This is a genomic window from Streptomyces sp. RB17 (assembly GCF_009604455.1).
Classification (GTDB): Bacteria; Actinomycetota; Actinomycetes; order Streptomycetales; family Streptomycetaceae; genus Streptomyces.
The window spans coordinates 343041-400711 of record NZ_WEGL01000004.1 but is presented as its reverse complement, the minus strand read 5'-3'; the positions used below and the strand labels follow the sequence as shown (position 1 = coordinate 400711).

The following is a 57671-nucleotide window of genomic DNA, read 5'->3' as shown; positions in this document are numbered from 1 at the left end:
TGTCGTCCAGGTACAGGAGCGTGTTGTTGCCGGCCGCGAGCGCGAAGTTGATCTTCTCGATCTCGCGGCGGGCGGTGGCGTCCGGGGCGTCGGCCGGGTCCAGCGAGGTGACGGTGTGGCCGAGCGCCGGGCCGCTGACCTTGACCAGCATCAGGCCGAGCCGGTCGGCGACGTACTCCATGAGCGTCGTCTTGCCGTAGCCGGGCGGGGAGACCAGCAGGAGCAGTCCGCCGGTGTCGGTGCGCTTCGATGCGCCGGTGGTGCCCAGCTGCCGGGCCAGGCTGTCGCCGATCAGGGGCAGGTACACCTCGTCGACGAGGCGGTTGCGGACGAACGCCGACATCACCCGGGGGCGGTGGTCGTCCAGGCGGAGCCGGTCGCGTTCGGCCGCCACCAGGGCCGTACGGCGGCGCTGGTAGGCGCGGAAGGCGGGCACGTCCGAGGCGGCGAAGCGGGACGTGCGGGACAGGAACTCGTCCAGGCGGAGGGGCAGTCGGCCCCCGGCCACGCGGGGGTGCGTGCCCAGCAGTCCCTCCGCCGTCGCCGTCAGCGGCGCGTCGCCGTCGTAGCGCGGCAGGCCGGGGCAGAGCTCGGCGGCGACCGCCTCGGCCAGTTCGCCGGGTCCGGCCTCCGTGCCGGTGGCGGCGGCGTACGCGGCGAGCCAGGCGTGCACCACCTGGCGGCGCGCGGCCAGGTCGGTCAGTCCCTCCAGATCACCCCGGTAACTCCTGTCCGCGTGCCGGAACTTCTCCAGCAGGGTGCGTGCCGCGACCCCGAGCACAAAACCCTCCGGGCCGCCGGTCAGCTCCTCGAAGAGGTACGCGGCGGCCGCCCCGCCCGCCGTCCGCACGTCCCAGGCCTCGATCGCCGCCGCCAGCTCCCCCTCCAGCTCCCCGATGGCCGGTACGGCACCGAAGGCGTCCCGGGCCCGGGCCAGCGACGCCGCTCGCCGGGACCAGGCCGTCCGGGTCTCCTCCGTCGTGCCGTGCGCCCAGAACAGCTGGGCGGCGGCGCGGGCGGCGGGCTCGTGGCGCAGGGTGCCGGCGCCGTCGTACAGCGGCAGCAGGGCCTGGAGCACGAGCGTCGCGTCGTGGTCGTGGACTCCGCGCTCGTAGCCCTCGTCGTACGACTCCTGCGCCGCCCGGCGGACCAGGTCCGGCAGGTCGTCGGCGGCGGCGAGGGCGGCCGGGCCGTGCTCGGCGAGCAGGCGGGCGGCGAGGTGCTCGGCGCGGTAGACCTCGGGGGACTCGGACGGCACATGGCGGTCCCAGAACGGGCGGGTCCCGGCGACATCCGGGTCCGTCACCGGGCGGCGGTAGTCGGTGCCCGTCACCGCGAAAGCGAGGGTGTCGCCGTGCGGGACGAGGGTGAGGTCGAGCGGCTGGGTGTTGACGGCGAAGCGGTGGCCGCCGAGCAGCAGGGTGCGGCCGTCCTCGGTGTACAGGTCGGCGCGGTCGCGCAGGGCGCGGGCGGCCTCCTGGCGAGCGGACTTCAGCCGGCCGTCGAGCTCCTCGGCGCGCACGCTGTCGCCGAGGGCGCGCAGTTCGTCGGCGGTGCGGCGGACCTTGGCGACCAGCGGGTCGGAGGCGAAGTACGTGGTGACCGCGTCGGCGTCGGCCAGCGTGGCGGCCCGGCGGGCGACCGTCTCCAGCATCCGCCCCGCCGAGAGCGCGAGCTGCTCGGCGCGGCGGGCGCGGGCGTCGGCGAGGGACTGCTTGCGGGCGGCGAACGCCTCGTAGATCTCGGCGCGCCGCTCGGCGAGTTCGGCGAGGAAGTCGTAGATCTCGGCGAACCGGCCGTCCAGGTCCTCCAACCGGGCCAGCACGGAGGCGAGTTGGTCGTCGCACTCCTCCGGCGTGCCGGACCCGGCGAGCGCGGCGGTGACGGCCTGGGCGAGCAGCGCGGTCTCGGCGGCGAACTCGGCCCGCCCCTCGCGGTCCTGGAGGCTGCGGCGGCGGGCGTCCAGGGTCGCCCGGGCCCGGTTGGCGCCGCCCAGCACCTCGGCGATCCGCTCCAGGACGGCCGTACGGACGGTGGCGTCGGCGATGTCGAGGCCGGTCACGACCTCGGTGACCGTGCGCAGCCCGTCGGTGAGCTCGTCGAGCCGGGCGGCGACCGGCGCGCCCTGGGCCACGGTCTGGACGGCCGCCGCCTGGCCGACCAGCCGCTCGACCTCCTCCCGCTGCCCGGCGAAGGCGTCCTCGCGGGCCAGGAACTGCACCGCGCGCCGCCCGAACCCGGCGAGGTCGGCCTCGGCGGCGCCCGCCAGCTCATCCAGCCGGGCGGCGTCGACGTACCGCAGCTCCCGCAGGGTCAGCAGGTGCCCGTGCGCGTGCCGGAGTTCGGTCAGTCCGCGCACCCAGGCGGCGGCCTCGCGCGGGGCCTCGCCGCGCAGCCGGCGCACCACGGCCGCGATCCGCGCCTCGGCCTCGTCGAGGGCGTCCGCCGCGTGCCGGGTGAGCTCCCGTACGGTCTCGAACTCGCCCAGCACCTGCTCGGCGGTGACCCTGACCTCGCCCAACGGTCCGGCGAGATCCCCCAGTTCGGGCTCGGTCAGCCAGTGATGGACGTCGGCGGCCCGCACACAGGCCGCCACCAGCGCCCGGTACCCCTCGCTCGTCTCGATGCCGTCGGTCACCAGCCGGGCCACGGACAGACAGTCGGCGAGCCCGCGCACGAGGTCCGCGTTGCCGACCCGGGCGAAGGCGCCGGTGCCGGTGCGCAGCGCGGCGGCGTGCGTGTCGGAGACGTACGGCGAGGTCCACCACTGCACCGGATGGGTGTGCGCGGGCTCCGCGCCCCCGTCGCGCAGCACGGCGAGCGCGCCGTCCTCGAACAGCGCCCAGCCCCGGCACGGCAGCGGGTTCGCGACCTCCTTGCGCAGGGTGTTGTACGACAGCAGCAGCGTGCGTCCCCCGGCCCGGGACCGGAAGGCGTACAGCACGTCCTCACCGTTCGGGGCGCGGACCTCCCGCTCGAACTCCAGCCCGTGCACGTCGACGTCATACGTCTTGTGCCCGCCCCCGGCCAGGCAGTACCCGCCGGGGAAGACGATGCCCTGCTCCTCGGGCAGCCGCCGGCACGCCTGCCCGATCCCGTCGAGCCGGACGACGGTCCGGGACAGCGTGTCGAACACGAGGTACCGGTCGTCCTCCTCCTTGTACGGCCGCACCCGCAGCAGCACCAGCGCACCGACCCGGGCATGCCCGACCGCCGCGTCCGCGAGCGCCTGCAGCGGTTCCCGCACGGGCTCGGCGTACAGTTCCTCGCCGTCCGGGGTGCGGACGGTGAGTGTCCCGCCGACGGTCGAGATCCCGAGCCCACCGGGGACGCCGACATACGGCCTGTCGCGGTCGAGGACGTGATCCTCGCGGGTGGTCTCCGTCCAGGTCACGTCCTGGGCCGGCGGGAAGACGTCGTCGCGGTCGCCGCGCGCGTCCAGGAACGCGACGCGGCCGTCCTCGGCGAGGGACCAGCGCAGGACGCGGACGTCCTCGGCGTTCTCGCCGGTGCGGAACACCGCGAGCAGGCGGCCGTCGACCCGGCGGAGCCGCAGCAGGCTCGCTTCGCGGTAGTAGCGGTGCAGCGCGGTGAACTCCTTGACGAACGCCGGGTCGTCGAGGAGTCCGGGTACGGCGTCCTCGGGCAGCCGCGCGCCGTCACGGTCGTACAGCGCGAGTACGTCCGTTGCTCCGCCGGTTGCGCCGAGGAGCAGGGTCTCTCCTACGGCCGCGATGTCGCTCGGAACGCACGCGTGCGCGGTGCGGAGGCGAGCGGTGCGCGCGAGGTCGAGGCGCGCCGAGCCGAACTCCTCGGCGCGGCGGGCGTTGAGATCCTCGGCCCGCCGAGCGAGCTCCGCGGCGTGCCCGGCCAGCCGGTCGCGGAGCACCTCGTAGGTACCGGCATCCAGAGCACCATCGGTTGCCATGGCGGATGGGTTTCCCTTCGTGGACTGTGCGGCTACGAGCTCGGGGCTGCGGGTCGTCCGCCGACTGCGGGTGCGTGGCGCTGGTCGCGCCCACGCGGCGGAGCCGCACATCGGCAGAGTCCCGCGCCCCTGGGGAACTGCAGTCCCGTCGGCTTCGGGGGTGCTGCCGCACCCCCGGCCGGCCTCAGCTCCCCGCGCCGCTGCCGTTCAGTGCCGTCACCGGTGTGTCCGACAGGCCCAGTTCGCTCGCCCTCTCGAGGAGTTTCTGGAGCTGGCCCGCCTGTGGGCCGCCGCCCCTGATCTGCTTCATCAGCAGCGCCGACACCGTCAGGTTCCGCACGTCCGCCGAGCCCAGCGAGCCCAGCACCCTGCTCAGGTCCTCCGTGAAGCTCCCCGAGCCGTCCAGCCACGGCTTGGCCAGGGCCTGGGCGGTACGGGAGTTGTCGACGAAGCCGTCCACGCCCTTGCCGAGGGCGATGGAGGACACCAGCCGGTCGAAGAACACGGACTCCCCGCCGACGATGTCGATGTCGGCGTGCTCCAGGCCGGTCGCCAGCACCGTCGCCTGCGCCTCGGCCACCTGCCGCTGGGTCTCCAGCCCGGCCAGCCGGATCTCCTTCTCCGCCTGCAGCCGCAGCCGGTACTCCTCGTGCCCGCGCGAGGCCTCGTCCAGCGCGGCCATCGCGGCGGCCTTCTCGGTCAGCCCCTCGGCCTCGGCCTTCAGCTTCTCGCCGATGGCGGTGGCCTCCGCGAGCGCCTTCGCCTTGGCACCCTCGGCCTCGGCCAGCCCCTTGGCCCGCGCACCCTCCGCCTCGGCCTTCAACCGCGCCTCGGTGGCCTCGGCCGCCGCCCGCGCGCCCTCGGCCTCCGCCAGGCCCTTCGCCCGTGCGCCCTGCGCCTCGGCGAGCGCCTTGGCCTGGGTGCCCTCGGCCTCGGCCCGCAGCCGCGCCTCGGTGGCCTCCGCCTCCGCGCGCCCGGCCTTGACGGTGACCTCGGCCTCCTTGTCCCGGACCTGGACCGCGGCCAGTCCCTCGGCCGCCGCTTCCGCCTGGACGCCCTCGGCGAGCCGCAGCTTGGCCCGCGCGTCGAGGTCGGCGGTCTTCAACCGGGCCTCGGCCAGGGTGAGTTCCTCGGCAGCGCGGTGCGTGGCGGCCTGCTCGGCGGCCTCGGCGGCCTTGATGTCCTTGACCAGCTTCTCCTGCGCCTCCGCCTCGGCGGCGATGACGAGCGCCTGCCGCTCGCGCTCCGCCTCCTCGACCACGCGCAGCTTCTTGATGGACTCCTCCTGCTCGGCGACCGTACGGTCCACCGCGACCCGTTCCCGGACGACCTCGGCGATCTCCCGCTTCTCCGCCTCGACCTCCTTCTCGGCGGCGATCTTCGTCAGCTGGGTCTCCCGTTCCCGGGCGATGACCTCCAGGAGGCGGTCCTTCTCGATGCGCTCGTTCTCGACGGCGATGACCCGCTCGCGGTTCTTCGCGGCGACGGCGATCTCCCGGGCCTGGTTCTCCCGCTGGACCCCCAGCTGCTCCTCGGTGCGCAGGAAGGCGCCCTGGGCGCGCAGCCGTTCCTCCTCCACCACGCGGGCGGTCTCGGCCTCCTCGCGGGCCCGGGAGGTCTCGATCTCCCGCTTCTGCTTGATCTCGGCGTCCGCCTGCCGGCGCTCCAGCTCCAGGATGGCCTCGCGGGCGTCGACGTCCTGCCGGGTGATCTCCTTCTGCTCCGTGCGCTGGGCCTCATTGGTGCGCACGTGCTCGATCGCCGTCAGCTCGGTGATCTTGCGGATGCCCTGGGCGTCGAGGACGTTGGCCGGGTCGAGCTGGGTGAGCGGGGTCTGCTCCAGGTAGTCGATCGCGGCGTCCTCGAGGTGGTAGCCGTTGAGGTCGATGCCGATCAACTCGATGATGTGGTAGCGGAGTTCCTCGCGCTTGGTGTAGAGGTCCGTGAAGTCCATCTGCTTGCCGACGGTCTTCAGCGCCTCGGAGAACTTCGCGTGGAACAGCTCCTGCAGCGTGTCCTGGTGGCTGGCGCGCTCGGTGCCCACGGTCTGGGCGACCTTGATGACGTCCGCGACGGTCTTGTTGACCTTCACGAAGAACAGGATCCGGATGTCGGCGCGGATGTTGTCCCGGCAGATCAGTCCGTCCCGTCCGGAGCGGCTGATCTCGATGGTCTTCACCGAGATGTCCATGACCTCGGCCTTGTGCAGGATCGGCAGCACGACCTGGCCGGTGAAGGAGACGTCGACCCGCCGTGTCTTCGACACGATCAGGGCCTGGCTCTGGTCCACCTTGCGGTACAGCCGCGAGAACGCGAGCAGCGCGAGCAGCACGACGACGAGGCAGGCGGCGACGAGCGCGCCGAGGACTTCCATGGCATACGTCCTTGCGTCAGACGATGAGGTACGGAGCCCCCCGGGATCGCGGTGCCGGACCGTGTACCGGACCCCCGTGCCGGTCCTCCGTACCGGCGCTCTGCCGGTGCCCGGCACCGCGACCCTCCGTAGTGCTCCCCGCGGACGATGGTGCGGCCAGGGCACACGCCCGCGCATTGCCGGTGTCCGGCAGTGTTCACTAGGGTCTGCATGCCGGACAGGCGCTAAGAAGACGTCACCGGCGCGTCAAGATCGCGGGAGCACGGGGCACGGGGGACGGGGGACGGGGGCCGGCATGGGGGACAGGCGCGACATACGGGACACGGCCGAGCGCTATCTGGACGGTTTCACCCGGACGCTGGCCGAGGTCTCGGCCACCGGCCGGCGGCTGACCCGGGAGGAACTGAAGGCCCGGCGAACCCTGGGCGAGCAGGCGGCCGAGGCGGGGCACGGACTGCGCGCGCTGATCGTGGCCCATCTGGCCGCCACCCGTGCCGCCTGGCCGGCCGTGCCCGGCCCGGCGGAGAGCGGCCTGGCCACGCTGGCCGCAGTCGAGCAGGCGATCGACGCGTTCGCCGAGGGCTACGAACGCGCGCAGCGGCTCACCGTACGCCGCGAGGAGGCCGCACGCCGGGAGTTCATCGACGACCTGCTCTACGGCCGCAGCGACCTGGGCCGCCTCGCCGAGCGCGCCGAACGCTTCGGCCTGCACCTGTCCCGGGCGCACGCGGTGGCCGTCGCCGAGGGGCCGTCCGCGTACGTCGAGGGCGGCACGGTCGCCCGCCGGGTCGAGGCCGCCGTGCTCGCCCGCTTCGACTCCCGCAGCATCCTGCTCACCACCAAGAACGGCCGGCTGCTGTGCGTCGCACCCGGCGACGAGGACGAGATCCTGCTCCACTTCGCCAAGCAGGCGTACGCGGCGACGGACGGCGGCCGGGTCGCGATCGGCCGCCCGCAGCACGGCGCCGGCGGGGTGGTGCAGTCGTACGAAGAGGCCCTCGCCGCGCTGGAGATGGCCACCCGGCTCGGCCTGGCCGGGCCGGTGCTGCGGGCCGCCGACCTGCTCGTCTACCCGGTGCTGGCCCGGGACCGGCAGGCGCTGGTCGACCTGGTGTCGCACACGCTCGGCCCGCTCACCAGGGCCCGCGGCGGAGCCACACCCCTGCTGGACACGCTCGGCACCTACTTCGACTCCGGCTGTGTGGCCGCGGAGGCCGCCCGCCGGCTCTCGCTCAGCGTCCGCGCGCTCACCTACCGCCTGGAACGCATCCACAAACTCACCGGCGCCGACCCCGCCGACCCGACGCACCGGTACATGCTCCAGACGGCCGTGATCGGCGCCCGCCTCCTGGACTGGCCGAACCGCTCGCTCTGAAAGCGCTCGCAAGCACGGGGGAACCGGTGGACGCCCAGTGGCGCTCGCCGCCGCCTGCAAGGCCCGGAGCGCGCCGCGCAAGGCCGGCGAACGCGACCGGCCCCGCGGTTGCGCCATGGGCCAGGGCGCCTGACCACCTTCCTGGTGCTGTTGTGGCAGGGCGCCCACCACGGCGGGGTGACACGCTGCTTCAGCCGGGACCGCGGGCCCGGCCGACCGGCCCGGCCTCCGGCGTGGAGTACGTCCTGCGCGCGACACGGCAGCAGGCCCGCACCGCATGACCGGTCCCGCACGCGGCGTGGTCTGCGGCTCCACGCTGAGCAAGACCGTCTCCGCGCTGGAGAAGACGGGGTACGTCAGCATCCCCAAGGGCCACCTCGGCAAGCGCCCGCGCACCTGGGCCGCGCTCGGGCTCACCGGCCGCAGGGCGCTCGCCCGCCGTCCGGCGGCGCCGGCGGAGATCGCGGTGACGGCCCGCCGGGCGGCCACCGAAGCCGACAGCGGCTGCGGCTGAACCCGGTCACTCCTCGTCGACCTCGATCACCGGCCGGACGCGGCCCGGCTCGGGCAGCTCGGCCGTCTCCGCCCGCACCAGCAGGACGTCCCCGATGAACAGGTCGTACACGACGATCCCGATCACGCCGCCGATCAGCGGCCCGACGATCGGGATCCACCAGTAGCCGCTGTAGACGCCGGACACACTGCCCGGGAAGGCGAGGCTGCCCCAGCCCTCCGCATAGGTGAGCAGGCGCGGACCGAAGTCGCGGGCCGGGTTGATGGCATAGCCCGCGTTGGCGCCGTAGGACATCCCGATGGCGGCGACGACGAAGCCCACGACCAGCGGGCCGAGGTTGGCCTTCACGGCCTGGTTGCGCACGTCGAGGACGGCCGCGATCAGCATCAGCAGGAACGCCGTACCGACGATCTGGTCGATCAGCGGCCCCCAGATCCCGCCGTGGAAGTAGGCCGCCGGGAAGGTGGCGAAGATCGAGAACGTGGCGTTCGTGCGCCCGTTCACCTTCGGCGCGGGCGAGGCGGCGTCGTACGCGCTGATCGCCTGGTGGTACACGAGGTAGACCAGCGCGGCGCCGGTGAGCGCGCCGACGACCTGCGAGAACCAGTACGGCAGCACCTTCGCCCAGGGGAATCCGCGGCGCACGGCCATGGCCAGCGTCACCGCCGGGTTGATGTGGGCACCGCTGACGCCGCCGGCCACGTACACGCCGAACACGACGGCGAACGCCCAGCCCCAGCTGATCAGCAGCCAGTCACCGGCCGCCAGGAAGATCGTGGTGGGCGTCGCGGCGCGGCCCGAACCGGGCAGTGCCGCGACCGCCATCGCGACCACGCCGCAGCCGAAGCAGATGAGCACGAAGGTCCCGAGGAACTCGGCGAGGCACTCGCCCAGCAGTCCGCCCCGGCTTCTGAGCCGGGACGGCTTGACGAGCGCGGGGATGTCGACAGCCACGGAGGCCCCCTTGAAGAGAGCAATACGGCCAACATCACCATGTTCGCCCACAAACCCACACCCCGCAGGGTGACAGTGCCCTGTCAGCCCCGGGGCCCCGGGTCAGCTGTCGAGATCGTCGGCGAAGTGCCGGAATCCGTGCCGGTCCCGGTGCATGCCCCACAGCGTCTCCGCCAGCACGGCCGGATCCTTGCGCGCGTGCCCCGGAGTGATCGCCCCCGGGATCACCAGCTGCGCGACATGGATGCCCTCGCCGGCCAGCCGCTCGTGCAGCAGATGGCCGTACGCGCTCTCCGCGGCGAACGCGATGGACGTCCCGGCCCGTTCGGTGTGCGGTACGACGGCGGTCCCGCCGTTGACCAGGAGGATCGTCCCGCGCCCCAGCCGGCGCATCCCCGGCAGCACCTGCTGCACGGCGGCGACGGGGCCGTACACGGAGAACTCGATGGGCCCGACCAGATCCCGGTGCCTGGTCTCCAGCACGGGCCGCATGAAGTCCCGGTGCGGCACCGGGCTGTACTGCAGTACCTCGACGGTCCCCAGCTCGGCCGCCGCCCGCCCCAGAGCCGCGGCCAGCTCCTCCGGCCTGCGCACGTCGGCGACGAACCCCCGGGCCGACACTCCGCTGCCGTCGAGGTCCCGCACCAGCGCGTCGAGCCGCTCCTGTTCCCTGGCGAAGAGGGCCACCGCGAATCCCTCCCGCCCGAACCGCCGCGCGACGGCGGCCCCGAGCCCGGACCCCGCGCCCACAATGGCGATACTGCTCATACCGACCATCCGTACCGCACCCGCCACCCCTCCACACACACCGGCCCCCGCCATGACGCCCGCGTGGGGACGGACGTGTCCGAGCCGGTGCGCTACACGGGCTCGGACTCGGCCACCTGAGCACGGATCGCGCGGATCCGCTCCACCTGTACGGCGGTGACGGCCCGCACGGCGAGGGCGCCGGCGACGGCGGCACCCACCACGGCGGCGTCGCAGGCGAGCAGCGGCCACACCTCGCTGTAGGCACGTCCGATGAGCTCATCGGTGGAGTCGCGGTAGACGACCCCCGCCCCGCCGTACGTCCCGAGCACCCACAGCACCCACCACACGTTGACGGAGCGGGGGAGCCGGCGCCCGGGGGCGCTGCTGCGGAACGCGTCGGCGACGATCCCGCGCGGAATCCACAGATTGAACACGGGCAGGACCCACCCGAGATACACCCAGAACCCCAGGTACTTCGGCGTCTCCCCCGACAGCGCCCGCGCGTTGTCCCGCAGCCGCCACAGCCAGGACAGGAACAGCAGCGCACAGACCAGGGCGAGCCCGGCCCCCAGCGAGGTCACCCAGTGGTACGAGTCCTCCAGGGAGTTGAGCGGCCGGTGCACCCCGTTCCCCTGGTCCGGCGGCCCGTCGCCCGGCTCCCCCGCGACGGCGAGCCGTATCTCCCACACCGCTCGCACGAGCCAGGCGAGCCCGGCGAGCAGCAGTCCCCCGGCAGCCAGCCGCCCGGTCACCTGAACCGGCCGGAACGTGAGCCAGTGGGCAGCGGACTGATCTTGTTCTTCGGTCACCGCGCCATCCTGCCGCACGAAAGCGGCGCGCCACCAGGGACTCCGGGGGCGAGGCGCCGTTACGCCGACCGGGTGCATCCGTCACGCGGTCGGCCGCGCGTCGGGCGACGCGTGCACCGTTGCGCGGCGAAGGATGGCAAGTAGCCGACTTCATGTCATGCGCGGACCGCGAGCATCAGGAGACAGACGAGTTGTGAGCATCCTCAACGAACCCCATGGTGCCGCGGCCGAGGACGCCTACGAGAGCGAGGTGCCGGTCAGGGGCAGGCAGCCCGGCGGCGTCATGGTGAAGTGGATGACGACCACCGACCACAAGACGATCGGCACGCTGTACCTGGCGACGTCCTTCGCGTTCTTCCTGATCGGTGGCGTGATGGCGCTCATCATGCGCGCCGAACTGGCCCGGCCGGGCCTGCAGATCGTCTCCAACGAACAGTTCAACCAGCTGTTCACCATGCACGGCACCGTGATGCTGCTGATGTTCGCGACACCTCTGTTCGCCGGCTTCACCAACTGGATCATGCCGCTGCAGATCGGCGCGCCGGACGTGGCGTTCCCGCGGCTGAACATGTTCGCCTACTGGCTGTACCTGTTCGGCTCGCTCATCGCGGTCGGCGGTTTCCTCACCCCGGACGGTGCGGCCGACTTCGGCTGGTTCGCCTACTCCCCGCTGACGGACGTGGTCCACTCGCCGGGCGTCGGCAGCGACCTGTGGATCATGGGCCTGGCCTTCTCCGGCTTCGGGACCATCCTCGGCTCGGTCAACTTCGTCACCACGATCATCTGCATGCGGGCTCCGGGACTGACCATGTTCCGCATGCCGATCTTCGTGTGGAACGTGCTGCTGACCGCCGTACTGGTCCTGCTCGCGTTCCCGGTCCTGGCCGCCGCCCTGTTCGCGCTGGAGGCGGACCGCCGGTTCGGCGCCCATGTCTTCGACGCGGCCAACGGCGGGGCGCTGCTGTGGCAACACCTCTTCTGGTTCTTCGGCCACCCTGAGGTGTACATCATCGCTCTGCCGTTCTTCGGCATCGTCTCCGAGATCATCCCGGTGTTCGCCCGCAAGCCGATGTTCGGCTACATGGGCCTGATCGCCGCGACGATCTCCATCGCCGGCCTGTCCCTCACCGTGTGGGCGCACCACATGTACGTCACGGGCGGCGTCCTCCTCCCCTTCTTCTCCTTCATGACGTTCCTGATCGCCGTACCGACCGGAGTGAAGTTCTTCAACTGGATCGGCACGATGTGGAAGGGCAGCCTCTCCTTCGAGACGCCGTTGCTGTGGTCGGTGGGATTCCTGGTCACGTTCCTCTTCGGCGGCCTGACCGGCGTCATCCTCGCTTCCCCGCCGATGGACTTCCACGTCTCCGACTCGTACTTCGTGGTGGCCCACTTCCACTACGTGGTCTTCGGCACGGTCGTCTTCGCGATGTTCGCGGGCTTCCACTTCTGGTGGCCGAAGATGACCGGCAAGATGCTGGACGAACGCCTCGGCAAGATCACCTTCTGGACCCTCTTCATCGGCTTCCACACCACCTTCCTGGTCCAGCACTGGCTCGGTGCCGAGGGCATGCCGCGCCGCTACGCCGACTACCTGGCGGCCGACGGCTTCACCGCCCTGAACACGGTCTCCACCATCGGCTCGTTCCTGCTCGGCCTGTCGATGCTGCCGTTCCTCTACAACGTCTGGAAGACGGCCAGGTACGGCAAGCCGGTCGCCGTGGACGACCCCTGGGGCTACGGCCGCTCCCTGGAGTGGGCGACCTCCTGCCCGCCCCCGCGGCACAACTTCCTCACGCTCCCCCGTATCCGTTCGGAATCCCCGGCGTTCGACCTGCACCACCCCGACATCGCGATGCGAGAGCACGAGCACCCGCTCCCGGCGCGGCCCGACCGAGGACAGGCGTGAGTGGTCCGCCGCGGCAGGGAGCCGACGACGCACTCGCCAACGAGGTCGAGGGATACCTGCTCTGGCAGGCCCGCATCGCCGAGGCGGAGCAGCGCGCACGGGAGTTCACCGGGCCCCTGGAGTGGCTGACGACCGCGCAGCGCGAGGAGATCGAGCGCCGGTACGTCGCCGACGGCCTGACCCGGGCCCGGGCCGACCTGGAACGCATCGCGGCCCGCTGCATGTCACTGCGCGCCGAGTACGAACACCGCTACCGCGAACTGCGCAGCCGCTGCCTCGCCGTCACCCTCGCGGTGTGCGCGGGCTGCCTGGCGATGGCGACGCTGTCACTGCTCCTGTGACGGGGACCGGCGCCACCGTCCGGAACGTTCGCATCGCCACGCCGTCGTGTGCGCCGGTCGCCGAGCACGCCGAAGACGAACATCACCAGCACCAGGACCGGCAGCACCATCAGAGTGGCCATACAGGCGATGTTCCCGCCCCTCGACTCCGCGGTCCAGCGGTCTCCCGCAGTCCGGCACGGCCGTAGGGCGCGTCACGCCATCCAGAAGAAGACCGCCGTCATGCGCTTGTCCTCCAGCGTGGTGCCGCAGTAACCCGTCGCGCTGTGCACCAGGTTGGCGTTGTAGAGGAGAAGACGGTTGTACTTGTGGGGGACCCGGACGTCTTCCTCGAAGTGGTTCGCCGGGACGAACCTCGTGCCGAGGGCCTCGACGAGGTTGTTGTGCGGGGCCTGGACGATGTTGCCGCCGAGCCGGCCGCCGGGCAGTGACTGGCGGTAGAAGGCGGTGCCGCAGTTCTTGGGGACACCGGGATTCAGATACAGCACGGCCGCGTACCGGCACAGCGCCCGCGAGTCCGTGTGCGGGCGGGGCTCGCTCTCGCCCTCGCCGACCACCTGGACGCAGTTGTGGTTGAGGGTGCCGCCGCCGGGCGCCTGCTGCACCCACAGCTCCTTCGCCCCGGTGGCCTGCTTCACCAGGCTCTCGACGCGGGCGAGTTCACCGGGCTCGAGGCCGGGCATGGCGCGCAGGCCGGGCCAGGTCTCGGAGGTGTACGGGTAGCCCTTGACCCAGTCGTCCTTGGCCAGGCAGCGCTCCCGCACCGCGTCCGCCTCGGGCAGGACGTCGTCGAAGACCCAGTAGTCGCGGCCCTTGGTGGGCTTGCGGTAGGGCAGGACGGGAAGGGAGGCGGGAGCCGGGGCGCGGCCGGCCGGCATGCGGGACGCTGGTGGCTGTGGGGGCATGCGGCGAATCTATGCCAACGTCTCGTCCCGCCGCTGCCGAGGAATGGTCAACTCTTCTTTACCTGCCGCACCGATACGAACGGCCCCCGCATCCGTACTGCTGTGCGTCCGAACCGCCCTGCGCCGACGCCGCGGGCGGGATCCACGACCGGGCAGGAGGCACGGTGCGCTTTTCGCGGAACGCGACGGGAACGCTCTTCGTGGGCGGTGCGATGGCCATGACCCTCGTGGCACTCGCCTACCCGAGCATGCTCGGCCTGGGCAAGGTGTCCACCGCGCAGGACCGCGTCATCTCCAACACCCAGTGGGGGCCGCTCACCGAGCAGGACCGGGACTTCGTGGTGAAGGTGCGGGCCGCCGGTCTGTGGGAGTACCCGGTGGGGCAGATGGGGCTGCAGAAGGGCACCACACCGGGCGTCATCACGGCCAGCAAGCACCTGGTCGACGGGCACGCGGCGCTGGACACCACCTGCCGCAAGATCGCGCCGATGCTGAACATCACGCTGCCCGACCTGCCCAGCCCCCAGCAGCAGGGCTTCGTCAGCCAGTTGAAGGCGGACAGCGGGAAGAAGTTCGACAGCGACTTCGCCAACATCCTGCGGATGACACACGGTTCGATCTTCAACACGATCTCGAAGATCCGGTCCACCACCAAGAACTCGCTGGTGCGCGCTCTCGCCGACCAGGCCAACGACACGGTGCTGGACCATATGACGGTGATGGAGAAGACCGGTCTTGTCGACTTCGACCAGACCATCTTCCAGCAGACCACCCCGCCCAAGCTGCCCAACTCCGACCTGACCCCGCCGCCCCCGGCCGCCGGCCAGCCGGAGGTGGTGCTCACCCCGCCCCCGAACGCCACGTCGACCCCCGTCGACCTCAGCGGGCTGACCGGCGGCAACCCCTCGGCGGGGCCGAGCCCGAGTCCGACGGTGGGTTAGGCCAGCCAGACGGTCGTGTCCGGTGGCAGCGTCCGCGTGCCGGGCAGGGCCGCGCTGGCCAGCAACACGTCCCCCGGCGGCAGCGGTACCGGCCCGTCGGCGAGGTTGGTCACGCAGCGCCAGCCCTCGGAGCGGGTGAAGTCCAGCACGCCGGCGGGGGCGTCCGGCGTCCACGTCAGCGTCTCGCCCTCCAGCAGTTTGCGGCGCAGCCGCAGGGCCGTGCGATACAGCTCCAGGATCGAGCCCTCCACCTCCGTCTGCGCCTCCACGGCGTACGCCGCGAAGGAGGACGGCTGCGGCAGCCAGGCGGCGCCCGGCCCGAAGCCGTACGACGGCCCGGTCGTCGTCCACGGCAGCGGCACCCGGCAGCCGTCGCGGCCCTTGCGGACATGGCCGGTCTGCTCCCAGATCGGGTCCTGGAGCACGTCGGTGGGCAGGTCGGCGACCTCGGGCAGGCCGAGCTCCTCGCCCTGGTAGAGGTACGACGAGCCGGGCAGCGCCAGCATGAGCAGGGTCGCCGCGCGGGCCCGGCGCAGCCCGGCCCCGGTGTCGATCGCGGGTGCGCTGCCGCCGGACAGCAGCCAGGCGGCCGGATCGGTGCCGGGCGGGAGCATGAGGCGGGAGGCGTGGCGTACGACGTCGTGGTTGGACAGCACCCAGGTGGCGGTGGTGCCGGCGGCCCGGGCGGTGGCCAGCTCGTCGGTGATGACCCGGCGGAGGTCACCGGCGTCCCAACGGGCCTCCAGGTACTCGAAGTTGAAGGCCTGGCCGAGTTCGTCGGGGCGGGCGTACAGGGCACGGCGGGGGCCCGGGACCCAGGCCTCGGCGACGGCGGTGCGCGGGGGACGGTAGGCGTCGAAGACCTTGCGCCAGTCCCGGTAGATCTCGTGCACCTCGTCGCGGTCCCAGTACGGGTGGCTGCCCGGTGTGACGAGCGGCAGGGCCGTCTCGCCGGTGGCGCCGATGTTCCCGATGTCCCGCAGCGGCTCGGCGAGGTCCTTGGCGAGGCCGTGGGCGACGTCGACGCGGAAGCCGTCGACGCCCCGGTCGGACCAGAAGCGCAGGGTGGTGCGGAAGTCGGCGCGGACGCCCTCGTCGTCCCAGTTGAGGTCGGGCTGTTCGGGGGCGAAGAGGTGCAGGTACCACTCGCCGTCCGGGGTCCGCTTCCAGGCGCTGCCGCCGAAGACGGACTGCCAGTCGGTGGGAGGGAGTTCGCCGTGTGCGCCCCGGCCGGGGCGGAAGACGTACCGCTCGCGGGCCGGGGAGCCGGGCGCGGCCCGCAGCGCCTCCCGGAACCAGGGGTGCCGGTGCGAGGTGTGGTTCGGGACGATGTCGACGACGACCTTCAGGCCGAGCCGGTGGGCCTCGCCGACCAGCGCGTCGAAGTCGTCCAGGGTGCCGAGGCGGGGGTCGACGTCCCGGTGGTCGGCGACGTCGTAGCCGCCGTCGGCCAGTTCCGAGGGGTAGAAGGGGCTCAGCCACAGGGCGTCGACACCGAGGCCGGCGAGGTGGTCCAGACGCTGGGTGATCCCGCGCAGATCCCCGAGCCCGTCGCCGTCGGCATCGGCGAAGCTGCGGGGATAGACCTGGTAGATGACGGCCTGGCGCCACCAGTCGGGGTTCTTGGAGGAGAGGTCCGGGGAGCGGTCTGCCATACGTGATCCCTTCGGGGGGTGGACGACGATACAGGGAATCTGTCCACATTGCCCGGAAAAGGAACCTTGAGGGGGCGTGCCGCTCCGCTGTGGCGCAGCGCGGCTCAGGGCCGCTCCACCGTCTCCAGGTACAGCTTCACGTAGCGGCCCGCGTCGACCTCCAACGCGACGTCCACCAGGGGCTGTTCGCGTCTGCCCTGGTGGATCTCGGACTCGCCGGGGCGGGGGCGGCGGTCGACGATCGTCTGGCCCCGGCCCGGGCCGGGTGCCAGGGCGACCTCGACCGGCAGCAGACGGGTGGTGATGCCCTGCGGGTCGGCGACCGCACAGACCGCGCCCGCGTCACCGAGGCCGCCCGCCTCCTCCGCCTCGGGGGCCTCGCCCTGTGCGGCCGGCCGGTGGGCGAGCAGTTCGCCGGCCAGGCGGGTCCCGGGGTCGCTGCTCGTGCGCAATCGGTGGACCTCCGGGGCGGGCACGACCACCTGCATGAAGACGTCGAGCCCGTACATCGTGATCGGCACCCCGGCCGTCAGCAGGATCGCCGCCGCCTCCGGATCGTGCCACACGTTGAACTCGGCGACCGGCGTGGCGTTGCCGACGCTCACCGCGCCGCCCATGAAGACGATCCGCTCGATGTTGCGGGTCACCTCCGGATGGGTGCGCAGGAGCAGGGCGATGTTCGTCAGGGGCGCGGTGGGGATCAGGGTGACCGGGCGCGGGGAGGCCAGGATCTCCCGGTGCAGGAGCGTCACGGCGTCCAGCTCGGACGCGGTGCGTCGCGGTGCGGGCAGGCCCAGGTCGCCCATGCCGTCGGAGCCGTGCACGTGCTGCGCCGAGCGGGCCGGTTCGATCAGCGGGCGTTCGGCGCCCCGGCCCACCGGGATGTCCGGGGCGCCCGCCCGCTCCAGCACGGTCAGGGTGTTGCGGACCACGCCGTCGACGTCCGTGTTCCCGGCCACGCAGGTCACCGCCCGCAGATCGAGGCCCGGGTGGCGCACGGCGAGCAGCAGGGCGAGGGCGTCGTCGACACCGGTGTCGCAGTCGATGATCACGGGGATGGGCTGACCGGTCACGGCTGACTCCTTCCGTCGAGCCGACCTTAGATCAGTGCGGATCCGTACGGTCACTCCCACAGGGCGGTGCCGCGTGCGGCCACCCGTGCGGCGATCCGCCGCAGCAGCTCGGGCACCGGCAGCTCACCGGGCCTACGCCCGTCCCGCAGCCGTACGGCGGCCTGGCCCGCCGCGGCCTCCCGCGCGCCGGTCACCGCCTGGTACGGCACCAGCCGCGCGGCGCGGATGCGGGCGCCGAGGCTGCCCTGCTCGGGGCCCGCGAGCTCGGCCCGCAGGCCCAGCTCCACCGCCGCGCGCACGACCGCCGCCGCCTGCTCCACCTGCTCCTCGGCGACCGGCAGCACCACCAGCTGCACCGGCGCCAGCCAGGCCGGGAAGGCGCCGGCGTGCGCCTCGATCAGGTGGGCGACGGCCCGCTCGACGCTGCCGATGATGCTGCGGTGCACCATGACCGGCCGGTGCCTGGCGCCGTCCGCGCCGATGTAGTGCAGGTCGAAGCGGGCCGGCTGGTGGAAGTCGATCTGCACGGTGGACAGGGTGGACTCGCGGCCGGCCGGGTCGGCGATCTGCACGTCGATCTTCGGGCCGTAGAAGGCGGCCTCGCCCTCCGCCTCCTCGTACTCCACGCCGGACGCGTCCAGCACCTCCCGCAGCAGCTCGGTGGCCCGGCGCCACAGCTCCGGGTCGGCGACGTACTTCCCGCCCTCCCCGGGCAGCGACAGCCGGTGCCGTACGGCCTCGATGCCCAGGTCGGCGTAGGCGCGGGCGATCAGCTCCAGCGCGGCGCGGGCCTCGTCCACCGCCTGGTCCAGGGTGCAGAAGATGTGCGCGTCGTTGAGCTGGATGGCGCGCACCCGGGTCAGCCCGCCGAGGACGCCCGACAGCTCGGCGCGGTGCATGCCGCCCAACTCGGCGATGCGGAGGGGCAGTTCCCGGTAGCCGTGGGAGCGGGAGCGGTAGATCAGGGCGTGGTGGGGGCACAGGCTGGGCCGCAGGACGACCTCCTCCGCACCGAGTTTCATCGGCGGGTACATGTCGTCGCTGTAGTGGTCCCAGTGCCCGGAGATCTCGTACAGCTCCCGTTTGCCGAGCGCGGGCGAGTACACGTGCCGGTACCCGGCCCGGCGTTCGGCCTCGCGGATGTACTCCTCCAGGGTGTGCCGCACGACCGCGCCGTCCGGCAGCCAGTACGGCAGGCCCGCGCCGATCAGCGGGTCGGTGTCGAACAGACCGAGCTCGCGGCCGAGGCGGCGGTGGTCGGGGAGTGGGGCGTTCGCGTTCATGGGGGGTCTCCTCACTGAGGGAGCGAACGCCCACGGCACGCAGAAGCCCCGGGGCGTTCGCCCCGGGGCTTCGATGCTGGTCAGGTGTCAGCGCGCCGGGACGGTCTCCGGCGTCGTCGTGCTCTTCGGGCACTGCTGGGCGCGCTGCATACGGCAACCGTAGCAGCGCCGAAGCACCGGCTCGACGCATTTTCCGCGGGCAGCTCACCGGGATCCGCCGGGCCGCCCACCCGGATCCCCCGGGCCGCTCACCCGGACGGGCCCGGAGCGCTGGTGGGCCGGTCGGGGCGGTGGTGCCGTGAGATCAGGCACGCATCAGCAGGCACAGGCACCACATCCGCAGGCACCCCACCGGCAGGAGCCCAGAAGCCACCCGCCGCCGGCCCGCAGCCCAGGAGGCACCTCCATGACCGACGCGATACGCCCCCGCAGCCTCCTGTTCTGGCTGATCGTCGCCGGACTCCTCGCCATGGGCGGCTGCGCGGCCTTCGGTCTGAAGCAGCCGGAGACCGCGCCCCAGCCCCTCCCGACGATCGACAAGCCGTCGCCGTCGGCGAAGGCGTCCACGCGGGCCGACGGTTCCACCCTCACCGACGAGCAGGCGCAGGCCGCACTCCTGACCCAGTCCGACCTCGGCGCCCCCTGGACGGCGACCCGCGGCGCGGCCACCTGGCGGGACCAGTTGCTGAAGGCGAACACCTCGGCCGGCGAGTGCCAGCGGCTGCTGGACGCCCTCTACACCGACGAACTCCTCGGCGGCCCCGGCCGCGTCGCCATCGGCCTGGACGACGCCGACACCGACGCCCAGCTGCGCTACCAGATCGCCGCCCGCCGCCCCGCCGACGTGAACGCGGCGCTCGCCTGGCTGAAGACGATGCCGGCGCGGTGCGCGCGGTTCACGGCCGGCACGCAGACCGGCATCACGGAGGACGTCCAGGTCACCGAGGCCCCGTTGCCGGCGGTCGGGGACGCGCGCCAGGGCCTGCGGGTCAGCATCGCCGCCACCGACTCCGACGACCGGCACGCCGTGCTCACGCTGGACGTGGCCGCCGTCCGGGTCGGCCAGGACGCGTTCACCCTCACCAACGGCGGCCTGGGCGACGTACCGAACGACGCGACCCAGGCCGCCGTCCAGATCGGCGCCCTGCGCCTGGCGGACATCCGCAAGCAGGGACGGGCCCAGGTCTGACCCGCCGGGTCCTACAGCGGCGGCTGCGCCGGTGCCGGACCCAGCGTCGTCGTACCCGGCGCCGTACGGTGACCGAGACCGGTGCGGTAGGCGTCCAGCGCCGCCTCGACACGACCCGTGCGGCGGAACAGGTCGCCGAGGAGGCGGCACAGGTCGGCCAGGTCGCCGGCGGCACCCGCGCGTTCCAGCAGGCTGAGCGCGCGGACGTAGTGCTCCTCGGCGGCCTCCGTGTCCCGGGCGTCCTCGGCGATGATGCCGAGCAGGCGGTGGGCCGCGGCCGCGTGGACCGCGCCGCGCTCGGAGGAGAAGTCGCCGAGGACGCCCTCCAGGAGTACGGCGGACTCCTCCGACTTGCCACGGCGGTGCAGGACATCGGCCAGTTCGACAGCGGCCTGACTGCGGTAGAGGGCGGCCCGGCTCTCCGAGAGCATGGCGTACGCCTGGCGCAACTCGGCTTCCGCTCGCTCCAGTTCGCCGTTCTGGACGCAGACGTAACCGCGCATCCAGTGGCAGTTGGCCAGCTCGGTGCGCAAGCGCAGCCGGCGGTACAGCTCGGCCGCCTTGGCGAGCGAGGCGTCGGCCTCGCCGACCCGGCCCTCGGCGATCAGGGTGCGGGCCACCGAGCGGTGCATCCGGGCGATCAGCGCGGGATCGCCGGCCTGCGGCGCGAGCGCGAGGGCGAACTCGGCGGCCTGGGCGGCACGGGCGTGCGCGCCCATGTCCATGTACGGCCCGATGACGCTGGCGTAGAGCAGGAGCAGCGCGTCGGGATCGTGCAGTCCGCCGCGGTTGAGCTCGTCGAGCGTCGACTCCAGAAGATAGACCGCGTACCGCAGTTCACCGGCGAGATAGTGGGCGACGGCTCGCCCCCGGAGGGCAGGCACACGCACCGGCAACGACTCGTCCGCGAGCTGCGCCTCGGCGCGCTCGAAGAACTCCCGGGCCCTCTCCAGCTCGCCGGTCTCCAGGGCGCACTCGCCGAGACCGAGCAGCGCGGTGGCCTGCTCGCAGCCCAGCCCATGGGTCTCCGCCTCCGCCAGCAGCCCCGCGTACTGGCCGGCGGCCTCCTCGGCCCTGCCGTCCGCGAGCAGCCGCTGGGCCTCGGTGAGCCGCAGCCTGAGGTCGGTGGCGAGGTGGGCGGGCTGCCCGACGGCCAGTTCCTCGAAGGCCACGCCGAGCCGACCGGCGATGTGCCGCAGCGCCTCGTCGGACGCCCGCACCCGGCCGGCCTCCACGGTGGAGATGTAGGCGGGTGTGTAGGCGGGCTCCGCCAACTGTCGTTGCGTCAGCCCTTGTTGGGTGCGCAATTCCTGTACCCGCCGCCCGATGACCGCAGGGTCGTCCCGTTCGCGCATTACCCCGCTCACCCCAACTCCGTTGGCACCCCTTGCCGTTCGGCCCGTTCAGCCCCTAGGTTAAACGGCGGATTAAGTCTGCTTAATACGTCGCTGTCGTGTTGCGAGGTCGCCGTGCCCGGACGTACATCCGCACCCTACGGAAACACCACCGCCCGCAGGGCCGTAACCGCCGCGTTGATCGCCACGACAGCCCTGCTCCTCGCGGCGAACGCGGGCCCGGCCCGCGCGGCGTCCACACCCCCACGCACACACGCCACGTCCCCGGCCCCGACAGCCCACCGCTGACGGACCGGCTCCAGCGATCGGCAGATCTGTTCCACCCCGGGCACACGCGACCTGGCCGTCCCGTCCAGCCGCCGGAACGGATCCACCAATCCCCGTCCGCGTCGCCGCCCGGCCGGCCGGCCACCAGGGGAGAATGATCTGGGGCCCTCCCCGGCCCGCGGGCGGGCCCGAGCCGCCCGCTTTCCCCCGGCCGGATCCACGTTGCTCCCGAGCGGGACGGCCCGACTCCGCGCAGGTGGGGGTGTCGGCGTAACCGCCGGAGGCCTACGCTCGCGCCATGACCTCTGCCGCCGCCCGTACCGCCCTGGACCTGACCTCCGACCTCCCGGTGCCGGACCTGGAGGACCTCTACCGCGACCTGCACCGCCACCCCGAGCTGTCCCTGCGCGAGCACCGCACCGCCGGGACACTGGCCGGGCGGCTGGCGAAGTCCGGGTACGAGACGGCACAGGGCGTCGGCGGCACCGGGATCGTGGGCCGGCTGGCCAACGGCGACGGGCCGACCGTGCTGCTGCGGGCCGACATGGACGCGCTGCCGGTCCAGGAGGCCACCGGGCTGCCGTACGCCTCGCAGGCGGACGGGGTGATGCACGCGTGCGGGCACGATCTGCACGTCACCTGGCTGACCGGCGCCGCCGAGGCCCTGGCCGCCGGGCGGGAGACCTGGCAGGGCACCCTGCTGGTGGTGGGCCAGCCGGCCGAGGAAACCGGGCAGGGCGCCGCGCGGATGATCGCGGACGGGCTGTACGAGCGGTTCGGGCGGCCGGACGTGCTGCTCGGACAGCATGCCGCCCCGGGCCCGGCGGGCCTGTACCCGCACGCGCCGGGCCTGATCATGTCGGCGGCGACGGACGTGGACATCGTGGTGCACGGCCGTGGCGGGCACGGTTCGCGCCCGGAGGCGACGGTGGACCCCGTCGTCACCGCCGCCTACTTGGTCACCCGCCTCCAGACGGTCGTCTCCCGGGAGCTCGCCGCGGGCGAGTCCGCGGTCCTCACCGTGGGCCGGATCGAGGCCGGCACCCGGCACAACATCATCCCGTCCGAGGCCCGCATCTCGCTGAACCTGCGCAGCCAGTCCGAGGAGGTACGGCAGCGGATGCTGGCCGCGATCCGGCGCATCGCGCACGGCGAGTGCCTGGCCGCCGGCTGCCCGCGCGAACCCGACGTCGCCATCGGCAACACCTTCCCGGTGACCATGAACGACGCGCCCACCGACGCCACGGTGGCCGCGGTGCACGGGGAGGTCTTCGGCGCGGGCACGGTGTTCGACCCGGGTCCGGCGATGGGCAGCGAGGACTTCCCCGCGCTGGCGCTCGACGGCGCCATCCCGTACTCGTACTGGTTCGTGACCACGACCCCCGCCGAGGTGTGGGACAAGGCTCCCGGCGGCACCCTCCCGGAGAAGTTCGCGGCAGTACCGAGCAACCACAGCCCGCACTTCGCCCCCGACCTATCCGTCATCGCCCCCGGCGTCCGCACCCTCGTCTCCGGCGCCCTGGCGCTGTTGTCACCGGCGTGATCCCGGGACAGGGACCCTCCGGGGGCCTACTGCTGCTTTCCGGGCCCTACCGGGCGGCCTGAAGCTGCCGCAGCTGCCGCCGGACGTTCTCCAGCGCGCCCTGCCGGCGGCCCGGCACCCGCAGCCGCAACTCCGCGAGCGCGGGCCCGAGTTCACGGGCTCGCGCCGCGTCCGCGATCCGGCCCCACTGATGGTGCGCCCGGTCCACGGCCGCCTCCACGGCGGGCGCGTCCACCGCCTGCCCGGCGGCCAGCCGCACCCCGGCCACGCCGAGCCAAGCCCGGCAACTACGCACCGCGTCCCCCGCGAACATCGCGAGATCCGCCCGGACTTCGGCCCAGTGCAGAGCCTCGTCGGAGGCCGGCCCATGGTCCCGCACAGCAAGCCGCTCCTGCTCGGCGGCCAGCCCATCAGCATCACCATGCCGCCCGTCCTGCACGGCGGCACTGATGACGGCGTGCGGATCCCGACGGCCGGCGCCGGCGGCTCGCTGGGCGGGATAGGGGCGGGGGCGGGGGCGGGGGTCGGCGGCGGGCGAGACCTGTTGGGCGCCGGGCGGGTCCTGCTCACCGGCACGGGGGACCCGCCTGACGGCGTAAGGGTCGGTGGCGGGCGGGTCCTGCTCACCGCCGCGGGGGACCCGCCTGACGGCGTAAGGGGCGGGGTCGGTGGCGGGCGGGACCTGCTCACCGGCACGGGGGACCTGCTGGGCGCCAGCCGGGTCCTGCTCACCGGCGTACGGGAACTGACCGACGGCGCGAGGGACCCGCACGACGGCGTAAGGGTCGGGGTCGGTGGCGAGCCGGACCTGCTCGACGCCAGCCGGGTCCTGCTCACCGGCGCCCGGGACCTGACCGACGGCGCGGGGAAGTCGCCTGACGGCGTAAGGGTCGGGGTTGGTGGTGGCGGGCGAGGTCTGCTCGACGCCGGGCGGAGACTGCTCGACCCCGGGCTGGACCTGCTCGACGCCGGGCGGAGACTGCTCGACCCCAGGCGGGGCCTGCTCGACCCCAGGCTGGACCTGCTCGACCCCAGGCGGGGCCTGCTCGACGCCGGGCGGAGACTGCTCGACCCCGGGCGAGGTCTGCTCGACGCCGGGCGGAGACTGCTCGACCCCGGGCTGGACCTGCTCGAGGGCGGTCGGGGCTCGCTTGACCCCGGCCGGAACTTGCTCGGCGGCGGTCGAGGCCCGCGTGGCCTCGAATGGTGCCGGGACCTGTGTGACGGCATGTGGGGGCTGCTCGGTGCCGGGTGTGGCGGGGGCCTGGGCTTCCGGCCGACCGAGTCGGGTGGGCGGGTGGGAGAACGGGGGTCTGGGGGCGGAGCCCCCAGGAACGGTCAGCACCAGGTCCCGCCCCGCACTGGACTCGGCGATCCGCCCCAACGCCTGTTCGTGCAACCGAGGAAGCGGCGGCCGGTACCCACTGCGCAGCAACGTGGCCACGGCCTTCATGTACCCCGGTTCAGCCACCCCCCGCCGCCCACCCCCCGGCGCGACACGACCGTAAACGGCCGCATGCGCACCGCACTCCAGCCCACGTTCGGCCACGTACCGCCACGCCTCCCCCTCCGCATGCAGATCCACGACCAGCGCCGTGTCCACAGCGGAGCGCAACCGCAGCTCCTCCCGTATCCAGTGCCACGGGAACCCGGTGTAGCGCACCGTCGCCGCGGTGGTCCGCGCCAGCGCCAGATGCGGCAGCCGCTGCCGCCGGTCCAGCTGGAGCTGCCCGGCGATGTACAAGGTCAGCGGTCCCGGCGCGGCCGCGGCGGCGCGCAGCCGGGTCAGCACGGCCTGCGGCTCCAGCGGGTCGGCGAGTTCGACGACGTTCGCGGTGTCGGTGCCGGACAGCACGGCGGGGGCGACGGCGGCCAGCACCGGCAGCACGCCGGCCGCGTCCACCAGGCGCCCCCGGCCCAGCGGCGAGGCAGCGAGCAGCAGCACGGTCCCGGGCATCGGTGGTCCTCCCCCTATATCCACGCTCTCCAGCCAGCACCGTAACCGCTGCGGCTGCAAACGCGCGCCTCAGGAGAACACAGGCAGGCACAGGAAGGCGTCAGGACCCCGACCGTCCCTCGTCGCCGCCCCGGCCCACCACCCCTGGCACCCCCCGCTCCCCCCACTCCCCCCGCACCCTCCGTACGGCGAACACCGTGGTGTCGTCGTTCAGCCGGCCGCCGCTGTGCCGCAACACACCGTCGCGGACCCACCGGACCAGCCGCGCGGGGTCGGTGTGCTCCGGCCCGGCGGCGACCTCGGGCGCGAGCTCCAGAGCCAGCGGATAGAAGGTGCCCCGCCGGTCGCGGGCCTCGGTCACCCCGTCCGTGACCAGCAGCAGCGTCTCGTCGGCGGCGAGCGGCACCCGGTGCACGGGCGGCAGACCGCCCAAGAGGTCGGCGAAGCCGAGCGGCAGCCCTTCGCCGCTGGGCAGCTCACGCACTCCGCGCGGGCCGACTGCGAGCGGGGCCTCATGCCCGAAGTTGACGACCTCGATGCGCTCCGCCGCGTCGTCGGGGAAGCCGATCAGCACGGCGGTGGCGAACCGGTCGCCGTCGCCACGGCCGAGCGCGGTGGTGTGCATGCGGTGCCGCAGCATCCGGATCTCCAGGCGCTCGGCGACGGTCGCGAGGTCCGCCTCGTGGTAGGCGGCCTCGCGGAAGGTGCCGAGCAGCGCGGCGGCGGTCTCCACCGCGCCGAGCCCCTTGCCCTGCACATCGCCGACGAAGAGGCGGGTGCCGTGCGGGCTGGGCTGGATGTCGTAGAAGTCGCCGCCGACCCGGGCGTCGACGTCGGCCGCCAGGTACACCCCGGCGTGCTCCACTCCGGCCCAGGGCGACGGCAGCGGACGCAGCACGGTACGGCGGGTCGTCTCGGCGATGTCCTGGATGTGCAGGGTCTGCCGCTCCTTGCGCAGCCGCACCGCGCAGGCCACCACGGCCAGCAGGCCGCCGACGGCGACCAGCACGAAGTCGCCGAGACCGGCCTGGTACTGGCCCGGCCAGGCGCTGTCGGCGGCGACGTACGTCACCACCGCCAGCACGGCGAAGGCGCCCGTCGTCCGCACCCCGCAGATCGCGGCGGCCGTGCCGGGGACCAGCACGATCCAGGTGATGATCCGGAAGTGCTCGCTGGTGTTGAAGTCCACCAGCACGATGCCGACGAGCAGCAGCAGGGGCGGCACCCAGCCGACGTTCCGGCCGCGCACGCGCAGGAGCTGGCGCCGCCGGCCGTACTCGATGTCCGTCACGGCGGACAGCCCTCCATGTCTCTCGGCGTCTCCCAGCGAAACACGGGAGAGAACCCGCCGCATCCGGGCACTCGTCACTCTCCTGGCCGACTTGCCAGGCCGTGCCCCCAGGTGTGCTCTGGAAGGCGGGGGCGAGGAGAGAGAGGAGTGCTCTCATGGCTCAAGCGGCACCCGCGCCCGGCGGCATGTCCCGCCCCGGCCGCAGGGCGATCGGAGAACGGGTTCCCGGTGGCCGGCGCACGCACCCGCCCGACGTCTTCGACGCGCGCACCCACCGCGTCGCCCACTTCGCCGTTCCGGTCCTGCTGGGCCTGGTCTACGGCTACTGGGTCGCGGCCGACGCCCGCCAGGGCGGCTCCATCACCGGCGGGAACCTGCTGCTCGGCTGGCTCAGCGCGCTGGTGTTCGCGGTGGTGTCCATCGCCCTGCTGAGGCTGGCCCCGCGGATGGCGAGGGAGGTGCACGCGCTGCTGTGGTCGGCATTCGTGGGCATCGCGTTCGGCTTCCTGTACATCCAGACGCCGCACTCGGTCTGGCGGACCGTGATGATGTCGCTGCTCGTCGCGGGGTGCACCTTCGGCACGTTCTTCTACCGCTATTACACGCGCGAGGACGCGTTCGGGAACCGGGTCCGCTGACCCGGGCGGGCCGCGCGGGTGTTGCGGCGGGTGTTGAGGGGCGTTGTGGGGGGTTGTGTGGGGTTGTGGGCGTGGGTCCCGGCGGGCCGGGGCCCACGCCTCCCCCGTGTTCCCCACTTCCCTCACCCGGCCTTGCACCGGTCTCCTCCCCCACACCAGGAAACACCCGTTCGGGTGAACCCTCCACCGGAGATCGGAATCCCCAGTTCCGCCAAGGGGTGCGGGTCTTGCCCCGAACGCACGCGCTCCGCTCGCGTCCACGCCCGCGGGGCCGTTGTCTGGAAGCGTGCCCCCACGTCTCAGGAGCGCCCTGTCGGCCGTACTGCTCGCCCTGTCCTGCCTCCTCGTGCCGTTCGGCGCGCTGGCGGCCTGGGCGGCGTACGGGCTCGCCGACACGGGCCGGTACGTCAGCGCGATGGCGCCGCTGGCGGCCGACCCGAACGTGCGGGAGGCCGTCGCGGACACGGTCGGTGAGGGCATCCTGCGCGCGGTGGACCAGCATCTGGACGTCCGCCCGGCTGGGGGTACCCCCTCTGGGGGAGGCTCCCTCCGCCCCTTCGTGCGGGACGCGGTGCGCTCCTTCACCCGGACCGAGGCCTTCCGGCTGGCCTGGGTCACCGGCAACCGGGTCACCCACGACGCGGTCCTGCGCGCCCTGCGCGAGGAGGAGGGCGACGCTGCGGCCGGACGGGCGGTCACCATCGACTTCGCCCCCGTCACGGACCAGGTCAAGCGTCAGCTGACCCGGGACCATGTGCCGCTCGCCGCGCGCATCCCGGTGGAGCACACCGCGGTCTCCGTCCTCCCCGCAAGCGAACTCGCCTCATTCCGGAAGGGTTTCCACGTGCTCGAAGTCGCCGGTTTCTGGCTGCCGGTGGCGGCCGTCGCCTTCGCCGCCGGCGGGATCGCCCTCGCCGTCCACCGCCGTCACGCCGTCGCCGCGACCGCGCTGGGCACGGCCCTGGGCGGCGGCGCGCTGGCCCTGGCCGTGGCCGTCGGCCGGAGCCTCACCCTCGCCGGCCTGCCCGCCGGCGTCCCCCACCCGGCGGCCGGCGCGGTCTACGACGCCCTCACCGGCACCCTGCGCACGGTGGCCTGGCTCCTGCTCGGCCTGGGCCTCACGGTGGGGCTGACCACATGGCTGACCCGCCGCCTCCACCTGCCCCGCCCCACGCCCCCCTCCGCCCCGCCGGCGTCACCCCCGTCCCCCAGCTCCTCTCCGACCCCGACGCCGACCCAAGCCCAGGCCTGAGGCGGACCTCCGGCACACACCGTCCCCAGCCTGTGGATATCCGCCGGGGGTTCGGCGCGTACGACCCGACACCACCCCGGAGACACCGTGGCGGCGGCGCTACCGGGGCGAGGTGCAAGTCCGCCGCCAAGCCTGGGACTTCGGGGACCGGTTCGCCGACGCGTGGACGGCCGTGAACCGTTTCCTGGCGCGCGGTGGAACGCCCGCCGTAGGCTCGGCCCGTGACCCGTCACCCCGGACGCAGGCTCGGTATCTGGTGTGCCGGACTGCTGCTCGCCGGGGTCGGCGTGGTCATCGGCTGCCGGGTCGCCGACACCGACGGCGTCACCCCGGTACCCCAGCTGCTCGCCTTCCTGCCCTGGCTGCTCGTGCCGACCGGCTTCGCCCTGCTCTGCGCACTGCTCACCCGCTGGTGGCCGGGCCTGGTCTGCGGGGCCGTCGTACTCGGCGTGCTCACCTGGTACCTCCAGCCGTACGACGACACCGCCGGCCCCGGCGGCAGGCCGCTCGCCACCCTGCGCGTGCTGACCTCCAACGTGGAGTTCGGGCGCGGCACCCCCGCCCTCGTCCCGCGGATCCGGGACCGCCGCCCGGACATCGTCTTCGTCGAGGAGTGCGAGTTCAGCTGCCAGGCCACGCTGGAGGGCGACTTCGCGACCGTCTACCCGTACCGGCAGGCGGTCCGCGCGGCCGGCTCCCACGGCTCGCTCATCCTCAGCCGCTATCCCCTGACGCCGACGGCCGGTGTCCCCGGCATCATGGGCATGCCCGGCGCCGTCGCCGACGTGCACGGCCACGCCGTACGCCTCCAACTCGCCCATCCCATGCCGCCGTTGCCCGACCAGGTCGGCCTGTGGCAGCGCGAACTCGGCAGGCTCAGCGCCTTCGCGGCCGCCGACCGCCGTACGCCCACCATCCTGGCCGGCGACTTCAACGCCACCCAGGACCACGCGGCCTTCCGCCGCGTCCTCGACACCGGCCTGACCGACGCCGCCCGTCTCGCCGGACACGACCACACCGCCAGCTGGCCCGCGCGCACCGCCTCCGTCGTCGGCACCCAGATCGACCACGTCCTGCTCTCCCCGGACTTCACCGCGACCGACGCCCGCTTCCTCCGCGTCCCCGGGAGCGACCACCGCGCCCTCGTCGTGGACGTCACCCTCCACCGGCGCGGATGACTCCGGTGGACCGCGGAGGACTTCGGGTGGGCCTGCGGAGGACTCCGGGGGCGAGGGTGGGGCGGGGTCGGCGGCCAGGAAGACGAGGGCGGGGTCGGGGTCGGGAACGGAGGCCGGGAGGACCGGGGGCGGGTTCAGGGACAGAGGCCAGGAAGACCGGGGGACCGGCGGACGGCCTTCATGGACCAGAGCGGGGACCGTGGCACGACCCCCGGTGGGCCGGAGCGGGGACCGGGGACCACGCCCCCCAGGTGCACCAGGACAGAAACCGGCGGACGACCGACTGGACCAGCACGGGAGAGGGGCGCACGACCCGAGCCGGACCAGGACACGGAACCCACGGACGGCCCGCACCGGACCAGGACGCGGAACCCACGGACGACCCGCGCCGGACCAGGCCGTGGGCCTGGGACGACTCCGGTCGGTCCGGAGCGAACCGGCGATAATGGCCGCATGTCGCGCGAGTTCCCCATCGGCCTCACCCCTCCCGACTGGCTGGTCCGGAACCTCCGCCCCCAGCAGGCCCCCGTCAACAAGGCCGCCGTCGCCCGCGCCGCCGTGGCGATGGCCCTCTCCCTGGCAGCCGGCCTCGCCACCGGCCACCCGGCGTACGGCGCGCTCGCCTCCATGGGCGCCCTGTCGGGCGTCATCGGCGACACCGCCGACGCCTACCGCATGCGCATCCTCAACATCGCCGTCCCGCAGCTCTTCGGCGCGGTCGGTGTGACGCTGGGCGCGCTGGTGTACGGCCACGGCTGGTACGCGGTGGCCGTGGTGACCGGGATCGCCCTGCTCTCCGGCATGATCTCGACGATCGGCGCGGTCGCCTCGGTCTCCGGCCTGCTCCTCCTGCTCAACTGCGTGATCGGCGCGGGTCTCCCGCTCCCCCACCCCTGGTGGCTGGCCCCGGCCCTGATGACGGGCGGCGGCCTGCTGGTCCTCCTCCTCGCCCTGCTGGCCTGGCCGTTCCGCTCGGGCGTACCCGAACGCACGGCGGTGGCGGCCGCCTACCGCGCCGTCGCCGGGCTCCTCGCCGTCTCCGGCACGGACCACGTCGAGGAGTACGACGAGGCCCGCCGTACCGTCACCCAGTCCCTCAACCAGTCCTACGACCTGATCCTGGCCCGGCGCGCCCGCCACCACGGCCGCAGCCGCGACCTCACCCGTCTGCTGGCCCAGTTGAACGCCATCACGCCGGTGTTGGAGGTGGCCCCCGCGGCCCATCTGGCAGCCCGCCCCCTGCCGCTCGAAATCCCCGAGGCGGTCCACCACCTGGCCCGGGCGGTGGAAACGGGCCACACCGGTCCGCCGGCCCTGGACCTCCCGGTGCCGACGACGGAGACGGCCCGCGCGGTGGACCACGCCCTGCGCCACATGGCCGAGGTGGTGACGGCCCCCGACGTGGACCCCCGGGGCATCGACGACCGCCTGGGCCGCCCCGCCGCACTGGGCATCCGCACGGCGCGGGCGGCCCGCAACGTCGTACTGTCGGCCAACTCCTGGCGCTACGGCCTGCGCCTGGCGCTGTGCATCGGCATCGCCCAGGCCCTGGTGTCGTTGATCCCCGTTCCCCGGTCCTACTGGGTGGCCCTGACGATCACCTTCGTGCTGAAGCCGGACTTCGGCTCGGTCTTCTCCCGCGCCCTGCTACGGGCCCTCGGCACGGTGGCGGGCCTGGTGATCGCGGCGGTGGTCCTGGCGGAGGTCCCGCTGGGCTGGTGGGACGTGCTCGTGATGCTGCTCCTGGCGCCCCTGATCCCGGCGCTGACCCCCCGCGGCTACGGCTACCAGACGGCAGCGATCACCCCGGTGATCCTCCTGCTGTCGGACATCCTGAACCACCAGGGAACAGCCCTGCTCCTCCCTCGCCTGGCGGACTCACTCCTCGGCTGCGCGATCGCCCTGACCGCCGGCTACCTCCTGTGGCCGGAGAGCTGGCGCACCAGGGTCGGCGACCGCCTGGCCGACGCGGTGGCGGACACGGCGCGGTACGTGGAGACGGCGTTCGCCGCCGACGGGGACCCCGCCGAGCGGGCCCGCATGCGCCGCCGCCTCTACCGCGACCTGTCGGTGATCCGTACGGAGTTCCAGCGGGCCCTGACCGAACCACCGCCGACCGGCCGCCGTGCCGCCGCGTGGTGGCCGCTGGTCGTGGCGGTGGAACGTATCGTCGACGCGACCACGGCCGCCCGCGTCCGCGTGCGGCACGGGACACCGCCCCCGTCCTCGCCCGAGATCGCGCAGGTGGTACTGCAACTCCGGGAGCTGTCGGAGGGCGTACGGAACGCGGAGACGCTCACCCCGGTCCGCACGGACCTCACCGGCCCCGCGGGCAGCGTCCTGGAGCCGCTCCGCCAGGAAGTCGCGGCGGCCCGGGCGATCGCTTCTCCCCACTGAGAGCTTCGCTAACCTTACGTGTCCGTCCTGGCCAGGGATCGACGTGGATCAACTCACGCGAAGGGTTGCACACATGGGCATTCTCACTCTCCTGCGGAACGCATTCAGCCGCGCCCGCAAGGGACGAGCCACCGAGGCAGAGGGTGCGGACCGCCTGCCGGCGCAACCGGAAACCCTCCAGCCCACGGCCCCGGCGGCCGACCCCACCGTCCCGGAGCCCCGCCGCTCCTCCCCCGGGGAGCACGACCTGGTGGCAGCGGCCTTCAACAACGTAAAGGTCCCCCACCCGGCGGAAGGCGAGCCGGACATTCTCCCCTTGGAGAGGGCAGAGGCAAAGGAAGAGGCCGAGCCGGAGGTCACGGAGCCGACAGAGGCTCAGGAACAGGCCGAACCGGAGGCTGAGGTGCGGGAGGTCGTCGAGGCGGTGTCGGTGACGGAGGAGACCGCCGTACCGTCCGACGAGACGACGGCCCCGCAAGCCGCCGACGGCGAGGACGCCCCACAGGGGCCACCGGCAGCCGACGACGAGACCCGCACAGATGGTCCGAGCGGGAACACCGACGCCGAAGGCCAAGCCGAGGCGAACGACGCACCGGCCCCCACGCCGGAGGCGACCGCAGCCGACGACGAGACCCGCACAGATGGTGCGGGTGGGAGCGACATCCCCGCCGAAGGCGAAGCCGAGGCGGACAAGAAGAGCCCCGCCACCACCCTCGCCAAGGTCAAGTCCCGCACCCCCTCCCTCGCCACCGCCTACAAGGCCGCCACCACCACCCTGAAGAAGACCGACCTCACCGGCACCCGAGCGAAGGTCTACCTCGTGCTCGACCGCTCCGCGAGCATGCGGCCGTACTACAAGGACGGCTCCGCCCAGGCCCTCGCCGACCAGACCCTCGCCCTCGCCGCCCACCTGGACCCCGAGGCCACGGTCCACACCGTCTTCTTCTCCACGGAGATCGACGGCACCACCGACCTCACCCTCACCCCGGACCACGAGACGAAGATCGACGACGTCCACGCCGGCCTCGGCCGCATGGGCCGTACCAGCTACCACGCCGCCGTAGCGGCCGTACTCGCCCACTACGACGCGTACGAGAAGGACGCCACCCCCGCCACCCCCGCCCTCGTCGTCTTCCAGACCGACGGCGCCCCGGACGCGAAGACCCCCGCCACCCAGGCCCTGACCGAAGCCGCGCAGTCCCATCCCGCCGTCTTCTTCTCCTTCGTCGCCTTCGGAGAGCACGACAACAAGGCCTTCGACTACCTCCGCAAGGTGAAGTCCGACAACACGTCCTTCTTCCACGCGGGCCCCACCCCCCGCGAGCTGACGGACACCGAGCTGTACGAGGGCGTCCTCGCCGCCTGGCGCCCGTAACGGACCACCACGGACCGTCACACTCAGTGACACCGGGCCGCACGCTTCCCACCCTGCAAAACGGGAAGCGGGCGGCCCACCCATGTCGGCTACGATTTCAAGGTTCGAAACCGCAGAAAAGCAGCGACCTGGGAGCAGCCACGATGGCTCGACACCTCATCACCAGCGCCCTTCCGTACATCAACGGGATCAAGCACCTGGGCAACATGGTGGGGTCCATGCTCCCGGCGGACGTGTACTCCCGGTACCTGCGCCAGCGCGGCCACGACGTCCTGTACATCTGCGCCACCGACGAACACGGCACCCCGGCCGAGCTGGCCGCGAAGGAGCAGGGCCTGCCGGTCGACCAGTTCTGCGCCCAGGCGCACGACGCGCAGAAGGCGGTCTACGACGGCTTCCAGCTCGCCTTCGACTACTTCGGCCGCAGCTCCTCCCCGGAGAACCGCGAGATCACCCAGCACTTCGCCCGCAAGCTGAACGAGAACGGATTCATCGAGGAGCGGGCGATCCGCCAGGTCTACAGCCCCGCCGACGGCCGTTTCCTGCCCGACCGCTATGTCGAGGGCACCTGCCCCCACTGCGGCTACGACAAGGCCCGCGGCGACCAGTGCGAGAACTGCACCCGCGTGCTGGACCCGACCGACCTGATCAACCCGCGCTCGGCGATCTCCGGCTCCACCGACCTGGAGGTCCGCGAGACCAAGCACCTCTTCCTCCTCCAGTCGAAGCTGGAGAACGAGGTCCGCGAGTGGGTGGCCCGGCACGACAAGGACTGGCCGCAGCTCGCCTCCTCCATCGCCCACAAGTGGCTGACCGAGGGCCTGCACGACCGCGCGATCACCCGTGACCTGGACTGGGGCGTCCCGGTCCCGGCCGACACCTGGCCGGAGCTGGCCGCCGAGGGCAAGGTCTTCTACGTCTGGTTCGACGCGCCGATCGAGTACATCGGCGCGACGAAGGAGTGGGCCGACCAGGACCCGGAGAACCGGGACTGGAAGTCGTGGTGGTACGACGCGGACTCCGGTGAGAACCCCGTCCGCTACACCGAGTTCATGGCGAAGGACAACGTCCCCTTCCACACGGTGATGTTCCCGGCCACCGAGCTGGGCGTGCGCGAGCCGTGGAAGAAGGTGGACTACGTCAAGGCCTTCAACTGGCTGACGTACTACGGCGGCAAGTTCTCCACCAGCCAGAAGCGCGGTGTCTTCACCGACCAGGCCCTGGACATCCTCCCGGCCGACTACTGGCGCTACTTCCTCATCGCCAACGCCCCCGAGTCGGACGACTCGTCCTTCACCTGGGAGCACTTCACCGCCACGGTCAACAAGGACCTCGCCGACACCCTCGGCAACTTCGTCAACCGCGTGCTGTCCTTCTCGAAGAAGCGCTTCGGCGAGGAGGTCCCCGCGGGCGGCACCCCCGGCGAGGCCGAGGCCAAGCTCGGTGAGCAGATCGCCGAACTCCTCGCCGAGTACGAGGGCCACATGGAGACCCTGCAGTTCCGCAAGGCCGCCGCGGCCCTGCGCGCCCTGTGGTCGGCGGGCAACTCCTACCTGGAGGAGAAGGCCCCCTGGCTGCAGATCAAGACCGACAAGGACGCCGCGGCCCTCACCCTGCGTACGGCTATGAACCTGATCCACCTGTACGCGGTGGTCTCCGAGCCGCTGATCCCGGCGACGGCGAAGGTGATGCGCGGCGCCTTCGACCTGCCGGACGACACGGCCGCCTGGATCACCGAGGCCGAGGCCAAGTCCCTGACCTCGGTCCCCGCCGGCACCCCCTTCACGGTCCCGCCGGTGCTGTTCGCCAAGCTGACCGACGAGGACCTGGCGGCGTACAAGGAGCGCTTCGGCGGCGAGGAAGGCTGAGCCGGCCGGAATGATCCGCGGACGGGGCGCCGAGCACATGCTCGGCGCCCTTTCGCATGAGTCAAGAGGCGTGGCCGAGGACGAGCGCGCCGACGACCGGTGCGGCGTAGACGAGCGGGAACGGGATGTGGGAGTACCAGCGGGCCCGCGCCACGGTGACGGCGGCCCCGAGGAAGTAGACCACCAGCCCGATCCCGGCCAGCACCCCGATCACCGGCACGAACAGCCCGACCACCAGCCCCACGGCCCCGGCGGCCTTGGCCACGCCGAGCAGGGTCCACCACGACTGCGGCACCCGGTAGTCGGTCAGGGCCTTCACGATCCAGTCGGCCCGCATGAGCAGCACGGCCCCGGAGAACCCGGCCATCAGCGCGGCGAGCAGGGTGACGACGATGTGGGCGATGTGCATGAGAGGCTCCCGGAGGGACGCGATCGGAGTCGGACATCTCTCTGACACCGCGGCGCGGGAGGAGTGTGACAGCACCTCAAAAGATCTTCGCGAACGAAGAACGTTTCTGCCTCACTCGAATGACTGAACGCATCCGCATCACCGCTCAACCGGCCTTTCGCCGCTCATAAGTTGCGCACATGGTCACATCCACCCACGAGGCCTCCCACCGGATCTTCCAGGACCGGCCGGAGATCCTCACCCCGGTCTTCGATCTCTTAGGAGTCCCGATGTCCGCCAAGGCATCGGTGGCGGTCCTCAGCGCCGACGTGACGGAGATCCAGCCCCTGGAGAGACGAGCGGACACCGTCCTGCGCGTCGAACCGTCCGACGGGGACCATTTCCTGCTCGCCATCGAGACGCAGCTGAAGCGCGACGAGCGCAAGACGACGAGCTGGCCGTACTACGTGGCGTACTTGCGGGAGAAGTTCTGCCTGCCGGTACTGCTGCTCGTCACCTGCACGGACCGGCGCACCGCGCGCTGGGCGACCGGGCCGTTCACCTGCGAGGTCCGCGGCTGGACCACCCACAGCACACATCCCCTGGTCCTGGGCCCGGACAACGTACCGAAGATCACCGACCAGCGCACAGCAGCCAGGGACCCCGCGATGGCGGTGTTCTCGGCCATCACACATGGCCGGGATCCAGAGGCCCCGGCCATACTGGAGGCCACGGCCGACGCTCTGAAAGCAATGGAGGACAGCCAGACCGCCCAGCACCTCGGCGGCCTGTTGGAGATCGGCCTGGGGGACACTCCGGCCCGCGAGACATGGAGAGAGCTGATGGGTTTCACCAACTTCTTCCCCGGCCGGGGCACCATGCTGGAAGAGGTCTACCTTGAGGGCAAAGCCGAGGGCGAGGCCGAGGGCGAGGCCAAGGCCATCCTCCGCTTCCTGGCGGCGCGCGGCATCCCCGTCCCCGAGGAGGCCCGTGAACGCATCGCCGGCTGCACCGACTTGGAGCTCCTCAACCGCTGGCTGGACCGGACGCCTCACGTGCAGTGCGTGCACGACCTCTTCGCCGAGGGGCCGGAGGACACGGACGCGGCGTCGGCCTGAGTGAACCGGGGGCGGGGCAGCCGTGCCGCACGCCCCCGGTCTGGCAAAGTACCGGTGTCGTGAACCTTCCCGAACCCCACCGGCGCCTCCTCGCCGATGTCGTCACGGCTGGCGGCCCGTACGGGCTGGTCCTCGCCGGCGGATACGCCCTCCAGGCGCACGGGCTGCTGCAACGCCCGCACGCCAACCTCGATTTCGCCACGGAGAGTTCCGAGGGCCTGGACCGGATCGCCGGTGCCGTCGACGCGGCCCTGGAGGCCCGCGGCCGGCAGGTGCGGCTCGGGACCGCCGACGCACTCACCGCCCAGCTGACCGTCACCGATCCGCCGACCGGTGAGCCCTGCGCCCTCGCGCTGCACAAGGAGGCCTTCTGGCAGCCGCCGGCGCTCACCGAGTACGGGCCGGCCCTCTCCCTGGAGGACGCCGTCGGTACGAAGATCCGGGCGCTGTACGACCGGGGCGCGGCCGTCGACCTGATCGACGCGCGGGCCGCCGCGGCCCGGTTCTCCCTGCCGGATCTGGAGGAGCTGGGCCGTCGACACGCCCATGACCCGTTCGACCTGCCGACCCTGCAGTCCCGGCTGACGGGCACGGACTTCTACTCCGACGCGGACTTCCTCCGGTACGGGCTGGCGGAGGAACAGGTCATGGCCTTGCGCGCCTGGGCCCAGCGCTGGTCCGACGACATCGCCGAGCGCCTCCTGGAAGACGGCGCGTCCCCCGACGTCGAGCCGGACACGGACTCCGGCCCCGACGCGGGGGACTGACGAACGGCGCCGTACTACTTCGGCTGCGGCTTCCTGATGTTCAGGTGCAGCTCGCGCAGGCGGGCCTCCTCCAGCTCGGTGGGGGCGCCCATCATCAGGTCCTGGGCGTTGCCGTTGAGCGGGAAGGCGATCGTCTCGCGGATGTTGGGCTCGTCCGCGAGGAGCATGACGATGCGGTCCACGCCGGGGGCGATGCCGCCGTGCGGCGGGGCGCCGAAGCGGAACGCGCGGAGCATGCCCGCGAACTTCTCCTCGACGGTCTCGCGGTCGTAGCCCGCGATCTCGAAGGCCTTGAGCATGATCTCCGGCTCATGGTTCCGGATGGCGCCGGAGGACAGCTCGACACCGTTGCAGACGATGTCGTACTGCCAGCCCAGGATGTCCAGCGGGTCCTGGGTCTGCAGGGCCTCCAGGCCGCCCTGCGGCATGGAGAAGGGGTTGTGCGAGAAGTCGATCGCGCCGGTCTCCTCGTCCTTCTCGTACATCGGGAAGTCGACGATCCAGCAGAAGCGGAACACGCCCTCCTCGAAGTGGCCGGCGCGGCGAGCCGCCTCCACCCGCACCGCGCCCATGATCTTGGAGACCTCGTCGAACTCGCCCGCGCCGAAGAAGACCGCGTGGCCGGGGGCCAGGGACAGGCGCTTGGTCAGCTCGGCGACGTTGTCCTCGGTGAGGAACTTCGCGATCGGGCCGGAGAGGGATCCGTCCTCGCCCACGCGGACCCAGGCCAGGCCCTTCGCGCCGAGCGAGACGGCGAAGTCGCCGAGCTGGTCGAAGAACTTGCGCGGCTGGTCCTGGACGGCCGGGACGGGCAGCGCGCGCACGTGCTTGCCGGCGAACGCCTTGAACTCCGAGCCCTCGAAGACATCGGTGATGTCGACCAGCTCCAGCTTGGCGCGCAGGTCCGGCTTGTCGGAGCCGTACTTCAGCATCGCCTCGCGGAACGGGATGCGCGGGAAGGGAGACGTGACATGGCGGCCGTTGCCGAACTCCTCGAACAGCTCGGTCATGAGCTTCTCGACCGGCTGGAAGATGTCCTCCTGCTCGACGAAGCTCATCTCGATGTCGAGCTGGTAGAACTCGCCCGGCGAACGGTCGGCGCGGGCGTCCTCGTCGCGGAAGCAGGGCGCGATCTGGAAGTAGCGGTCGAAGCCGGAGATCATCAGCAGCTGCTTGAACTGCTGCGGCGCCTGCGGCAGCGCGTAGAACCTGCCGGGGTGAACGCGGGAGGGGACCACATAGTCGCGAGCGCCCTCGGGGGAGGTGGCGGACAGGATCGGCGTCGCCATCTCGTTGAAGCCCATCGCCGACATCTTCTGGCGCATGGCCGAGATGACCGCCGTACGCAGCATGATGTTGCGGTGCATGCGCTCGCGGCGCAGGTCCAGGAAGCGGTACTCCAGGCGCCGCTCCTCGTTGACGCCGTCCTCGGTGTTGATCGTGAACGGCAGCGGCGCGGCGGCGCCCAGCAGCTCGACCTCGGACACCTCGACCTCGATCTCGCCGGTGGGCAGGTCGGGGTTGATGTTCTCGGTTCCACGTGAAACAACGCGGCCGTCGACGCGGACCGTGGACTCCTTGGAGACCTTGTCCAGGGCCTCGTACGCCGGCGTGCCGGGGCGGGCCACCAGCTGCGTGATGCCGTAGTGATCGCGCAGATCGATGAAGAGGATGCCGCCCAGGTCGCGCCGATTGTGCAGCCAGCCACTCAGCCGGACGTCGGTGCCGACGTCAGAGGCGCGGAGCTGGCCGCAGGTGTGGGACCTGTACCGATGCATCGTCGTTCATCGTCCTTCGTGTGTGGGTCTGCGGGGGAGGGGTGCTCTCCCCGGCGAGAACGGGCACGGGGCCCGGACCCATCAAGGGTACCGGGCACCCCAAGATCGGCTCCCCACCTTTTCCCGCGCCGCACTGGAGGATCCTCCGAGTCCGAAGGGGGCGGGATTCTCCTTTCCTACGGTGGCAGTTATCGGTCAGACATTCCTAAAGTGGGCGAATGCGCACAGGCGAGCCCCTTCCGTCCGTCGGAGACGTCCTCGCCGCCCTCGCGACCGGGCTGTGGCACTGGGACACAGCCGCCCAACTGGTCACCGTGGACGCGGAGGCGGCGCGGCTGCTCGGGCTGCCCGCGGAGCCGACCACCCTCACGGAGGTCCAGACCCGGGCCCGGCTGCACCCGGAGGACTGGAACGAGATCACCGGGGTGATCCCGCTGGCGGTCGACGAGGGCACGCTCGCCGAGGTGCGCATCCGGATCATGGACGAGCAGGGGAACGTCCTGCGGGTCGTCCGCAGCCGGTCCAAGCCGTCCTTCGACCCCGAGCGGCGGGCGTACGAGCTGATCGGCACCCTCCAGGAGGTCACCGAGCCCACCCCGGGCACCCGGGCCGCGCGCAGCGCGGTCACCGGCGACTGGCGGCGCTCGCGGGAGGCGTTCCTGCTGGACGCGGGCCGGGCGCTGGCGGAGGCACAGTCCACCGCGGAGGTACTGCGGGTGGCCGGCGGCCTGTCGATGCCGGGCTTCTCCCCGGACGGGCTCGTGGTGTTCGGGGTGGAGGGCGACCGGCTGACGATCACCGGCGAGCACGGCCACCAGCCCGGCGACATGAACCCTTTCTCCGACATGCCGCTGACCACGCACTATCCGGCGGCCGAGGTCGTCCGCACGGGCCGCGCGGTGTATCTGTCCTCGCCCGCGGAGTACAAGGAGCGCTACCCGGCGACCTGGCCGCTCGCCCAGCCCTTCGGCCGCCGCTCATGGGCCTTCCTGCCGCTGACGGTGGCCGGACGGACGATGGGCGCCTGGATGGCGGGCTTCGCCTATCCGGTGGCGTTCACGCCGGACGAGCGGGCCGTGCTGGCGACGGTGGCCCGGATGCTCGCCCAGGCGCTGTCCCGGGCGGAGGCCACCGAGTCGGAGCGGGAGCTCACGGAGGGCCTGCAGCGCTCCATGCTCCCCTCGCTCCTCCCGGAGATCCCCGGCATACAGGTCGCCGCCCGGTACATCCCGACCGGCGGCGGACTCCAGGTCGGCGGCGACTGGTACGACATGATCCCGCTGCCCTCCGGCCGCTTCGCGCTGGCCTTGGGCGACGTCCAGGGCCATGACGTACGCGCCGCGGGCCTCATGGGCCAGCTGCGCATCGCCCTGCGCGCCTACGCCTCCGAGGGGCACCGTCCGGACGCCGTGCTCTCCCGCGCCGCCCGCTTCCTGCACGGCATCACCCACGACGACCAGATGACCGACATCCGCTTCGCGACCTGCGTGTACGTGGAGGCCGACCCGGCGACCGGGATGCTGGAGATCGCCCGCGCCGGGCACCCGGACCCGGCGATCCGGATGGCCGACGGCACGGTGATGATGCGGCCGACGGCGGGCGGGGTGCCGCTGGGCGTGGACCCGGACGCGGACTATCCGACGACCCGGTTCGCCCTGCAGCCCGGCGAGACGCTGATGCTCTGCACCGACGGCCTGATCGAGACCGGCGGGCACGACCTGGACAGCGGCTGGCACCGGCTGCGCGCGATCCTCGAGGCCCACCCGGGGGACGACGACGGGGTCGATCTGGAGTCCCTGGCCGACGCGCTGGTGCAGGGCGTGCACGGACCGTCCTCGCACCACACCACCGGTCCCCTGGCCGACCGCCGCGAGGACGACATCGCGCTGGTGCTGCTGGGCCGGCCGTTGGACGGCGCCATACGGCCCGCGATACGGCGCACCCTGCTGTCGGTGGCGCAGGACGAGCCGGACCGGATCGCCGAGGCCCGTCGGCACCTGCGCGAGCTGCTGCACGACTGGGCCTCCCCCGAGCAGATCGACTCGGCGGTGCTGCTGGTCTCCGAGATGGTCACCAACGTCCTCGTCCACACCGACACCGACGCGCTGCTGCTCGCCGAGGTGACCGGCGAGACCGGCGCGCGCGGTCTGCGGGTGGAGGTCACCGACGCGGGCGACGACCTGCCGCACCGGCGCCGCCCCGGCGAACTGGCCTCCTCCGGCCGCGGCCTGATGCTGATCGAGCTGCTCGCGGACGCCTGGGGGGTGAACCCACGGGGCGAGGGCAAGAGCATCTGGTTCGAACTCTACGAGCCGGGGGCGGCGTCGGGCGGCGCGTCCGGGGGCGCGGCGGGCGGTCTGTCGGGGGGCGACCCGGGGGACGCGGCCGGAGGTGACTCGGGAGGCTCGGCGGGCGGCGACTCCGGGGTTGCGGCCGGAGGTGACTCGGGAGGCTCGGCGGGCGGCGACTCCGGGGTTGCGGCCGGAGGCGACTCGGGAGGCTCGGCGGGCGCCGACTCCGGGGTTGCGGCCGGAGGCGACTCGGGGGACGCGGCAGTAGGCGGCGCGGTGGATGGACGCGCGCCGGAGGGTGGCGCATCCGAGCGGCGCTCGCCGGAGGGCGGCGCATCCGCAGGGCCCTCGGCAGAAGGCGACGCATCCGCAGGGCCCTCGGCAGAAGGCGACGCATCCGCAGGGCCCTCGGCAGAAGGCGGCGCATCCGCAGGGCGCTCGGCGGAAGGCGGCGCACTGGCGGGCGACGCGCCGGGCGGCGGTGAGTTGGCGGGTGGCGCGCTGGAGGGCGAGGCGGCGGAGGCCGCTGAGCTGGACGCCGATGAGTCGGAGGGCGCTGCGTAACGCGTCCGCAGCTCGTGTACGACCCCGAAGGCGGCCGCGGTGAGCGGGACCGCGAGCAGCATCCCGAGGATGCCCGCGACGGACGCCCCGGCGGTGATGGCGACCATCACCACGGCGGGGTGCATCTGCACGGTCCGGCTCTGGATGACCGGCTGCAGCACATGCCCCTCCAGCACCTGCACGGCGAGGACGACCCCGAGCGCCCACAGCGCGATGACGAAGCCGCGGTCGGCCAGGGCGACCAGGACGGCCACCGCGCCGGAGATGAAGGCGCCGAGATAGGGGATGTAGGCGCCGACGAAGACGAGCGCGCCGAGCCCGACCGCGCCGGGCACCTGGAGGATCAGCAGGCCGACGGTGATGCACACGGCGTCGATGAGCGCGATGAGGGTCGTACCGCGCATGAACCCCTCGACCGCCTCGAAGGCGCGCCGCGCGACGGCCTCCAGGGTGTCGGCGGTGCCGCCGGGCGCGACGGCCCGCAGGATCTCCACGGCCCGGTGGGAGTCGCGCAGGAAGAAGAAGACGAGCAGCAGGGCGAGCACGGCCATCGCGATGGACTCGCCGACGACGCTGACCCCGCTGATGACGTTGGACGCGGCCGTGCCCCCGAACCTGCTCAGCAGCTTGCGCGCGTTCACGGCAAGGTCGTCGAGCCCGGTGCCGGCCGCCCCGAAATGCTGTGAGACACCCTTGGCGGCGCTCCGCAGCGAGGCGATGATCTGGTCGCCGGTGTCGATGAGCGCGGCGACGACGATGTACACGGCACCGCCGACAACGGCCACCACGGCGACACACGTGAGCCCGGCCGCCACCGACGCCTGCACCCCGGTCCGCACCAGCCGCCGGTGCAACGGGCCGAGCAGCGCGGTGCCGAGCAGGGCGAGCAGCACCGGTGTGACGGCCGTACGCAACTCCCCGCACAGCCGCACCCCGACCCATCCCACCCCGGCGACGAGCAGCAGCACTGCGCACCAGGCGGCGAGGCGTCGAACGGGTTCGGGCAACAGCTGCACGCGTCCAGCGGATCATGGCCGCCGACGGGTGTCCTGCCGCGCGGGGCCGGGCGGGTGAGGTGCGCGGCTGCGGCGGGCCGGGGCTGGTGGGGGCTCATATCCTCGCCGCATGCGTATCGGAGAGCTGGCGGGGCGCACGGGAGTTCCGGTTCCGACGATCAAGTACTACACGCGGGAGGGCCTGCTGCCGCCCGGTGCGCGCACCAGCCCCAACCAGGCCCGGTACGACGACTCCCACGTCCGCAGGCTCAAGCTGATCCGGGCGATGCTGGAGGTCGGCGGCATGTCCGTGACCACGGTCGGACAGGTGCTCGCCCGGATGGACGCGCCGGACCAAACCGTCCACGGGATGCTCGGCGCCGCCCGGCCCGCCGTCAGCCGGAGCGCCGCGGAACGGGGCACCCCGCAGGACCGCGAGCGGGCCGAGGCGGAGGTGGCCGAGCTGGTGCGCCGGCACGGCTGGCGGGTCACACCGGAGAACCCCGGCCGGGCGGCGCTGGTGCAGCTCGTCGTGACGTACCGCGACCTGGACCGGGAGGACCTGCTGGCGCTGCTCGACGAGTACGCCTCGGCGGCCGGCCGGCTCGCCGGAGCGGAACTGGCCGCCGTGGCCCGGGTACCGACCGTGGACGGCAGGGTCGAGGCGGTGGTGCTGGGCACGGTGCTGGGCGACGCCGCGATGGCCGCGCTGCGCCGCATCGCTCAGGAGGACGCCTCGGCCAGGATGCCCGCGCCTCCCCTGTGAGGCGAAGCAGACCGGGGTCACGGCCGGCGGTCGGTTCACTCCGTGTGTGCGTTCGAGATGCAGCCTGTGACGATCCACGCAAGCCTGAGGGCATTCCCCAAGACACCCGTCTTGCCGGAGAACTCAGGAAGGAATCGTTCACCATGCGACGCATTGCCGCGTTCTTCGCCGCCGCGCTTCTCACCGTTCTTGCGGCCCCCGCAGCTTCTGCGGGGGAGGGCGGATCCCACGTATGCGACACCCACACGATCAGCTCGCTGTGCTGGTGACCTCTCCCTGAAGGTGACCTCTCTGCGCAGGTCACCTCGTTGTGAACAGAGACAGGCCGTGGACCCCGGGGTCCACGGCCTGTCCCCGGTCACATACCGTCCGCGGACATCCCGTGGACCGCCGGAATCGTCCCCAGCCGTCCCTTCTGGAAGTCCTCGAACGCCTGCATGAGCTCTTCCTTGGTGTTCATGACGAACGGCCCGTAGTGCGCCATGGGCTCACGGATGGGCTGTCCGCCGAGCAGCACGATCTCCAGGTCCGGCGTGTGGGAGTCCTGCTTCTCGTCCGCGCGGACGGTCAGCGAGGAGCCGGCGCCGAACACGGCGGTCTGGCCGAGGTGGATCGGCCGGCGCTCCGTACCGACGCTGCCGCGGCCCGCGAGGACGTAGGCCAGGCCGTTGAAGTCCTCCCGCCAGGGCAGGGTGACCTCGGCGCCCGGGGCGACGGTCGCGTGGATCATGGTGATCGGGGTGTGCGTGATGCCGGGACCCTGGTGGCCGTCCAGCTCGCCCGCGATGACGCGCAGCAGCGCACCGCCGTCCGGGGTCGTCAGCAGCTGGACGCTGCCGCCGCGGATGTCCTGGTAGCGCGGGGCCATCATCTTGTCCTTGGCCGGGAGGTTCACCCACAGTTGCAGGCCGTGGAAGAGGCCGCCGGACACGACCAGGGACTCCGGCGGCGCCTCGATGTGGAGGAGGCCCGACCCTGCCGTCATCCACTGGGTGTCGCCATTGGTGATGGTGCCCCCACCGCCCTGGGAGTCCTGGTGGTCGAAGACGCCGTCGATGATGTAGGTGACGGTCTCGAAGCCGCGGTGCGGGTGCCAGGGGGTGCCCTTGGGCTCGCCCGGCGCGTACTCCACCTCGCCCATCTGGTCCATCATGATGAACGGGTCGAGGTGGCGGTAGTGGATCCCCGCGAACGCCCGGCGCACCGGGAAGCCCTCGCCCTCGAACCCGCTCGGGGCGTTGGCGACCGCCAGCACCGGACGCGCCACGGCGTCGGCGGGAGCGGTCACGCGGGGCAGCGTCAACGGGTTCTCGACGGTCACTGCAGGCATGGTCGGACCTCCTTGTGCGCTCACTTTAGTTGAGCGTTGAACTTTCTGCCAGTCCCAACGGAACGAGCCCGGAGGGAATTCCCTCCGGGCCCCGAGGAGCGGACGTCACGCGAAGGCGATGGAGACGGCGAGTCCGGCCGCCATCGCGCAGCCGCCCAGCACCGGAATCCCGAACATCAGCAGCAGAACGGCGCCGAGGACGAACATCCCGGCGGTGCGGGTGCCGACCTGGCTGGTTCCGTCGGGGTCCGCGGGGTCGTACAGGATCGGCGCCCACGGGGTGCCGCGCGTGTCGGTACCCGTGCATGTGCGCCGCTCCCCGCTCAGGTCGGTGTAGGAGTAGACATGCCGCGTCACCAGAGCGTCCTCGACGCTCTCCACACGGGACGACTCCAGCCGCCCCTCCGCCACGGTCCCCCGCCGGCGCAGCACCACGACGGCCCCCACCAGCCGGCAGCCGGCCCGGGCGGACCACCAGCCGACAGCGCCCACGGCGAGGGCGAAGAGCCACATCCCGACGGGCGCCACCCCGCCGGCCACCCCCAGCACACCCGACGTCAGCGCGACGACGCCCGCGCCGGCCCACCCCCTGCGCGACAACGGCGGCTAGCCGTACATCCGACGCATGGCGAAGTCGACCATCTGCTCGACCGCCTTCGCGTCGAAGACCATCCGGTGCTCGCCCTCCATGTCCAGGACGAAGCCGTAGCCGGTGGGCAGCAGGTCGATCACCTCGGCGCCGGTGATCACGAAGTACTTGGACTCCTTGCCCGCGTACCGGCGCAGTTCCTTGAGCGAGGTGAACATCGGGATCACCGGCTGCTGGGTGTTGTGCAGGGCGAGGAAGCCGGGGGTGTCGCCGCGCGGGCAGTACACCTTCGACGTGGCGAAGGTCTGCTGGAAGTCCTCGGCGGACATCTGCCCGGTGGTGAAGGCGCGCACCGCGTCCGCGAGGGAGGGCGGGGACGGCTCCGGGTAGAGCGGCGGCTGCTGGCCGTACCCGCCGACACCGCCCGGCTGCTGCGGCTGGGCGTACTGCTGCTGAGCGCCAACGTTCTGGTCGTAGCCGTACATGGCGCAAGAGTACCGAGGGACGGGGGCGGAGAGGGTGACGACGAGTTGACGGCCCGGTACCGGGCGATCGGCCCGACCACCGGGGTACGGGCGCGGGCCCGCGAGCGACCGGCCCCTCGAACTGGACGAGCCTGCTGACGTGATGGCGGCCACCGGACGGTTCCTGCTCGCGCACGCCCTGGCGAAGGGGATACGGGGCGCCCGGCTGGTGGGGATACCGGGCGGTCGCCTGCCTTTCGTCGAGCACACGGACCGGTGGCGGCCCTGTTCACCAGCGCGGCGAGTAGACCCTTCTCACACTTGCCCGGGCAGGGGTTGCTTCTTATTACCGGCGGGTAGCATCATCGGAGCTACTTGTTGGTACGTGAACTAGGTGCGAGGAGTCAGTGCCTCGCCGATCCCTCTACGGAGCCGTCGCCATGGGGCACTACAAGCCGAATCTCCGCGACATCGAGTTCAACCTCTTCGAAGTACTGGGGCGCGACAAGGTGTACGGCACCGGCCCGTTCGAGGAGATGGACGTCGACACCGCCAAGAGCGTCCTGGAGGAGCTGACCCGCCTCTCGGAGAACGAGCTGGCCGAATCCTTCGCCGACGCCGACCGCAACCCGCCGGTCTTCGACCCCCAGACCAACACCGCGCCGGTCCCGGCGTCCTTCAAGAAGAGCTACCAGGCCTTCATGGACTCCGAGTACTGGCGGCTCGGCCTGCCCGAGGAGATCGGCGGCACCACCTCGCCGCGCTCCCTGATCTGGGCCTACGCCGAGCTGATCCTGGGCGCCAACCCGGCCGTGTGGATGTACTCCTCGGGCCCGGCGTTCGCCGGCATCCTCTTCGAGGAGGGCAACGAGGTCCAGAAGCACATAGCCAAGATCGCCGTGGAGAAGCAGTGGGGCTCCACGATGGTGCTCACCGAGCCCGACGCGGGCTCCGACGTGGGCGCCGGCCGCACCAAGGCGATCCAGCAGGCGGACGGCTCCTGGCACATCGAGGGCGTGAAGCGCTTCATCACCTCCGGCGAGCACGACATGTCCGAGAACATCCTCCACTACGTGCTCGCGCGGCCGGAAGGCGCCGGTCCGGGCACCAAGGGCCTCTCCCTCTTCCTCGTCCCGAAGTACGAGTTCGACTTCGAGACCGGCGAGCTGGGCGAGCGCAACGGCGTCTACGCCACCAACGTCGAGCACAAGATGGGCCTGAAGGCCTCCAACACCTGCGAGATGACCTTCGGCGACCAGCACCCCGCCAAGGGCTGGCTCATCGGCGACAAGCACGACGGCATCCGCCAGATGTTCCGCATCATCGAGTTCGCCCGCATGATGGTCGGCACGAAGGCGATCTCCACGCTGTCCACCGGCTACCTGAACGCGCTGGAGTACGCCAAGGAGCGCGTCCAGGGCCCCGACCTGGCGCAGTTCATGGACAAGTCCGCGCCCAAGGTCACCATCACCCACCACCCGGACGTGCGCCGCTCGCTGATGACGCAGAAGGCGTACGCGGAGGGCATGCGCGCCCTGGTGCTGCACACCGCCTCCGTCCAGGACGCCATCCAGATCAAGGAGGCGGCCGGTGAGGACGCCTCCGCCGAGCACGCGCTGAACGACCTGCTGCTGCCCATCGTCAAGGGCTACGGCTCCGAGAAGGGCTACGAGCAGCTCGCCCAGTCGCTGCAGACCTTCGGCGGCTCCGGCTTCCTGCAGGAGTACCCGATCGAGCAGTACATCCGGGACTCCAAGATCGACACCCTGTACGAGGGCACCACCGCGATCCAGGGCCAGGACTTCTTCTTCCGGAAGATCGTCCGCAACCAGGGCGCCGCGCTGAACTCCCTCGCCGAGGACATCAAGAAGTTCCTGGCGCTCGGCACCGGCGGCGAGGAGCTGGCGGGCGCCCGTGAGCACCTGGCCAAGGCGGCCGTGGAGCTGGAGGCGATCGTCGGCCTGATGCTGACCGACCTCGCCGCCACCGAGCAGGACACCAAGAACATCTACAAGGTGGGCCTGAACACCACCCGCCTGCTCATGGCCTCCGGTGACGTCGTCGTCGGCTACCTGCTGCTCAAGGGCGCCGCGATCGCCGCCGAGAAGCTCGCCACGGCCTCCGCCAAGGACAAGGCGTTCTACACCGGCAAGATCGCCGCCGCGAAGTTCTTCGCGGCGAACGTCCTGCCGGGCGTCACCCTCGCCCGCAAGGTCGCCTCCGGAGTGGAGCTGGACCTGATGGAACTGGACGAGGCCGCGTTCTAGAAGGTACGTGCGGATTCGTTCCGACAGGTACATGAGGATTCCGTGTGCGGGCCCGCTCCCTTTCCGGGAGCGGGCCCGTGCACGTCGTTAAGGTGAACCCATGAGCGCACCAGCCCGCTTCGACCGCGGCCACACCGACGACCTCATGTCCTTCCTGGCGGCGAGCCCGTCGCCGTACCACGCCGTGGCGAACACCGCCGAGCGGCTGGAGAAGGCGGGCTTCAGGCAGGTCGCCGAGACGGACGCCTGGGACTCCTCGAGCGGCGGCAAGTACGTGCTGCGCGGCGGCGCGATCGTGGCCTGGTACGTCCCGGAGGGCGCCGAGCCGCACACGCCGTTCCACATCGTCGGCGCGCACACCGACTCCCCGAACCTGCGGATCAAGCCGCGGCCGGACAGCGGGGCGCACGGCTGGCGCCAGGTCGCCGTCGAGATCTACGGCGGCCCGCTGATGAACTCCTGGCTGGACCGCGACCTGGGCCTGGCCGGCCGGCTGAGCCTGCGGGACGGCTCCTCGGTCCTGGTCAACGTGGACCGGCCGCTGCTGCGCGTGCCCCAGCTCGCCATCCACCTGGACCGCTCGGTCAGCACCGAGGGGCTCAAGCTCGACAAGCAGCGTCATCTGCAGCCGGTCTGGGGCCTCGGCGACGACGTCGGCGACGGCGATCTGATCGCCTTCCTGGAGCATGAGGCGGGGCTCGCGGCCGGCTCGGTCACCGGCTGGGACCTGATGACGCACCCGGTGGAACCCCCGGCCTACCTCGGCCGGGACCGGGAGCTGGTGGCCGGTCCGCGCATGGACAACCTGCTGTCGGTGCACGCGGGTGCCGCCGCCCTGGCCGCTGTCGCGGCCTCCGGCGCCCCGCTCACCCGCATCCCCGTGCTGGCCGCCTTCGACCACGAGGAGAACGGCTCCCAGTCGGACACCGGCGCGGACGGCCCGCTGCTCGGATCCGTCCTGGAGCGCTCGGTCTTCGCGCGCGGCGGCTCGTACGAGGACCGGGCCCGGGCCTTCGCCGCCACCGTCTGCCTGTCCTCCGACACGGGCCACGCCGTCCACCCCAACTACGCGGAGCGGCACGACCCCACGCACCACCCCCGGGTCAACGGCGGTCCGATCCTCAAGGTCAACGTCAACAACCGCTACGCCACGGACGGTTCGGGCCGCGCGGTGTTCGCCGCGGCCTGCGAGAAGGCGGACGTGCCCTTCCAGTCGTTCGTCTCCAACAACTCCATGCCCTGCGGCACCACCATCGGCCCGATCACGGCGGCCCGGCACGGCATCCGGACCGTGGACATCGGCGTGGCGCTCCTCTCCATGCACAGCGTGCGTGAACTGTGCGGCGCCGACGACCCGTTCCTGCTGGCGAACGCCCTGACCGCGTTTCTGGAGGGCTAGTCGAAGGCCGGTCTTGGGCCGGCCGAGGGCTAGGCGCGACCGCACCGGGTACCCGGACGGCTCCGGAGATTCCGGAACCGAAAGGGGAGGCGACTTCTCATGGGGCTCGGAGGATGCATCATCCTCATCGCCGTGGGGGCCATCCTCACGTTCGCGACCGACTGGCACATGCACGGCGTCAACCTCACGGTCGTCGGCCTGATCCTGATGGCCGTGGGGCTGATCGGGGTGGCGACCTTCAGCGGCATCGCACGGCGCCGCCGCGTCGTGATGCCACCGACTCCGGTGGTGGAGGAAGACCCCCACCACCACCGTCACAGCGTCGACGGCTACAGCGACGGTTACGGCATCTGACGTACCGTCTGCCTACTGCTCGTCCATCCCCGCCAGGACGAGCGGCAGGCGGTCCGCCGCACCCTCGGTGAGACGGACCGGGACGCCCCAGTCCTGCTGGTGGACGTGGCAGGCGGGGTATTCTCCCCCAGACGGATCGTCGTCGCAGCTCGCGGCCATCGCGGAGACGTGCAGGACGCCCTCCGTGACCTCCGGGTTCAGCTCCAGGTCACGACTCAGGTCCGTGTCCGCGCCCTCGCCCTTGAGCAGCAGCTCGGGCGGGGTCGAGGAGACCAGCAGGCGGGTCGAGGGGCCGTATCTGGTGTCCAGCTTCTGGCCCGCCGGGGCCTGGAACACGACGTCCAGCCGGAGTCTGCCGGGGGCGACCTCGGTCGCCGCGCGCTGGGTGCGGTGGGCGACCGATTCCACCCGCACCGCCTCCTCGGGCAGCCGCAGCCGGGTCAGCCGGTGCCTGGCCGACTCCACGACCACGATGTCCTCGCCGACGAGCACGGCGTCGCTGGGCTCGCGCAGGTCGGTGGCCAGCGTCGTGACCTCGCCGGTCGCCGGGTCGTAGCGGCGCAGGGCGTGGTTGTAGGTGTCGGCGACCGCGACCGAGCCGTCGGGCAGGGCGGTGACGCCCAGCGGGTGCTGGAGCAGGGCCTGGCCGGCGGCGCCGTCCCGGTGGCCGAAGTCGAACAGGCCGCTGCCGACCGCCGTGTGGACGTGCCCGTCCAGGTCCACCCAGCGCAGGGCGCTCGTCTCGGAGTCGGCGAGCCAGAGCCGCTCGGCGGTCGCCGCGAGACCCGAGGGCTGGGCGAACCAGGCCTCGGCGCCGGGGCCGTCGACCAGGCCCTCATTGGTGGTGCCCGCCGCCACGGCGACCGTGCCCGCCGCGGGGTCGTACGTCCACAGCTGGTGGACGCCCGCCATGGCGATCCACACCGTGCCGCCGAAGACCGCCACGTCCCAGGGGGAGGAGAGGTCCACCTCGCGGGCCGGGCCGGAGGTCGCCGACCCCTGCCACCACTGCCTGCCGGTGCCGGCCAGGGTGGTCACCGCGCCCGTGGCCGGGTCGAGGCGGCGCAGGGCGTGGTTGACGGTGTCGGCCACGACCACCGAGCCGTCATCGAGGAGCGCGAGACCCTGCGGCTCGTTGAAGGACGCCTGCTCCGTGACGCCGTCCGCGAACCCGCGCGTGCCGGAGCCGATGCGCCGCACGACGCTCTCGGCGTCCTCGGCCAGCTCCACCAGCTGGTGCCGGGTGGTGTCGCTGACCAGGAAGTTCCCCGACGGAAGCAGCAGCGCCTTGCCGGGGAAGCGCAGGGTCGTCGGCTCGGGCTCCGGCGGCACGTACGGACCGTCGCCGCGGCGCAGGGTGCCCTTCGCCTCGTGCTCCGCCTCCAGCTCCTCGACCAGGCGCTCGATGGCGTGCGCATGCCCCTCGCCCGCGTGCTGGGCGACGACGTACCCCTCCGGGTCGATCACGACGAGGGTCGGCCAGGCGCGCACCGCGTACTGCTTCCAGGTGGCGAGCTCCGGGTCGTCCAGCACCGGATGTTCGACCCCGTACCGCTCCACCGCGTCCACGACCGCCTGGTGCTCGGCCTCGTGCACGAACTTCGGGGAGTGCACGCCGATGATCACCACCGTGTCCCGGTGCTTCTCCTCCAGCTCGCGCAGCTCGTCCAGGACATGCAGGCAGTTGATGCAGCAGAAGGTCCAGAAGTCCAGGACGACGATGCGTCCGCGCAGGTCGGCGAGGGTGTACTGCTTGTCGCCCGTGTTCAGCCAGCCGCCCTTGCCGATCAGCTCGGGGGCGCGGATGCGGGCGCGTCGGGATGCGGAGTCGGTCATGGCTCCAAGAGTGCCACCCGACTCCGACAGCCGTTCCGGGCGCCTGTGGACAACCCCCGCCGACCGGCCGGACCGGCTCGGACGCCTGTGGAAAAGTCGCGCTCGGTCGTGAAGCCGGGTGTACGTCGTAAAGCCGGTGTACGTCGTGAAGCCGCTCAGTCCTGGTGGATCACATCCGTGCCGGGGCCGCCGGAGAGCGTGTCCCGACCGGGGCCGCCGTACAGCTTGTCGTTGCCGCTGTTGCCGTACAGCTTGTCGTTCCCGCTGTTGCCGTACAGGACGTCGTTGCCCGTGCCGCCGTACAGGGTGTCGTCGCCGGTTCCGCCGGTGATGGTGTCCTTGCCGTCGTCGCCGGACAGGTACTGGGCGCCGGAGCCGCCGTGCAGCGCGTCGTCGCCCTTGCCGCCCTGGACGATGTTGTCACCGCCGCTCGCGTCGATCGTGTCGTTGCCGTCACCGCCCCAGGCCAGGCCCTCCGCGCCGACGGTGAGGGTGTCGTCGCCGGCGTCACCGGAGACGTAGGCGCCGTCCAGGCGGCCGGAGTCGGTGGCGTGGTCGTTGCCCGCGCCCAGCGAGATCTGGGCGTAGGAGTAGACCTGGCCGGTGCGGTTGTCGTAGGCGAGCGTGTCGTTGCGGTCGCCGAGGTCCGCGATCAGGGCGGCGTAGGGGTCCTGGCTGTCCACGAGGGTGACCGTGCAGGAGACCTTGGTGCGGTCCTTGCCGTCGGGGTGGGCGCAGTCGTGGCCCGCCTTGATGGGGACGACGTCGTCGATCACATAGGCGATGCCGGTGCGGTCCGCGGTGAGGGACGCGGTGACGGTGGCCTTGTTGGTCTGGCCGGGGGCGGCCTTGTAGGTGAGCTGCCAGTCGTACTGGTTGACCGCGGCGGTGGCCGAGGGCGTGGCCGCGCCGGCCGTACCGGCGAACGTGAGCGGTACGGCCAGGGCAGCGCCGAGCGCCAGGGCGAAGGCACGTGCCGAGGGCATGCGGGTCATGACGGGTCCTCCGGGAGGAGCGTGGGGAGTGGTGCCCTTACTCGACGTCCGACTCGGAGGCACCGCCATTGGTTGGCCAACTCCCTTACTCGAAGAGGATGTTCACCCGTACGACACCCCTCGGTACGGTGGATTCCAGTGACCGGTCAGGTCGGCGGCCGTGACCGGTCAGGTCAGCGCGTGGCCCGTGGTCACGTCCACATGGCCGGGGACCTCCTCGTGCCGGTCGCCGACGGAGAGCGTGCCGCTGGGCTCGAAGAGCAGGACCTCGGCGCGGCGGGGCGCGGCCGGCTTGTGAAAGGTGCCGCGCGGGACGGTGAACACCGAGCCCCTGGTCAGCACGACCGTGCGCTCACCGGCGGGCTCGCGCAGGCCCAGGTGCACCTCGCCGTCGAGGACCAGGAAGAACTCGTCGGTGTCCTCGTGCACGTGCCAGACGTGCTCGCCCTCGAACTTGGCGATCCGGACGTCGTAGTCGTTGACGGTGGCGACGATGCGCGGGCTCCAGCAGTCGGCGAAGGAGGCGAGCGCCTTGTCCAGGGAGATCGGTTCCTTGGGTTCCATGAGGTCATCGTGCGGGGTTCCGGTACGGCCCCACGAGTGCTAGGAATCGCATATGCCGCAAGGATCCTCTCAGTCGCCGCACCGGGTCGTCGTGATCGTGGACGAGGGCACCAACCCCTTCGAGGTGGGTGTCGCGACGGAGCTGTTCGGGCTGCCCAGACCCGAACTGGGCTTTCCGGGACCGCTGTACGCGGTGACACTGTGCGCGCCGGCCTCGCGGATCCGGATGAACCACGGCTTCTTCACCCTCACCGGCGTGCCCGGCCTGGACGCGGTGGACGAGGCCGACACCCTCGTCGTACCGGGCCGCCCCGACAACGTCGTACCGCGCGGCGCCGACGTCCTCGACGCCATCCGGCGCGCCCACGCGCGCGGGGCGCGCATCGTCAGCTTCTGTACGGGCAGTTTCGCCCTCGCCGAGGCCGGGCTGCTCGACGGGCGCCGGGCCACGACCCACTGGATGTGGGCGGACACCTTCCGGGACCTGCATCCCCGGGTGCTGCTGGAGCCGGACGTGCTGTTCGTCGACGAGGGTGACGTCCTCACCGCCTCCGGCAGCGCGGCCGCGCTCGACCTCGGACTGCACCTCTGGCGCCGCGACCACGGCGCCGAACTCGCCAACGCCGTCTCCCGGCGCCTGGTCTTCGCCGCCCACCGCGACGGCGGCCAGCGGCAGTTCGTGGAGCGTCCGGTGCCCGACGTGCCCGACGAGTCGCTCGGCCCGCTGCTGGCCTGGGCGCAGGAACGGCTCGGCGAGCCGCTGACCGTGGCGGACCTCGCCGCCCGCGCGGCCGTCAGCCCCGCCACCCTGCACCGCCGCTTCCGCGCCCAACTGGGCACGACCCCGCTGGCCTGGCTCACCGGGGAGCGGGTGGCGCTGGCCTGCCGGCTGATCGAGCGGGGCGAGGAGCGCCTGGACGTCGTCGCGGCCCGCAGCGGCCTGGGTACGGCGGCCAACCTGCGGGCGCGGCTGCGCCGGGAGACGGGGCTGAGCCCGTCGGACTACCGCAGGCGCTTCGGGCCGCGGTCGCCCTCTTCCGGCTCCGTGATGATCGCGCCGCGGCGGGGAACGGTACCCGCATGAGACTTCTCGTACACGACCGGCTGCTCGGCATCGGCGACGACTACTGGATCGAGGACGAGCACGGCCGGAAGGTCTTCCTCGTCGACGGCAAGGCCATGCGGCTGCGGGACACCTTCCAGCTGAAGGACGCCCACGGGCGCGTGCTGATCGACATCCACCAGAAGATGCTGGCGCTGCGCGACACCATGGTGATCGAGCGGGACGGCGAGGGCCTGGCCACCATCAAGCGCAAACGGCTGTCCCTGCTGCGCAACCACTACCGGGTGTCCCTGGCCGACGGCACGGTGCTGGACGTCAGCGGCAAGATCCTCGACCACGAGTTCGCCATCGAGTACGACGGCGAACTCCTCGCGGTCATCTCCCGCCGCTGGCTGCGCCTGCGGGACACCTACGGCGTCGACATCGTCCGCGAGGACGCCGACCCGGCACTGCTCATCGCCGTGGCGGTGTGCGTGATCCACCTGGCGCAGAAGGAGCGGGAGGACGATTGAAGGGGGCTCTCTACCGCCGCGTGAAGGAGGCTCTCTACCGCCGCGGCGGTTCCAGGCCCAGCACACGGTCCTTCAACGCCGGGAACTGCTCTCGGGTGGCCGCCACCTTCGCCGGGTCGAAGTCGACGGTGAGAACCTCCTCGTCCGGGCCCGCCTCGGCGAGCACCTCGCCCCACGGATCCACCACGATCGAGTGACCCGCCTGCGGAACTCCCGCATGGGTCCCGGCCGTTCCACACGCGAGCACGAACGCCTGGTTCTCCACCGCCCGCGCCTGAGCCAGCAGCGTCCAGTGCGCGCGTCGCCGCTCGGGCCAGCCCGCCGGGATCACCAGCGTCTCGGCGCCGGCGTCGACCAGGGAACGGAAGAGTTCGGGGAAACGGAGGTCGTAGCAGGTGGCCACGCCGAGCGTGGTCCAGGGCAGCCGGACCGTCACCAGGTCCCGCCCGGCGCCCATCAGCACGGCCTCGCCCTTGTCGAAACCGAAGCGATGGATCTTGCGGTAGGCGGCGGCCGGCTCACCGGAGGGGGAGAAGATGAGAGAGGTGTTGTAGAGCGGACCGTCAGGGTCCCGCTCCGGGATGGACCCCGCGTGCAGCCACACGCCCGCGTCGCTCGCGGCCTTGGCCATCGTCTCGTAGGTCGGCCCCTCGAGCGGCTCGGCCTCGCGGCCGAACTCCTCGTAGGCGAAGGCACCCGTGGTCCACAGCTCGGGCAGAACGACCAGGTCGGCTCCAGCCTGTTCCCGAACCAGCGCGGCCACCCGCTGCCGCCGGGAGTCGACCGATTCGTCCTCGTTCACGGCGATCTGGATCAGCGAGGCGCGCACACTACCACCGTCCTGGCATTCGAGTCGTCCACACAGGCCTACGATCGTCACACGAAAGCACTGCCGGGGTGCCTGAAGGCAGCGTAACTTAGCCACTCAGACACCCGCCGCCGTGCCGCCGCCGCCCGCTGGCAACGCCGCCACAACCTGCCCGTGTACCGACCGCCGAGGGGTCCCGTTCCGTGAGTCTGCATCCCACCCTCCAGCCCTACGCCGACGCCTGGACGCATGCCATCGAAGCGATATCCGAGATGGTCCAGTCGCTCGCGGAGGGCGAGTGGAACCGGCGGACCCCCTGCCCCGGCTGGTCGGTCCGGGACGTCGTGTCGCACATCATCGGCATGGAGTGCGAGATGCTCGGCGACCCGCGCCCGATCCACTCCCTCCCCCGCGACCTCTTCCACGTCACCACCGAGCACCAGCGGTACATGGAGATGCAGGTCGACGTGCGCCGCCACCACACGGCGCCGGAGATGACGGCCGAGCTGGAGTACACGGTCATCCGCCGCAACCGCCAGCTGCGCAACGAGTCCCGTGACCCCGGCGCCACGGTCCGTGGCCCGCTGAACAGGGACATCACGGTCGAACAGGCCTACCGCGCCCGCGCCTTCGACGTGTGGGTGCACGAGCAGGACCTGCGTACGGCCCTGGGCCGCCCCGGCAACCTGGACTCACCGGGCGCGCACGTGGCCCGGGACGCCCTCCTGGAGGCCCTTCCCAAGGTCGTCGCGAAGGACGCGGACGCACCGCGCAGTTCGGCCGTCGTCTTCGACGTGCACGGCCCGGTGGAGTTCCTGCGCACCATCCGCGTCGACATCCAGGGCCGCGGCACCCTGGAAACCGCCCCGGCCCTCGGCCCCGCCGCCACCCTCACCCTCGACTGGGAGACCTACGTCCGCCTCGCCTGCGGCCGTGTGACACCGGAGGCGGTGGCCGACCGGGTGAAGACCGAGGGCGACCCGGACCTGACGGCGGCGATCCTGAGGAACTTCGTGGTGACGCCGTAGTGCCGGTGAGTGTTGTCAGCCCGTCCGGCTCTTGAGGACGAGACCCGTTCAGGGCCGAGCGGGGGGCTGGGGGCGGCAGCCCCCAGTGAGGCCCGCACCAGCACAGGGCACCGTCACGCAGGCACGTGCACCGTCTCCACCCGGCTGGCGACCAACCGCTCACGCTCGCGCCGAGCTGCCTGTCCCCGCAGCCGCAGGATCTGGCTGACGCCCAGCGCCTGCAGCACGAACACGGCGCTGAAAGCCACCGCGTAGTCGTCCCCGGTGGCATCCAGCAGCACCCCCACCGCGAACAACGTCGTCATCGAGGCGACGAAACCACCCATATTGGTGATCCCGGACGCGGTCCCCTGTCGCTCGGGCGGGTTGGCCGGCCGCGCGAAGTCGAATCCGAGCATCGAGGCCGGCCCACACGCCCCCAGCACCGTGCACAACACCACCAGCAGCCACATCGGCGCATGCGCACCGGGATACGCCAGCGTCGAAGCCCACAGCAGCGCCGTCGCCCCGACCGTGCCCAGCGCCAGCGGCAGCCGCGCCGCGTGGTGCCGGGCGACGATCTGGCCGTAGACGAGGCCGATCACCATGTTGGACAGCACGACCAGGGTGAGCAGCTCGCCGGCCATTGCCCGGCTCAGCCCCTGCGCCTGGACCAGGAACGGCAGGCCCCACAG

General features: G+C 72.2%; 44 protein-coding genes and 2 pseudogenes (2 of these 46 cut by a window edge). 23 read left to right on the top strand and 23 right to left on the bottom strand.

What is annotated here, in order from left to right; genetic code table 11:
* Together SRB17_RS19725 and SRB17_RS19720 are read right to left on the bottom strand one after the other, a co-directional pair.
* Positions 1-3928 carry the 5' portion of a DNA repair ATPase gene (locus SRB17_RS19725; RefSeq protein WP_153540458.1) on the bottom strand. The gene continues 908 nt to the left of window position 1, outside the view, so the window shows 3928 of its 4836 coding nt (coding positions 1-3928); it begins with the start codon at positions 3926-3928; its stop codon lies off the left edge, out of view.
* Between the two features lie 184 nt (positions 3929-4112).
* Positions 4113-6302, bottom strand: a complete 2190-nt coding sequence (locus SRB17_RS19720) for a flotillin family protein (protein ID WP_153540456.1) — start codon at positions 6300-6302, stop codon at positions 4113-4115.
* A 295-nt stretch (positions 6303-6597) separates the two neighbouring features.
* Between SRB17_RS19720 and SRB17_RS19715 the strand changes: the two genes are divergently transcribed.
* Together SRB17_RS19715 and SRB17_RS19710 are read left to right on the top strand one after the other, a co-directional pair.
* Positions 6598-7677 carry a PucR family transcriptional regulator gene (locus SRB17_RS19715; protein ID WP_153540454.1) on the top strand — a complete coding sequence of 360 codons (1080 nt, stop codon included), beginning with the start codon at positions 6598-6600 and terminating at the stop codon, positions 7675-7677.
* 277 nt (positions 7678-7954) lie between these two features.
* Positions 7955-8191, top strand: coding sequence for a transcriptional regulator (locus SRB17_RS19710; protein WP_153540452.1), 237 nt, complete (start codon positions 7955-7957; stop codon positions 8189-8191).
* A gap of 6 nt (positions 8192-8197) precedes the next feature.
* On the opposite strand, the gene SRB17_RS19705 is transcribed toward SRB17_RS19710, so the two are convergent.
* The 3 genes from SRB17_RS19705 to SRB17_RS19695 form a co-directional block, all read right to left on the bottom strand.
* Positions 8198-9145 (bottom strand): MIP/aquaporin family protein, encoded by a 948-nt coding sequence (locus SRB17_RS19705; RefSeq protein ID WP_323375963.1) that lies wholly within the window; start codon positions 9143-9145, stop codon positions 8198-8200.
* A gap of 102 nt (positions 9146-9247) precedes the next feature.
* Complete coding sequence (locus SRB17_RS19700) at positions 9248-9913, bottom strand: SDR family NAD(P)-dependent oxidoreductase (protein WP_194294059.1); 666 nt, start codon at positions 9911-9913, stop codon at positions 9248-9250.
* Between the two features lie 92 nt (positions 9914-10005).
* The gene (locus SRB17_RS19695; RefSeq protein ID WP_323375962.1) at positions 10006-10704 is read right to left on the bottom strand and encodes a DUF4328 domain-containing protein; all 699 of its coding nucleotides are present in this window, start codon (positions 10702-10704) and stop codon (positions 10006-10008) included.
* Between the two features lie 193 nt (positions 10705-10897).
* On the opposite strand from SRB17_RS19695, the gene ctaD reads away from it, so the two are divergent.
* Positions 10898-12613 carry a cytochrome c oxidase subunit I gene (gene ctaD, locus SRB17_RS19690; RefSeq protein WP_323375961.1) on the top strand — a complete coding sequence of 572 codons (1716 nt, stop codon included), beginning with the start codon at positions 10898-10900 and terminating at the stop codon, positions 12611-12613.
* Positions 12610-12954: a cytochrome C oxidase subunit I gene (locus SRB17_RS19685; RefSeq protein WP_323375960.1), complete on the top strand. Its 345-nt coding sequence runs from the start codon at positions 12610-12612 to the stop codon at positions 12952-12954. Before ctaD ends, SRB17_RS19685 begins: the two co-directional genes overlap by 4 nt.
* A gap of 194 nt (positions 12955-13148) precedes the next feature.
* On the opposite strand, the gene SRB17_RS19680 is transcribed toward SRB17_RS19685, so the two are convergent.
* A complete protein-coding gene (locus SRB17_RS19680; RefSeq protein WP_153540443.1) occupies positions 13149-13859 on the bottom strand; it encodes a DUF6445 family protein in 711 nt (236 codons plus the stop codon).
* Positions 13860-14071: 212 nt separating this feature from the next.
* Here SRB17_RS19680 and SRB17_RS19675 point away from each other — a divergent pair, with 212 nt between their 5' ends.
* Positions 14072-14800, top strand: a complete 729-nt coding sequence (locus tag SRB17_RS19675; RefSeq protein WP_153541192.1) for a DUF4142 domain-containing protein — start codon at positions 14072-14074, stop codon at positions 14798-14800.
* On the opposite strand, the gene SRB17_RS19670 is transcribed toward SRB17_RS19675, so the two are convergent.
* The 3 genes from SRB17_RS19670 to thrS all read right to left on the bottom strand — a co-directional run bounded on the left by SRB17_RS19670 (position 14797) and on the right by thrS (position 18811).
* Positions 14797-16455, bottom strand: a complete 1659-nt coding sequence (locus SRB17_RS19670) for a glycoside hydrolase family 13 protein (RefSeq protein ID WP_153540441.1) — start codon at positions 16453-16455, stop codon at positions 14797-14799. The genes SRB17_RS19675 and SRB17_RS19670 overlap by 4 nt on opposite strands.
* 104 nt (positions 16456-16559) lie before the next feature.
* Entirely contained in the window at positions 16560-17528 is a 969-nt protein-coding gene (locus SRB17_RS19665) for a nucleoside hydrolase (protein WP_323375959.1), read from the bottom strand.
* 50 nt (positions 17529-17578) lie between these two features.
* Positions 17579-18811: a threonine--tRNA ligase gene (thrS, locus tag SRB17_RS19660; RefSeq protein ID WP_153540439.1), complete on the bottom strand. Its 1233-nt coding sequence runs from the start codon at positions 18809-18811 to the stop codon at positions 17579-17581.
* A gap of 406 nt (positions 18812-19217) precedes the next feature.
* Here thrS and SRB17_RS19655 point away from each other — a divergent pair, with 406 nt between their 5' ends.
* A complete protein-coding gene (locus tag SRB17_RS19655; RefSeq protein ID WP_153540437.1) occupies positions 19218-20000 on the top strand; it encodes a hypothetical protein in 783 nt (260 codons plus the stop codon).
* A gap of 11 nt (positions 20001-20011) precedes the next feature.
* On the opposite strand, the gene SRB17_RS19650 is transcribed toward SRB17_RS19655, so the two are convergent.
* Positions 20012-21355 carry a helix-turn-helix domain-containing protein gene (locus tag SRB17_RS19650; protein ID WP_153541188.1) on the bottom strand — a complete coding sequence of 448 codons (1344 nt, stop codon included), beginning with the start codon at positions 21353-21355 and terminating at the stop codon, positions 20012-20014.
* Positions 21356-21920: 565 nt separating this feature from the next.
* Between SRB17_RS19650 and SRB17_RS19645 the strand changes: the two genes are divergently transcribed.
* Complete coding sequence (locus tag SRB17_RS19645) at positions 21921-23165, top strand: amidohydrolase (RefSeq protein ID WP_153540434.1); 1245 nt, start codon at positions 21921-21923, stop codon at positions 23163-23165.
* A 46-nt stretch (positions 23166-23211) separates the two neighbouring features.
* On the opposite strand, the gene SRB17_RS48505 is transcribed toward SRB17_RS19645, so the two are convergent.
* Positions 23212-25122, bottom strand: coding sequence for a hypothetical protein (locus SRB17_RS48505; RefSeq protein WP_416237068.1), 1911 nt, complete (start codon positions 25120-25122; stop codon positions 23212-23214).
* Between the two features lie 100 nt (positions 25123-25222).
* Positions 25223-26413: a PP2C family protein-serine/threonine phosphatase gene (locus tag SRB17_RS19630; RefSeq protein ID WP_323375958.1), complete on the bottom strand. Its 1191-nt coding sequence runs from the start codon at positions 26411-26413 to the stop codon at positions 25223-25225.
* A gap of 155 nt (positions 26414-26568) precedes the next feature.
* Here SRB17_RS19630 and SRB17_RS19625 point away from each other — a divergent pair, with 155 nt between their 5' ends.
* The 6 genes from SRB17_RS19625 to metG all read left to right on the top strand — a co-directional run bounded on the left by SRB17_RS19625 (position 26569) and on the right by metG (position 35121).
* A complete protein-coding gene (locus tag SRB17_RS19625) occupies positions 26569-27051 on the top strand; it encodes a hypothetical protein (protein WP_153540430.1) in 483 nt (160 codons plus the stop codon).
* Between the two features lie 286 nt (positions 27052-27337).
* On the top strand, positions 27338-28303 hold the full coding sequence (locus SRB17_RS19620) for a hypothetical protein (RefSeq protein WP_323375957.1): 966 nt from the start codon (positions 27338-27340) through the stop codon (positions 28301-28303).
* Between the two features lie 221 nt (positions 28304-28524).
* Positions 28525-29481 (top strand): endonuclease/exonuclease/phosphatase family protein, encoded by a 957-nt coding sequence (locus SRB17_RS19615; protein WP_323375956.1) that lies wholly within the window; start codon positions 28525-28527, stop codon positions 29479-29481.
* Between the two features lie 453 nt (positions 29482-29934).
* Positions 29935-31878, top strand: a complete 1944-nt coding sequence (locus SRB17_RS19610) for an FUSC family protein (RefSeq protein WP_153540426.1) — start codon at positions 29935-29937, stop codon at positions 31876-31878.
* A gap of 73 nt (positions 31879-31951) precedes the next feature.
* Positions 31952-33253, top strand: coding sequence for a VWA domain-containing protein (locus SRB17_RS19605; protein WP_153540424.1), 1302 nt, complete (start codon positions 31952-31954; stop codon positions 33251-33253).
* Positions 33254-33396: 143 nt separating this feature from the next.
* Positions 33397-35121: a methionine--tRNA ligase gene (gene metG / locus SRB17_RS19600; RefSeq protein ID WP_153540422.1), complete on the top strand. Its 1725-nt coding sequence runs from the start codon at positions 33397-33399 to the stop codon at positions 35119-35121.
* Between the two features lie 61 nt (positions 35122-35182).
* On the opposite strand, the gene SRB17_RS19595 is transcribed toward metG, so the two are convergent.
* Positions 35183-35530, bottom strand: coding sequence for a DoxX family protein (locus SRB17_RS19595; protein ID WP_153540420.1), 348 nt, complete (start codon positions 35528-35530; stop codon positions 35183-35185).
* A gap of 179 nt (positions 35531-35709) precedes the next feature.
* Here SRB17_RS19595 and SRB17_RS19590 point away from each other — a divergent pair, with 179 nt between their 5' ends.
* Together SRB17_RS19590 and SRB17_RS19585 are read left to right on the top strand one after the other, a co-directional pair.
* Positions 35710-36627, top strand: coding sequence for a hypothetical protein (locus SRB17_RS19590; RefSeq protein WP_153540418.1), 918 nt, complete (start codon positions 35710-35712; stop codon positions 36625-36627).
* Positions 36628-36686: 59 nt separating this feature from the next.
* A complete protein-coding gene (locus tag SRB17_RS19585; protein ID WP_323375955.1) occupies positions 36687-37394 on the top strand; it encodes a nucleotidyl transferase AbiEii/AbiGii toxin family protein in 708 nt (235 codons plus the stop codon).
* Between the two features lie 14 nt (positions 37395-37408).
* Here the strand turns inward: SRB17_RS19585 and aspS are convergent, their stop codons facing one another.
* A complete protein-coding gene (gene aspS, locus SRB17_RS19580) occupies positions 37409-39172 on the bottom strand; it encodes an aspartate--tRNA ligase (RefSeq protein ID WP_153540416.1) in 1764 nt (587 codons plus the stop codon).
* A 218-nt stretch (positions 39173-39390) separates the two neighbouring features.
* On the opposite strand from aspS, the pseudogene SRB17_RS19575 reads away from it, so the two are divergent.
* Positions 39391-41520: pseudogene (locus SRB17_RS19575) on the top strand (SpoIIE family protein phosphatase); the annotation flags it as partial.
* 461 nt (positions 41521-41981) lie between these two features.
* Here SRB17_RS19575 and SRB17_RS19570 read toward each other — a convergent pair.
* Positions 41982-43043: pseudogene (locus SRB17_RS19570) on the bottom strand (AI-2E family transporter); the annotation flags it as partial.
* A gap of 109 nt (positions 43044-43152) precedes the next feature.
* On the opposite strand from SRB17_RS19570, the gene SRB17_RS19565 reads away from it, so the two are divergent.
* A complete protein-coding gene (locus tag SRB17_RS19565; RefSeq protein WP_153540414.1) occupies positions 43153-43788 on the top strand; it encodes a MerR family transcriptional regulator in 636 nt (211 codons plus the stop codon).
* A gap of 358 nt (positions 43789-44146) precedes the next feature.
* Here SRB17_RS19565 and SRB17_RS19560 read toward each other — a convergent pair whose 3' ends face one another.
* The 3 genes from SRB17_RS19560 to SRB17_RS19550 all read right to left on the bottom strand — a co-directional run bounded on the left by SRB17_RS19560 (position 44147) and on the right by SRB17_RS19550 (position 46192).
* Positions 44147-45118 carry a pirin family protein gene (locus tag SRB17_RS19560; protein ID WP_153540412.1) on the bottom strand — a complete coding sequence of 324 codons (972 nt, stop codon included), beginning with the start codon at positions 45116-45118 and terminating at the stop codon, positions 44147-44149.
* Between the two features lie 105 nt (positions 45119-45223).
* Positions 45224-45718 (bottom strand): hypothetical protein, encoded by a 495-nt coding sequence (locus tag SRB17_RS19555; protein ID WP_153540410.1) that lies wholly within the window; start codon positions 45716-45718, stop codon positions 45224-45226.
* A 6-nt stretch (positions 45719-45724) separates the two neighbouring features.
* Positions 45725-46192, bottom strand: a complete 468-nt coding sequence (locus SRB17_RS19550; RefSeq protein WP_153540408.1) for an SseB family protein — start codon at positions 46190-46192, stop codon at positions 45725-45727.
* 419 nt (positions 46193-46611) lie between these two features.
* Between SRB17_RS19550 and SRB17_RS19545 the strand changes: the two genes are divergently transcribed.
* The 3 genes from SRB17_RS19545 to SRB17_RS19535 all read left to right on the top strand — a co-directional run bounded on the left by SRB17_RS19545 (position 46612) and on the right by SRB17_RS19535 (position 50191).
* Entirely contained in the window at positions 46612-48438 is a 1827-nt protein-coding gene (locus SRB17_RS19545) for an acyl-CoA dehydrogenase (protein WP_153541182.1), read from the top strand.
* 100 nt (positions 48439-48538) lie between these two features.
* The gene (locus SRB17_RS19540; RefSeq protein ID WP_153540406.1) at positions 48539-49837 is read left to right on the top strand and encodes a M18 family aminopeptidase; all 1299 of its coding nucleotides are present in this window, start codon (positions 48539-48541) and stop codon (positions 49835-49837) included.
* A gap of 99 nt (positions 49838-49936) precedes the next feature.
* Entirely contained in the window at positions 49937-50191 is a 255-nt protein-coding gene (locus SRB17_RS19535; protein WP_153540404.1) for a DUF6458 family protein, read from the top strand.
* 12 nt (positions 50192-50203) lie between these two features.
* On the opposite strand, the gene SRB17_RS19530 is transcribed toward SRB17_RS19535, so the two are convergent.
* From SRB17_RS19530 to SRB17_RS19520, 3 genes are all read right to left on the bottom strand, one after another.
* A complete protein-coding gene (locus tag SRB17_RS19530) occupies positions 50204-52027 on the bottom strand; it encodes a thioredoxin-like domain-containing protein (protein ID WP_153540401.1) in 1824 nt (607 codons plus the stop codon).
* A 155-nt stretch (positions 52028-52182) separates the two neighbouring features.
* A complete protein-coding gene (locus tag SRB17_RS19525; protein ID WP_153540399.1) occupies positions 52183-53022 on the bottom strand; it encodes a calcium-binding protein in 840 nt (279 codons plus the stop codon).
* Positions 53023-53190: 168 nt separating this feature from the next.
* A complete protein-coding gene (locus tag SRB17_RS19520; RefSeq protein WP_153540397.1) occupies positions 53191-53586 on the bottom strand; it encodes a cupin domain-containing protein in 396 nt (131 codons plus the stop codon).
* A gap of 52 nt (positions 53587-53638) precedes the next feature.
* Between SRB17_RS19520 and SRB17_RS19515 the strand changes: the two genes are divergently transcribed.
* Both SRB17_RS19515 and SRB17_RS19510 read left to right on the top strand, forming a co-directional pair.
* Positions 53639-54670 carry a GlxA family transcriptional regulator gene (locus SRB17_RS19515; protein ID WP_153540395.1) on the top strand — a complete coding sequence of 344 codons (1032 nt, stop codon included), beginning with the start codon at positions 53639-53641 and terminating at the stop codon, positions 54668-54670.
* Positions 54667-55161: an LURP-one-related/scramblase family protein gene (locus SRB17_RS19510; protein ID WP_153540393.1), complete on the top strand. Its 495-nt coding sequence runs from the start codon at positions 54667-54669 to the stop codon at positions 55159-55161. Before SRB17_RS19515 ends, SRB17_RS19510 begins: the two co-directional genes overlap by 4 nt.
* A 34-nt stretch (positions 55162-55195) precedes the next feature.
* On the opposite strand, the gene SRB17_RS19505 is transcribed toward SRB17_RS19510, so the two are convergent.
* Positions 55196-55990 carry a carbon-nitrogen family hydrolase gene (locus tag SRB17_RS19505; RefSeq protein WP_323375954.1) on the bottom strand — a complete coding sequence of 265 codons (795 nt, stop codon included), beginning with the start codon at positions 55988-55990 and terminating at the stop codon, positions 55196-55198.
* A 182-nt stretch (positions 55991-56172) separates the two neighbouring features.
* Here SRB17_RS19505 and SRB17_RS19500 point away from each other — a divergent pair, with 182 nt between their 5' ends.
* Entirely contained in the window at positions 56173-56997 is an 825-nt protein-coding gene (locus tag SRB17_RS19500; RefSeq protein ID WP_323375953.1) for a maleylpyruvate isomerase family mycothiol-dependent enzyme, read from the top strand.
* Between the two features lie 113 nt (positions 56998-57110).
* Here the strand turns inward: SRB17_RS19500 and SRB17_RS19495 are convergent, their stop codons facing one another.
* A protein-coding gene (locus tag SRB17_RS19495) for an MFS transporter (protein ID WP_153540389.1) crosses the window boundary here: on the bottom strand, positions 57111-57671 show its end. The gene runs 747 nt beyond the window's last position; only the last 561 of its 1308 coding nucleotides appear in the window; its start codon lies off the right edge, out of view; the stop codon is at positions 57111-57113.

Coding starts and splice junctions, on each gene's coding strand:
- SRB17_RS19680 (WP_153540443.1), bottom strand. CDS start 13,859: ATGCCCCCACAGCCACCAGCGTCCCGCATGCCGGCCGGCCGCGCCCCG.
- SRB17_RS19545 (WP_153541182.1), top strand. CDS start 46,612: ATGGGGCACTACAAGCCGAATCTCCGCGACATCGAGTTCAACCTCTTC.
- SRB17_RS19715 (WP_153540454.1), top strand. CDS start 6,598: ATGGGGGACAGGCGCGACATACGGGACACGGCCGAGCGCTATCTGGAC.
- SRB17_RS19590 (WP_153540418.1), top strand. CDS start 35,710: ATGGTCACATCCACCCACGAGGCCTCCCACCGGATCTTCCAGGACCGG.
- SRB17_RS19610 (WP_153540426.1), top strand. CDS start 29,935: ATGTCGCGCGAGTTCCCCATCGGCCTCACCCCTCCCGACTGGCTGGTC.
- SRB17_RS19720 (WP_153540456.1), bottom strand. CDS start 6,302: ATGGAAGTCCTCGGCGCGCTCGTCGCCGCCTGCCTCGTCGTCGTGCTG.
- SRB17_RS19700 (WP_194294059.1), bottom strand. CDS start 9,913: ATGAGCAGTATCGCCATTGTGGGCGCGGGGTCCGGGCTCGGGGCCGCC.
- SRB17_RS19710 (WP_153540452.1), top strand. CDS start 7,955: ATGACCGGTCCCGCACGCGGCGTGGTCTGCGGCTCCACGCTGAGCAAG.
- metG (WP_153540422.1), top strand. CDS start 33,397: ATGGCTCGACACCTCATCACCAGCGCCCTTCCGTACATCAACGGGATC.
- SRB17_RS19650 (WP_153541188.1), bottom strand. CDS start 21,355: ATGCGCGAACGGGACGACCCTGCGGTCATCGGGCGGCGGGTACAGGAA.
- SRB17_RS19655 (WP_153540437.1), top strand. CDS start 19,218: ATGACCGACGCGATACGCCCCCGCAGCCTCCTGTTCTGGCTGATCGTC.
- SRB17_RS19535 (WP_153540404.1), top strand. CDS start 49,937: ATGGGGCTCGGAGGATGCATCATCCTCATCGCCGTGGGGGCCATCCTC.
- SRB17_RS19670 (WP_153540441.1), bottom strand. CDS start 16,455: ATGGCAGACCGCTCCCCGGACCTCTCCTCCAAGAACCCCGACTGGTGG.
- SRB17_RS19605 (WP_153540424.1), top strand. CDS start 31,952: ATGGGCATTCTCACTCTCCTGCGGAACGCATTCAGCCGCGCCCGCAAG.
- SRB17_RS48505 (WP_416237068.1), bottom strand. CDS start 25,122: ATGCCCGGGACCGTGCTGCTGCTCGCTGCCTCGCCGCTGGGCCGGGGG.
- aspS (WP_153540416.1), bottom strand. CDS start 39,172: ATGCATCGGTACAGGTCCCACACCTGCGGCCAGCTCCGCGCCTCTGAC.
- SRB17_RS19550 (WP_153540408.1), bottom strand. CDS start 46,192: ATGTACGGCTACGACCAGAACGTTGGCGCTCAGCAGCAGTACGCCCAG.
- SRB17_RS19675 (WP_153541192.1), top strand. CDS start 14,072: ATGGCCATGACCCTCGTGGCACTCGCCTACCCGAGCATGCTCGGCCTG.
- SRB17_RS19595 (WP_153540420.1), bottom strand. CDS start 35,530: ATGCACATCGCCCACATCGTCGTCACCCTGCTCGCCGCGCTGATGGCC.
- SRB17_RS19625 (WP_153540430.1), top strand. CDS start 26,569: ATGGCTCAAGCGGCACCCGCGCCCGGCGGCATGTCCCGCCCCGGCCGC.
- thrS (WP_153540439.1), bottom strand. CDS start 18,811: ATGAACGCGAACGCCCCACTCCCCGACCACCGCCGCCTCGGCCGCGAG.
- SRB17_RS19540 (WP_153540406.1), top strand. CDS start 48,539: ATGAGCGCACCAGCCCGCTTCGACCGCGGCCACACCGACGACCTCATG.
- SRB17_RS19510 (WP_153540393.1), top strand. CDS start 54,667: ATGAGACTTCTCGTACACGACCGGCTGCTCGGCATCGGCGACGACTAC.
- SRB17_RS19560 (WP_153540412.1), bottom strand. CDS start 45,118: ATGCCTGCAGTGACCGTCGAGAACCCGTTGACGCTGCCCCGCGTGACC.
- SRB17_RS19565 (WP_153540414.1), top strand. CDS start 43,153: ATGCGTATCGGAGAGCTGGCGGGGCGCACGGGAGTTCCGGTTCCGACG.
- SRB17_RS19520 (WP_153540397.1), bottom strand. CDS start 53,586: ATGGAACCCAAGGAACCGATCTCCCTGGACAAGGCGCTCGCCTCCTTC.
- SRB17_RS19525 (WP_153540399.1), bottom strand. CDS start 53,022: ATGACCCGCATGCCCTCGGCACGTGCCTTCGCCCTGGCGCTCGGCGCT.
- SRB17_RS19515 (WP_153540395.1), top strand. CDS start 53,639: ATGCCGCAAGGATCCTCTCAGTCGCCGCACCGGGTCGTCGTGATCGTG.
- SRB17_RS19530 (WP_153540401.1), bottom strand. CDS start 52,027: ATGACCGACTCCGCATCCCGACGCGCCCGCATCCGCGCCCCCGAGCTG.
- SRB17_RS19645 (WP_153540434.1), top strand. CDS start 21,921: ATGACCTCTGCCGCCGCCCGTACCGCCCTGGACCTGACCTCCGACCTC.